The sequence below is a fragment of the Solibacillus silvestris genome, from assembly GCF_051967575.1.
In the GTDB taxonomy this organism is placed as follows: Bacteria; Bacillota; Bacilli; order Bacillales_A; family Planococcaceae; genus Solibacillus; species Solibacillus silvestris_B.
In genome coordinates, this window is record NZ_JBQCJW010000009.1 from 1 (window position 1) to 57,671 (window position 57,671).

The 57,671-nt window shown below is 39.8% G+C and carries 60 protein-coding genes; 39 read left to right on the plus strand and 21 right to left on the minus strand.

Annotated features, from left to right (window positions below; genetic code table 11):
* The first annotated feature begins 510 nt into the window (after window positions 1-510).
* Entirely contained in the window at window positions 511-822 is a 312-nt protein-coding gene (locus ACTHOQ_RS07860; RefSeq protein WP_440495291.1) for a CvpA family protein, read from the plus strand.
* A gap of 154 nt (window positions 823-976) precedes the next feature.
* On the opposite strand, the gene ACTHOQ_RS07865 is transcribed toward ACTHOQ_RS07860, so the two are convergent.
* From ACTHOQ_RS07865 to ACTHOQ_RS07885, 5 genes are read right to left on the minus strand one after another with little or no spacing between them, the layout of a single operon-like run.
* The gene (locus ACTHOQ_RS07865; protein ID WP_440495293.1) at window positions 977-2,332 is read right to left on the minus strand and encodes a sensor histidine kinase; all 1,356 of its coding nucleotides are present in this window, start codon (window positions 2,330-2,332) and stop codon (window positions 977-979) included.
* A complete protein-coding gene (locus ACTHOQ_RS07870) occupies window positions 2,323-2,991 on the minus strand; it encodes a response regulator transcription factor (protein ID WP_440495294.1) in 669 nt (222 codons plus the stop codon). Before ACTHOQ_RS07870 ends, ACTHOQ_RS07865 begins: the two co-directional genes overlap by 10 nt.
* Window positions 2,992-3,015: 24 nt before the next feature.
* Window positions 3,016-3,783: a lantibiotic immunity ABC transporter MutG family permease subunit gene (locus ACTHOQ_RS07875; RefSeq protein ID WP_440495296.1), complete on the minus strand. Its 768-nt coding sequence runs from the start codon at window positions 3,781-3,783 to the stop codon at window positions 3,016-3,018.
* Window positions 3,783-4,544 carry a lantibiotic immunity ABC transporter MutE/EpiE family permease subunit gene (locus tag ACTHOQ_RS07880; protein WP_440495298.1) on the minus strand — a complete coding sequence of 254 codons (762 nt, stop codon included), beginning with the start codon at window positions 4,542-4,544 and terminating at the stop codon, window positions 3,783-3,785. Before ACTHOQ_RS07880 ends, ACTHOQ_RS07875 begins: the two co-directional genes overlap by 1 nt.
* Before the next feature lie 11 nt (window positions 4,545-4,555).
* On the minus strand, window positions 4,556-5,260 hold the full coding sequence (locus tag ACTHOQ_RS07885; protein ID WP_440495299.1) for a lantibiotic protection ABC transporter ATP-binding protein: 705 nt from the start codon (window positions 5,258-5,260) through the stop codon (window positions 4,556-4,558).
* A gap of 221 nt (window positions 5,261-5,481) precedes the next feature.
* On the opposite strand from ACTHOQ_RS07885, the gene ACTHOQ_RS07890 reads away from it, so the two are divergent.
* The 3 genes from ACTHOQ_RS07890 to ACTHOQ_RS07900 all read left to right on the plus strand — a co-directional run bounded on the left by ACTHOQ_RS07890 (window position 5,482) and on the right by ACTHOQ_RS07900 (window position 7,388).
* Entirely contained in the window at window positions 5,482-5,949 is a 468-nt protein-coding gene (locus tag ACTHOQ_RS07890) for a DUF2691 family protein (protein WP_440495300.1), read from the plus strand.
* A gap of 232 nt (window positions 5,950-6,181) precedes the next feature.
* On the plus strand, window positions 6,182-6,658 hold the full coding sequence (locus ACTHOQ_RS07895) for a GyrI-like domain-containing protein (RefSeq protein ID WP_440495301.1): 477 nt from the start codon (window positions 6,182-6,184) through the stop codon (window positions 6,656-6,658).
* A 184-nt stretch (window positions 6,659-6,842) separates the two neighbouring features.
* Window positions 6,843-7,388: a cysteine hydrolase family protein gene (locus ACTHOQ_RS07900; protein ID WP_440495303.1), complete on the plus strand. Its 546-nt coding sequence runs from the start codon at window positions 6,843-6,845 to the stop codon at window positions 7,386-7,388.
* A 903-nt stretch (window positions 7,389-8,291) separates the two neighbouring features.
* On the opposite strand, the gene ACTHOQ_RS07905 is transcribed toward ACTHOQ_RS07900, so the two are convergent.
* Window positions 8,292-9,401 (minus strand): NAD(P)-dependent alcohol dehydrogenase, encoded by a 1,110-nt coding sequence (locus tag ACTHOQ_RS07905; protein WP_440495305.1) that lies wholly within the window; start codon window positions 9,399-9,401, stop codon window positions 8,292-8,294.
* Window positions 9,402-9,658: 257 nt separating this feature from the next.
* Between ACTHOQ_RS07905 and ACTHOQ_RS07910 the strand changes: the two genes are divergently transcribed.
* The 5 genes from ACTHOQ_RS07910 (at window position 9,659) to ACTHOQ_RS07930 (ending at window position 14,102) form a co-directional block, all read left to right on the plus strand.
* A complete protein-coding gene (locus ACTHOQ_RS07910; RefSeq protein ID WP_440495306.1) occupies window positions 9,659-11,146 on the plus strand; it encodes an aldehyde dehydrogenase family protein in 1,488 nt (495 codons plus the stop codon).
* A gap of 153 nt (window positions 11,147-11,299) precedes the next feature.
* Window positions 11,300-11,959 carry a hypothetical protein gene (locus ACTHOQ_RS07915; RefSeq protein ID WP_440495308.1) on the plus strand — a complete coding sequence of 220 codons (660 nt, stop codon included), beginning with the start codon at window positions 11,300-11,302 and terminating at the stop codon, window positions 11,957-11,959.
* Window positions 11,960-12,125: 166 nt separating this feature from the next.
* Window positions 12,126-12,461 carry an ArsR/SmtB family transcription factor gene (locus tag ACTHOQ_RS07920; RefSeq protein ID WP_440495309.1) on the plus strand — a complete coding sequence of 112 codons (336 nt, stop codon included), beginning with the start codon at window positions 12,126-12,128 and terminating at the stop codon, window positions 12,459-12,461.
* 33 nt (window positions 12,462-12,494) lie between these two features.
* A complete protein-coding gene (locus ACTHOQ_RS07925) occupies window positions 12,495-13,493 on the plus strand; it encodes an NADP-dependent oxidoreductase (protein ID WP_440495310.1) in 999 nt (332 codons plus the stop codon).
* A 171-nt stretch (window positions 13,494-13,664) separates the two neighbouring features.
* Complete coding sequence (locus tag ACTHOQ_RS07930; RefSeq protein ID WP_440495311.1) at window positions 13,665-14,102, plus strand: DUF4279 domain-containing protein; 438 nt, start codon at window positions 13,665-13,667, stop codon at window positions 14,100-14,102.
* Window positions 14,103-14,257: 155 nt separating this feature from the next.
* Here ACTHOQ_RS07930 and ACTHOQ_RS07935 read toward each other — a convergent pair whose 3' ends face one another.
* Window positions 14,258-15,037 (minus strand): helix-turn-helix domain-containing protein, encoded by a 780-nt coding sequence (locus ACTHOQ_RS07935; protein ID WP_440495312.1) that lies wholly within the window; start codon window positions 15,035-15,037, stop codon window positions 14,258-14,260.
* A gap of 409 nt (window positions 15,038-15,446) precedes the next feature.
* Between ACTHOQ_RS07935 and ACTHOQ_RS07940 the strand changes: the two genes are divergently transcribed.
* The 6 genes from ACTHOQ_RS07940 to ACTHOQ_RS07965 all read left to right on the plus strand — a co-directional run bounded on the left by ACTHOQ_RS07940 (window position 15,447) and on the right by ACTHOQ_RS07965 (window position 19,923).
* Window positions 15,447-15,830: a VOC family protein gene (locus tag ACTHOQ_RS07940; protein WP_440495313.1), complete on the plus strand. Its 384-nt coding sequence runs from the start codon at window positions 15,447-15,449 to the stop codon at window positions 15,828-15,830.
* Window positions 15,831-16,106: 276 nt separating this feature from the next.
* Entirely contained in the window at window positions 16,107-16,877 is a 771-nt protein-coding gene (locus ACTHOQ_RS07945) for an SDR family oxidoreductase (protein WP_440495314.1), read from the plus strand.
* 208 nt (window positions 16,878-17,085) lie between these two features.
* On the plus strand, window positions 17,086-17,541 hold the full coding sequence (locus ACTHOQ_RS07950) for an NUDIX hydrolase (protein ID WP_440495316.1): 456 nt from the start codon (window positions 17,086-17,088) through the stop codon (window positions 17,539-17,541).
* 127 nt (window positions 17,542-17,668) lie between these two features.
* Window positions 17,669-18,181: an RNA polymerase sigma factor gene (locus tag ACTHOQ_RS07955; RefSeq protein ID WP_440495317.1), complete on the plus strand. Its 513-nt coding sequence runs from the start codon at window positions 17,669-17,671 to the stop codon at window positions 18,179-18,181.
* Window positions 18,174-19,301: a hypothetical protein gene (locus ACTHOQ_RS07960; RefSeq protein ID WP_440495318.1), complete on the plus strand. Its 1,128-nt coding sequence runs from the start codon at window positions 18,174-18,176 to the stop codon at window positions 19,299-19,301. The genes ACTHOQ_RS07955 and ACTHOQ_RS07960 overlap by 8 nt, the downstream gene beginning before the upstream one ends.
* A 112-nt stretch (window positions 19,302-19,413) precedes the next feature.
* The gene (locus tag ACTHOQ_RS07965) at window positions 19,414-19,923 is read left to right on the plus strand and encodes a YfiT family bacillithiol transferase (protein WP_440495319.1); all 510 of its coding nucleotides are present in this window, start codon (window positions 19,414-19,416) and stop codon (window positions 19,921-19,923) included.
* Between the two features lie 174 nt (window positions 19,924-20,097).
* Here ACTHOQ_RS07965 and ACTHOQ_RS07970 read toward each other — a convergent pair whose 3' ends face one another.
* The gene (locus ACTHOQ_RS07970) at window positions 20,098-21,066 is read right to left on the minus strand and encodes a DMT family transporter (RefSeq protein WP_440495321.1); all 969 of its coding nucleotides are present in this window, start codon (window positions 21,064-21,066) and stop codon (window positions 20,098-20,100) included.
* Window positions 21,067-21,213: 147 nt separating this feature from the next.
* Here ACTHOQ_RS07970 and ACTHOQ_RS07975 point away from each other — a divergent pair, with 147 nt between their 5' ends.
* A complete protein-coding gene (locus ACTHOQ_RS07975; RefSeq protein WP_440495322.1) occupies window positions 21,214-22,065 on the plus strand; it encodes a LysR family transcriptional regulator in 852 nt (283 codons plus the stop codon).
* Window positions 22,066-22,199: 134 nt separating this feature from the next.
* On the opposite strand, the gene ACTHOQ_RS07980 is transcribed toward ACTHOQ_RS07975, so the two are convergent.
* A complete protein-coding gene (locus ACTHOQ_RS07980) occupies window positions 22,200-24,188 on the minus strand; it encodes a methyl-accepting chemotaxis protein (RefSeq protein ID WP_440495323.1) in 1,989 nt (662 codons plus the stop codon).
* Window positions 24,189-24,520: 332 nt separating this feature from the next.
* Between ACTHOQ_RS07980 and ACTHOQ_RS07985 the strand changes: the two genes are divergently transcribed.
* Together ACTHOQ_RS07985 and ACTHOQ_RS07990 are read left to right on the plus strand one after the other, a co-directional pair.
* Window positions 24,521-25,063 (plus strand): GrpB family protein, encoded by a 543-nt coding sequence (locus ACTHOQ_RS07985; protein WP_440495324.1) that lies wholly within the window; start codon window positions 24,521-24,523, stop codon window positions 25,061-25,063.
* Window positions 25,064-25,125: 62 nt separating this feature from the next.
* Window positions 25,126-26,136 (plus strand): MazG nucleotide pyrophosphohydrolase domain-containing protein, encoded by a 1,011-nt coding sequence (locus ACTHOQ_RS07990; RefSeq protein ID WP_440495325.1) that lies wholly within the window; start codon window positions 25,126-25,128, stop codon window positions 26,134-26,136.
* Window positions 26,137-26,708: 572 nt separating this feature from the next.
* Here the strand turns inward: ACTHOQ_RS07990 and ACTHOQ_RS07995 are convergent.
* Window positions 26,709-27,326: a Type 1 glutamine amidotransferase-like domain-containing protein gene (locus ACTHOQ_RS07995; protein ID WP_440495327.1), complete on the minus strand. Its 618-nt coding sequence runs from the start codon at window positions 27,324-27,326 to the stop codon at window positions 26,709-26,711.
* Between the two features lie 99 nt (window positions 27,327-27,425).
* Here ACTHOQ_RS07995 and ACTHOQ_RS08000 point away from each other — a divergent pair, with 99 nt between their 5' ends.
* From ACTHOQ_RS08000 to ACTHOQ_RS08010, 3 genes are all read left to right on the plus strand, one after another.
* Window positions 27,426-27,998 carry a histidine phosphatase family protein gene (locus ACTHOQ_RS08000; RefSeq protein WP_440495328.1) on the plus strand — a complete coding sequence of 191 codons (573 nt, stop codon included), beginning with the start codon at window positions 27,426-27,428 and terminating at the stop codon, window positions 27,996-27,998.
* Window positions 27,999-28,073: 75 nt separating this feature from the next.
* Window positions 28,074-28,367, plus strand: coding sequence for a DUF5316 domain-containing protein (locus tag ACTHOQ_RS08005; protein ID WP_440495329.1), 294 nt, complete (start codon window positions 28,074-28,076; stop codon window positions 28,365-28,367).
* Window positions 28,368-28,832: 465 nt separating this feature from the next.
* Window positions 28,833-29,660: a methyl-accepting chemotaxis protein gene (locus ACTHOQ_RS08010; protein ID WP_440495331.1), complete on the plus strand. Its 828-nt coding sequence runs from the start codon at window positions 28,833-28,835 to the stop codon at window positions 29,658-29,660.
* A 118-nt stretch (window positions 29,661-29,778) separates the two neighbouring features.
* Here the strand turns inward: ACTHOQ_RS08010 and ACTHOQ_RS08015 are convergent, their stop codons facing one another.
* Window positions 29,779-30,252 carry a hypothetical protein gene (locus ACTHOQ_RS08015; RefSeq protein ID WP_440495332.1) on the minus strand — a complete coding sequence of 158 codons (474 nt, stop codon included), beginning with the start codon at window positions 30,250-30,252 and terminating at the stop codon, window positions 29,779-29,781.
* 242 nt (window positions 30,253-30,494) lie between these two features.
* Complete coding sequence (locus ACTHOQ_RS08020) at window positions 30,495-30,827, minus strand: four-helix bundle copper-binding protein (RefSeq protein ID WP_440495333.1); 333 nt, start codon at window positions 30,825-30,827, stop codon at window positions 30,495-30,497.
* Between the two features lie 256 nt (window positions 30,828-31,083).
* On the opposite strand from ACTHOQ_RS08020, the gene ACTHOQ_RS08025 reads away from it, so the two are divergent.
* The 3 genes from ACTHOQ_RS08025 to ACTHOQ_RS08035 all read left to right on the plus strand — a co-directional run bounded on the left by ACTHOQ_RS08025 (window position 31,084) and on the right by ACTHOQ_RS08035 (window position 32,737).
* Complete coding sequence (locus tag ACTHOQ_RS08025) at window positions 31,084-31,434, plus strand: GNAT family N-acetyltransferase (protein ID WP_440495334.1); 351 nt, start codon at window positions 31,084-31,086, stop codon at window positions 31,432-31,434.
* Window positions 31,353-31,592, plus strand: coding sequence for a GNAT family N-acetyltransferase (locus ACTHOQ_RS08030; RefSeq protein WP_440495469.1), 240 nt, complete (start codon window positions 31,353-31,355; stop codon window positions 31,590-31,592). Before ACTHOQ_RS08025 ends, ACTHOQ_RS08030 begins: the two co-directional genes overlap by 82 nt.
* A gap of 74 nt (window positions 31,593-31,666) precedes the next feature.
* Window positions 31,667-32,737 (plus strand): PQQ-dependent sugar dehydrogenase, encoded by a 1,071-nt coding sequence (locus ACTHOQ_RS08035; protein WP_440495335.1) that lies wholly within the window; start codon window positions 31,667-31,669, stop codon window positions 32,735-32,737.
* A 92-nt stretch (window positions 32,738-32,829) separates the two neighbouring features.
* Here the strand turns inward: ACTHOQ_RS08035 and lepB are convergent, their stop codons facing one another.
* The 4 genes from lepB to ACTHOQ_RS08055 all read right to left on the minus strand — a co-directional run bounded on the left by lepB (window position 32,830) and on the right by ACTHOQ_RS08055 (window position 36,178).
* A complete protein-coding gene (gene lepB, locus ACTHOQ_RS08040) occupies window positions 32,830-33,390 on the minus strand; it encodes a signal peptidase I (protein ID WP_440495337.1) in 561 nt (186 codons plus the stop codon).
* A gap of 201 nt (window positions 33,391-33,591) precedes the next feature.
* Window positions 33,592-34,029 (minus strand): hypothetical protein, encoded by a 438-nt coding sequence (locus ACTHOQ_RS08045; protein ID WP_440495339.1) that lies wholly within the window; start codon window positions 34,027-34,029, stop codon window positions 33,592-33,594.
* A gap of 418 nt (window positions 34,030-34,447) precedes the next feature.
* Window positions 34,448-35,620: a M20 metallopeptidase family protein gene (locus ACTHOQ_RS08050; RefSeq protein ID WP_440495340.1), complete on the minus strand. Its 1,173-nt coding sequence runs from the start codon at window positions 35,618-35,620 to the stop codon at window positions 34,448-34,450.
* Between the two features lie 21 nt (window positions 35,621-35,641).
* Window positions 35,642-36,178 (minus strand): GNAT family N-acetyltransferase, encoded by a 537-nt coding sequence (locus tag ACTHOQ_RS08055; protein ID WP_440495341.1) that lies wholly within the window; start codon window positions 36,176-36,178, stop codon window positions 35,642-35,644.
* 202 nt (window positions 36,179-36,380) lie between these two features.
* Here ACTHOQ_RS08055 and ACTHOQ_RS08060 point away from each other — a divergent pair, with 202 nt between their 5' ends.
* Window positions 36,381-36,911: a GNAT family N-acetyltransferase gene (locus ACTHOQ_RS08060; RefSeq protein WP_440495470.1), complete on the plus strand. Its 531-nt coding sequence runs from the start codon at window positions 36,381-36,383 to the stop codon at window positions 36,909-36,911.
* Window positions 36,912-37,274: 363 nt separating this feature from the next.
* Window positions 37,275-38,981 (plus strand): putative bifunctional diguanylate cyclase/phosphodiesterase, encoded by a 1,707-nt coding sequence (locus tag ACTHOQ_RS08065; protein WP_440495342.1) that lies wholly within the window; start codon window positions 37,275-37,277, stop codon window positions 38,979-38,981.
* A 44-nt stretch (window positions 38,982-39,025) separates the two neighbouring features.
* On the opposite strand, the gene ACTHOQ_RS08070 is transcribed toward ACTHOQ_RS08065, so the two are convergent.
* Window positions 39,026-39,430 carry a PH domain-containing protein gene (locus ACTHOQ_RS08070; protein ID WP_440495343.1) on the minus strand — a complete coding sequence of 135 codons (405 nt, stop codon included), beginning with the start codon at window positions 39,428-39,430 and terminating at the stop codon, window positions 39,026-39,028.
* 120 nt (window positions 39,431-39,550) lie between these two features.
* Window positions 39,551-40,762: an NAD(P)/FAD-dependent oxidoreductase gene (locus ACTHOQ_RS08075; RefSeq protein WP_440495344.1), complete on the minus strand. Its 1,212-nt coding sequence runs from the start codon at window positions 40,760-40,762 to the stop codon at window positions 39,551-39,553.
* A 120-nt stretch (window positions 40,763-40,882) separates the two neighbouring features.
* Here ACTHOQ_RS08075 and ACTHOQ_RS08080 point away from each other — a divergent pair, with 120 nt between their 5' ends.
* The 4 genes from ACTHOQ_RS08080 (at window position 40,883) to ACTHOQ_RS08095 (ending at window position 43,451) form a co-directional block, all read left to right on the plus strand.
* On the plus strand, window positions 40,883-41,542 hold the full coding sequence (locus ACTHOQ_RS08080) for a phospholipid phosphatase (RefSeq protein ID WP_440495345.1): 660 nt from the start codon (window positions 40,883-40,885) through the stop codon (window positions 41,540-41,542).
* 112 nt (window positions 41,543-41,654) lie between these two features.
* Window positions 41,655-41,969, plus strand: a complete 315-nt coding sequence (locus ACTHOQ_RS08085) for a PadR family transcriptional regulator (protein ID WP_440495346.1) — start codon at window positions 41,655-41,657, stop codon at window positions 41,967-41,969.
* Between the two features lie 2 nt (window positions 41,970-41,971).
* A complete protein-coding gene (locus ACTHOQ_RS08090) occupies window positions 41,972-43,018 on the plus strand; it encodes a DUF4097 family beta strand repeat-containing protein (protein ID WP_440495347.1) in 1,047 nt (348 codons plus the stop codon).
* Between the two features lie 76 nt (window positions 43,019-43,094).
* The gene (locus ACTHOQ_RS08095) at window positions 43,095-43,451 is read left to right on the plus strand and encodes a DUF4429 domain-containing protein (RefSeq protein WP_440495349.1); all 357 of its coding nucleotides are present in this window, start codon (window positions 43,095-43,097) and stop codon (window positions 43,449-43,451) included.
* 828 nt (window positions 43,452-44,279) lie between these two features.
* Here the strand turns inward: ACTHOQ_RS08095 and ACTHOQ_RS08100 are convergent.
* Window positions 44,280-45,992 (minus strand): ABC transporter ATP-binding protein, encoded by a 1,713-nt coding sequence (locus tag ACTHOQ_RS08100; protein ID WP_440495350.1) that lies wholly within the window; start codon window positions 45,990-45,992, stop codon window positions 44,280-44,282.
* Window positions 45,989-46,723: a MerR family transcriptional regulator gene (locus ACTHOQ_RS08105; RefSeq protein WP_440495351.1), complete on the minus strand. Its 735-nt coding sequence runs from the start codon at window positions 46,721-46,723 to the stop codon at window positions 45,989-45,991. The genes ACTHOQ_RS08100 and ACTHOQ_RS08105 overlap by 4 nt, the downstream gene beginning before the upstream one ends.
* Before the next feature lie 373 nt (window positions 46,724-47,096).
* On the opposite strand from ACTHOQ_RS08105, the gene ACTHOQ_RS08110 reads away from it, so the two are divergent.
* From ACTHOQ_RS08110 to ACTHOQ_RS08145, 8 genes are all read left to right on the plus strand, one after another.
* Window positions 47,097-48,653: an NlpC/P60 family protein gene (locus ACTHOQ_RS08110; RefSeq protein ID WP_440495352.1), complete on the plus strand. Its 1,557-nt coding sequence runs from the start codon at window positions 47,097-47,099 to the stop codon at window positions 48,651-48,653.
* Window positions 48,654-48,783: 130 nt separating this feature from the next.
* Entirely contained in the window at window positions 48,784-49,188 is a 405-nt protein-coding gene (locus tag ACTHOQ_RS08115; protein WP_440495354.1) for a DUF948 domain-containing protein, read from the plus strand.
* Between the two features lie 1,011 nt (window positions 49,189-50,199).
* Entirely contained in the window at window positions 50,200-50,322 is a 123-nt protein-coding gene (locus tag ACTHOQ_RS08120; protein WP_440495356.1) for a hypothetical protein, read from the plus strand.
* Window positions 50,323-50,345: 23 nt separating this feature from the next.
* Entirely contained in the window at window positions 50,346-50,468 is a 123-nt protein-coding gene (locus tag ACTHOQ_RS08125) for a hypothetical protein (protein WP_440495358.1), read from the plus strand.
* Between the two features lie 461 nt (window positions 50,469-50,929).
* A complete protein-coding gene (gene ahpC, locus ACTHOQ_RS08130; RefSeq protein ID WP_087618112.1) occupies window positions 50,930-51,493 on the plus strand; it encodes an alkyl hydroperoxide reductase subunit C in 564 nt (187 codons plus the stop codon).
* 216 nt (window positions 51,494-51,709) lie between these two features.
* Window positions 51,710-53,263 (plus strand): alkyl hydroperoxide reductase subunit F, encoded by a 1,554-nt coding sequence (gene ahpF, locus ACTHOQ_RS08135; protein ID WP_440495360.1) that lies wholly within the window; start codon window positions 51,710-51,712, stop codon window positions 53,261-53,263.
* A gap of 170 nt (window positions 53,264-53,433) precedes the next feature.
* A complete protein-coding gene (locus tag ACTHOQ_RS08140; RefSeq protein WP_440495362.1) occupies window positions 53,434-53,640 on the plus strand; it encodes a YczO family protein in 207 nt (68 codons plus the stop codon).
* 127 nt (window positions 53,641-53,767) lie between these two features.
* Window positions 53,768-54,340: a CueP family metal-binding protein gene (locus ACTHOQ_RS08145; protein WP_440495364.1), complete on the plus strand. Its 573-nt coding sequence runs from the start codon at window positions 53,768-53,770 to the stop codon at window positions 54,338-54,340.
* 79 nt (window positions 54,341-54,419) lie between these two features.
* Here ACTHOQ_RS08145 and ACTHOQ_RS08150 read toward each other — a convergent pair whose 3' ends face one another.
* On the minus strand, window positions 54,420-55,286 hold the full coding sequence (locus tag ACTHOQ_RS08150) for a MerR family transcriptional regulator (protein ID WP_440495366.1): 867 nt from the start codon (window positions 55,284-55,286) through the stop codon (window positions 54,420-54,422).
* A gap of 174 nt (window positions 55,287-55,460) precedes the next feature.
* On the opposite strand from ACTHOQ_RS08150, the gene ACTHOQ_RS08155 reads away from it, so the two are divergent.
* Window positions 55,461-57,662, plus strand: a complete 2,202-nt coding sequence (locus tag ACTHOQ_RS08155) for an MMPL family transporter (RefSeq protein ID WP_440495368.1) — start codon at window positions 55,461-55,463, stop codon at window positions 57,660-57,662.
* Window positions 57,663-57,671 lie beyond the last annotated feature (9 nt).

Sequence of the window (57,671 nt, forward strand, 5' to 3'; positions counted from 1 at the left end):
CGTCTCGACCTCCGTGTATTTTACTTAATCATATCACGTTAGCTCGGTACGACATCTATCCTAACAGAGGGGGTTACTCAGATTTGGTACTGCTTCATTTTGCGGCGGCATCATGCGCTCCACAACCGCTTGTTTCTGCGCAGCTGTGTAGCGTACGCGATTTCTTTTTCGTTCCATTCGTCTCGACCTCCGTGTATTTTACTTAATCATATCACGTTAGCTCGGTACGACATCTATCCTAACAGAGGGGGCAGTCCAATCAGTATCATTGATTGATGGAATAATGAATACGAGAATAGATGATGCCTACTATATTAAATTTGAAAAGGAATTTTTAAGTTCAGCAACAGAAGAGCTAACGGCATTTAATTAATGCAAATCGTCTGTATTCATTAAGACAGGGCAGTGCGGTGTATAAAACAATTCCGCCGTACTGCTTGATTCCCCCTTTGGCTTATATAAATCCGGAGGGGGAATTTATGTTATAGTAAAGTTGCTGGGAGGGTTTATATGAAAGACATTTTAATGATAGCTTTATCCTTTTTGTTGATCGCTAATAATATTTTCAGAAACAGGGGAACCTTGAAAAAACTAACGAAGATTCAAGTTTTAGGCGTTGGGATCTCCTATCTTATTGCAATTATTGCGGCCTTTATTTTTGTATACTATGGTGGGAATTGGATTGCAGGGCAATTTTCAAATTCAGTCCTTAAGTACATAATTTCTTTTGCAGTCGTCTGTTTTGTTCTATATTTTTGCGTAAGCATATTGAACAAAATGCTACAAAAGGTTACGAATGGGATTCTTCCGAAAGATAAATGAAAAGAGATGTATTCAACAATCTGGTGCAATTCTTGAAAAGTAAATATACCTTTTCAGCAGCCGGACCAGATTGTCGAGTATCGTATTGTACAAGCTCAGGAAAATTAATCATGTGTGCTGTCTTCGTATTTATACAAGTGATTTAGCAGCCTTTTTATGAATACCGTCCCAGTCTCGGCAATTCCACTAGCACTTCCCCGGAGTGACCCGCATTATTGCTAAGTTTCATCTTTCCATTATGCTGCTGGATTACTTTTTCAGTGAACGTTAACCCCAATCCATAATGGCTGTTGTTCGTCCGTCCATAGTTTTCGGTATAGAAAAGTTCAGTTCCCTTTTTTAGGGCTTCCTCTGAAAAACCGGGTCCCTGATCAATGACAATGAATTGAATAAAATCTTTATCTTCCTTAACAAGCAATTGTACTTTTTCATCCTTTGGTGTTCTTTCAATTCCGTTCAGTATGATATTGTTGATCGCACGAGTGAGCAGAATTGTATCTATAAATAAGGTAGTTCCGTTGTCTGTGAAGTTCCCGACGATTATATTATTGCTAAGACTGCTTATTTCGGCTTCCAGCTGCTGCAAAAAATCATTGACAGCCACTTCTTCCTTTTTCGTGTTCATTCGCTTGTTGTTTAAATTGATATCGATAACTTCCTGAATATATCGTTCCACCTGATATATGGAATTCATAATGTCACTGAAGTTTTCCTTCATGTCATCGGCTGCCATTACTTCCAGCAGTTCTATATTCCCTTTTATCACGGTAAGTGGAATCTTTATATCATGTATTAAATAACTGATTTGTTCGGTCTTTGAGTTATTAACCTCAATTTCCTTCTGAATGGATTTAGCCAGTGCTTCCGATAAACTTTCCATCGCGCCCATTGCATCTTTATACTCATTGAACCGGATTTGCGGAAACTCGATAGTTAAATCTTTTTCTTCTATTTTTCGAGCCACTTTAATGAGCTTTTCGTTTTCTTCAATAATGGTTTTCGAGAAGCCCCTAATACTCCATACTAAATAAATGCTGTAAATTAGAATGGAAAGGATCGTTAGCCATACACCGGGGTTAGGAAAGGCCTTTCTTAATTCCCCGTTCGCGAACTGGATTTTCAAGTTATAATAGATCAAAATCGTTTCATTTTCACTGTCATACTTTATAAATGAATCCATTTTGCCCTTGCCAGGTTTCTGAAAGGCTTCTTTTGCTTTTTCTTTGTTCCTTTCGCTCAAATTACTCTTTATCATTTCACTTGTTTTTTTATTGAAAATGGCGTAATCCAGTTCAGGAGGGATGATGCTGGAATCGATATACTCCGCATTTACAACTTCACTTTGGATTTTTTCAGCCTTTTTTATCGGCTCGTTTGCCGGAAGCAAAAGGTTGTGATTAATCCCCCATACTGCAAACCCGATGTTGACCATAATTGCAAGCAAACCTGCAAAGCCTAATTTTACAATCGATTTAACAAAATAAGCCGAAAATGTATTGTTTATTCCCATATATATCCTACACCCCAAACTGTATTGATGGGGGCCAAGTTAAATTGGGCATACTTTTTCCTTATGACACTAATATGTTCAACGATAGTCGAAATTTGGGAATCACTTTCTATCGGGTAGACGGATTCATAAATATCTTCTTTAGAGAAAATCTTCCCTTTATGTAAAGCAAGCAGTTCACATATCCTGTATTGGGTCTTAGTGAAGCTTACTTCCTTCCCTTGGATAATCACTTTTTTCGCATTCAAGTCAATAAGGATATCACCATCGATGAACACACTTTTGGTTCCTCTTTTTGGCCGTGATTCCCGTCTTAAATGGGCCTCGATTCGCGCATTCGCCTCATGTATACTAAACGGCTTTACGATATAATCATCGCCGCCAGCAGATAAGCCTTTAATAATGGAAATTTCATCGCTTTTGGCCGTCATGAAGATGATCGGTACATCGATTGAAGGTCTGATTTTCTCACAAATTTTAAAGCCATCCTCTTCAGGCATCATGACATCGAGTAAAATCAGATTATACTTGTTAATTTCCTCTATTGTAATATCCTTTATACTTGAAAGAGTGGTAACATCGTGATTATTCATCTGCAGCATTTTCCTGATAAGTCTTAAGATCGCCTCATCGTCATCAATCGCCAATATATTTGCCATGTTTCGATCATCCTTTAATTATATTTAATCGGTTGTTTTCCTTCCGCTCCAATTGTTGATCCAAATGCTACTTAATACTATCATACCTGTTGTAGAAATTAAGAAGAAGCGGAATCCAGTTGCCAGCATGGGGTTGTTGAATAACATTATATCAGGCATTTTCCAGTAATGAGCCAAATGTTCGCTGAATCGATTTGCCCATGCCCAGGGCAGGAACCCCCATATTTTATCTCCAATTGAAGTCAAGGAAAGTGCAGCGATGACCAATCCTCCGAATCCGAATATGCTGCAAACACCAATTCCATATTTATAACCAATAACTTGATAGAAGAAATATTGAAATATCGAAGCCACTATGAAAATTATACCTGTTAAAAAATAGAGGGTAAAATGAACTTCATTCTCGCCAATTAAAAACTTCAGTGCCAAGGAATAGATTAATATCATTGAAAATAATGCAGCACTATAAGAAAAAATCATCATTGTTGTTTGGCTTATGAATGGCATAGTTTTGCTTTGAATTATCCCGATCATATTTTGAAAATGGCCTGCCTCATTTTCAGAATCGGCCACAATTCCACAAATAATGGAAGTAATGACCGGTGTACCGACTCCAATTAATTCAAAGAAAATGATGTAGCTTGCTTCTGAACTGATCGAATTATTTCTGGACAGCAAGTACATCACGAAAGTACAAGGTAAAATTAAGGGGATGCTTAAGTGCAATAACAGGAATAAACTTCGCTTTCTCTTTTTAAACTCGCTAAGCAAACACCGATAAAACTGCAGCATTATTTCACCTCTATTTTATTAAACGACCTAACCACCATTATAGTAAGCACACTGAAAAACAGAACGCTTAATATAAAGGCAATCGGAATGACCGAGTAACTAAGAAGTTCATCGTCTTGTGGCAAAGGTATTCCATTGGAGTGCAGTTTGGTTAAAGGCATTTGCACTCTTAAATGCCAGCTATAAGGAATGAGCCACCAATCTTCCGTAGGAGCAAAAAGTGTACCTAAATTCAGGTTAAGCATGCTGTTTAATAATAAAGTGATGAAGAAATTCGTTTTTCTTGAAAGCCATAAACAAAATGGGACTTGCCAAAGCGAAACAACAAACATTAAGACAACTGTCAAAATACAAAAGGAGACGGAAGCCAAATATGGATTTGTGCCGATCAGCAAACTAGCCACACTTATAGCAACAATTAATAAAAGAGAACCTAGCGCAACAAAGCCGATTACTAATAAAACTCTGCTCAATTCCTTTTTTTGAAGGTTGATCGGTAAGCCGATGATCGTTTTGAAATTGGTTGATTTTTTTTCCAGATTATTCAGGAGCCCTGCCATAAGAGCAATCAATACAGAAAGCCACAATATCCCCCAATGGTTGATGATAGTTTCTGGACTGAGACTTATAACCTGTGGATCACCGCTCAGAAAGTTAAAGCCAAGTGCAAGAAAGGCGCATATGAATGGAATGATCAATAGCATCTTTCCTATTTTTGTTCTTCTTATTTTGATGATTTCTGATTTCAAGTATAAATACATGCGGTCACCTCCTATTGGGCTCTATTCTTTCGGACAACATCGGTGAAAAGCGTCTCCAAATTTTCGTTAGAGTGATATTTCCCTTCATAACCAAGTATCCCGTCACTTATAATCCCGATATCGTCAGCTATATGTTCAACTTCCGATAACAAGTGGCTCGATAAAAGGACTGTCATGCCCTGCTGCGGAAAAGAAGCAATCAATTCCCTTAATTCTTGTATTCCAATAGGATCCAACCCATTAGTGGGCTCATCTAGAATTAATAGCTTTGGGCGGTTCAGGATAGCAAGGGCAATGCCAAGACGCTGTTTCATCCCCATTGAAAAGTTCATTACCCTTTTACTTCCCGTATTTGTCAAGCCGACAATTTGAAGGACCTCCTGGATGCGCTCTTTTGGCAACCCGAGAATTGTATTGATGACTTCTAGATTTTCCTTTGCTGTTAAATTACCATATAGTGGAGCGTTCTCGATTAAAGAACCAATATGTGCTAAATCCTTTCGAGCCCACTGATTTCCGTTGAAAATTACTTCTCCGGATGTTGACTTCAGCAGACCGGATATAATTTTAAGCATAGTGGATTTTCCAGCCCCATTTGGCCCTAAAAGACCATAAACGGTGTTCTTCCTTACATTGATTGAGGCAGCATTTATAATAGTGGATCTTCTGTATTTCTTTGTTAACTGTTTCGTTTGCAAAATATATTCATCATTCATATTTGATGACTCCTTTTCATCTTAATAAATGGAGTTTAGCAACAAAAAATCAAGATTCTCTCAAAATTATTGAAAATACGCAAAAATAAAAAGATGAGTGATCAATTAAAACCTGCTCTATTATTTGTCCAAAGACGGGCAAAATTGCGCTTTTTTTAAAAAGAAATAAAAACAAGGCACTGAAATAGGATATATCCATTCATCTTAAGGAGGTGAAATTGATGAAGAGAGGTTTGACCTTCGAAATGCCAAATAAATATGGGAAGTTGCTTGGAAAATTGCTAAAGCCAATAGACATTTCTGCTTTTAACTGGTGTATTGGTGGCGGCGAGTCGTATAAAGTAGTAAATAATCAATTAGCTGAAGACCTTTTCACGTTTGATAAGGAAGTCATTGAGGGAGCAGCACTAAAAAATCTATTAGAAAACAATGAGTATTACATTATATTCGCCGATTTAAAAGCATACCCAAAAGGTAAAGAATTCTCGCATATTGAGACATATGAGGATTTCCTGATAAGTAATTGTGAATTGGTTTTTTTGGTTGTAGATAGCAGTTACACAACAATTTATTGCAAGGATCAAAGTGCAATCGAGTATTTATATAAAAATGCGTTAAAATGCGGATTCGAAAATATAGATTACTTAACAGATGAAAATGATGCACGTACAAGTTTAACAGCGTTTTAATTCTATTTCACGGTAAAGCGTGATTGCAGAGCGACATAAATAGAAAATACTTAAAGAGTTTTTATGAAGGCAAAAATAAAATGCAAAATAGGAATCCATGTTGACCGATCTTTTTCGAAATGGATTCCTTTTATTTTGTGCGAAATGCCGACTGGCGGGGATGCTTTATTTAAATGAAAGGTATTTGACTTCGCTATATAGAAATTGTAACTATTCGAAAGGGGGAAGGAAAATGGCGGATATAATAATCCGGAATAAGACGATTAAAGAGCTTGGTGAATTGAAACTGGTTGGTTTTCGTGTTCTGTGCCCGGGCAATCAATATTTAGTTGAAATACCTAAAGCATCGCTAATGCTAACCGAGCGCATAAGTGAAATTAAACAGGCAGTTAATCCGAATATACAAATTGGCGCATTTGTTGTAGAAAATCAAACGCCTGACGAGGATGGCTACTGGATCGGTGTTGAAGTAAAAGAATATGAGAATATTCCGAACGATATGGTGATCTTGACTATACCGCCACAAAGATATGCTGTTCTGAAACATACAGGTCCAAACAGCAAAATAGTGGATGCGTATAATGACTTGCATAATTGGATTGAAGACAACGATTATGTCAGGCTGAAAAATAAATGGCATTTAGAAAGATTTTACGAGTGGAAGGATACTGAAAAAGTGGAAGTCGATTTATTGGATACGATTGAATAGAGAAGCATTCTTTGGTTGGTAATATTATGGTAAATTTGGAGATGGCATAAGGAGTAATTTAGTAATATCCAATGCCGGTTTGAATTTGTGTTTAAATTGATAGCTGGAGGCGAGTTCCGATGGTAATTTCGGCTTAATAACCTGGTAGACAATGAAAGTGATTATATGTTGATGGGGTGGTAGTGTGAAAGCTTTATTAGTTATTGATTTCCAAAATGGATTTCTTCAAATGGGGGATTTCAGTCAAGAAAAAGAAAATGTCCAAAATCTTATCAAGGATTTTAAGCGCAATGAACAGCCAGTCATTTTTATGCGTCATATGGAAGAGAATGAGGAAAGCGCTATAGCTATTGGAACTGAGGGGAGCAAGCTTGATTCAGATTTGAAAGGTTATGCTGATCATGTTATCGAGAAAAGTACCCCGAGTGCATTTTTCAAGACAAATTTGGACGAACTATTACAATCTATTGGTGTTACTCATATTTTTATAACTGGCTTCAATACAGAATACTGTCCTCAATTTACGGCTATTGCTGCATACGACAGAGGATATGAAGTTACGTTTATTGAAGATGCTACAGCAACGGTTAACGATGATAGTGTGTATGAATTTCCGGGGTTGGATATTCGTGATTTTGTGGGTACAGTGCTTAACTGGTCGAATGTCATCGAGGTGCTGGATTACGAGGAATATATTGAGGAATATGCTGGAGATGGAATGAAAAAATAGAAGCGATTAGCGAGATAAACCGGTTTGATTTGGCCATTTTGTAACAATGCGGATTTTTAGCTTCATTATTTTTCTCGGGAATTTTGAAGTCATCGGTCTTTTGAAAGTGGGGGCGGACCATATGTATTGAGGATTTATTAGTGATGGAAAAGGTTTTGCTTTTTGCTGTCTTTTTATAATAGTACTCTAGCATCGGCTAAACTTTACATTTTTTTTAACGGGAATTCCGGCCCTTAAATAAACAATGAGAGAAAGTAATAAGCGGAGATTTTCCGGTTATTTACGGAGCGGGGTCTTTTTTGGGGGAAATAAGGGGAATTTTTCCGGTTATGTGAAGGAAAATTCTCCATTTTTGCGTTTTTCGGATCAATAAGCGGAATTTTTCCGTCTAATTAGGCTGATTTATATGTAATTTTCTCATTAGGCGGAATTTCTCCGTCTATTCATCGGTCGAGTGCAAACTTTTATGCGAAATTCCTTTAAATCCTATTTAGGCTGGGGTCAATTTTTGTAGTGGGCATAGGCATGGAAGAAAGGGGGATATCTTCATTCATATTATGCTCACTTTCATGTATAAAGCGTTCCGTCGGCTGGCTTGAAAAAATACAATCCTCGCTCTTCGCAGGATAATCGTCAATCGCTTTTTCTTAATCCTCTTTCGTATCATATCATCCTCAATTGAAACCAAATAATCCTCACTTTCACTTCTAATCCTCAAATCCAGCATTATCTCCCGCCTCAAATTCAGCAGCACAATCAATCATTTAGGATTGGATATAACTTTTCATTTTCACCCAATTATATATACATAACTATTTATCGTAACTAAACTAGGCCTTAATAAAATTCAGCTGAGGAAGTTGCTTACTTTAAATGGGGAGAAGGTTATCTCCCCCGTCTTTTCTATGCCTTGTACTCTTTGTCGATGATTAAAATAGGCTTGATTGCAGATCCGTTTGCTGAATCGGTAAACGCCTGTGCTACATCTTCGAGCTCGTAAAACTTCACTAATTTCTCGATCGGGAATTGACCGTTTTTATAGAATGTCACAAGTTTAGGGATGATTAATTGCGGTACTGCATCGCCTTCGATAACACCTTGCAATGTTAATGCATTCGCCACAATGTCATTGAATACGTTGAACGTTAAGTCACGTTTGCCGACTGCCACTGTTGCACATGTGCCTTTGACGCGTAAACAGCGCAGTGCAGCCAATGTAACTTCCGGAACACCTGTCGTTTCGAACGAGTAGTGGGCGCCTTTTCCTGTGATTTCCTTGATTCTTTCGACTGGATTTTCATTTTTGGAGTTGATCGTATGTGTTGCGCCAAGCTCTTTTGCAAGCTCCAGACGGCTGTCGTGAATATCCACTGCGATAATTGGATAACAGCCGGCGATTTTTGCGGCCAGCATACCGCTTAACCCTACAGCGCCTGTACCGAAAACAACAAGACCATTCCCTGGTTCAGGTTTGATGGAATTCAATACTGTACCGCTGCCGGTCATAATACCACAGCCGAATGGTCCTAAATAGCGCAAATCAACATCTTTGTCTACTTTCACGACATTATTTTCAGCTACTGTAGTGTATGTGGCGAAGGAAGATTGACCAAAGAAGAGCGATACATCTTGATTATCCTCAGTAGTGAGTGGTGTGACACCGGATTGGTTTTTGCCGCCGAAGTTAAGCGGGATCATGTTTTCGCATCCGCCCGCATTGCCTTCCAAACAGTTGTCGCAAGTATTGCAGTAAGCAAAGCCTAATACTACGTGATCGCCTTGTTTAACCGTTGAGACATTTTCCCCGACTTTTTCAACAATTCCGGAGCCTTCATGACCGAGCACGACCGGATATGGCACCGGAATGGTTTTATCAAGAACGGTTGCGTCTGTATGGCATACACCGGTAGCAACAAGACGGACCAATACTTCGCCAGCTTTTGGTTCGGCTAAATTCAAAGTCTGCTTTTGAAAATCCTTTTCGGGAGTTGTTACCATCGCATTAATCTTCATTTAAATACCCCATTTTTGTTTATTTGTACTACGTATTAAATAATCGCCATACACATGTATTTTTAAACTTTTAGCGAGTAAATATTCCTCTATTTGATATTCCGCTGAATTAATTAATTTTCCTTCAATTCTTTATCGAATAGGTTTTCCAATAAGGGAAATGCTAAAAAGTATGGGCAAGCATGACGTCAAAATTAAAACATGCGACTGCTTTTCCAGGAACTTAAAAACCTAAAGTGAAGTGAGGGAAAAATTCAATGACCGCAAACAACAATTCGCCCATTACGGTAAATGCTTATATTAATGGTCAAAATATCGAGTCAAAGAGCCATACCCCGCGCGAAAATCCAGCAAATCCAGATGAGATTGTAGGATATTTCCCGGACAATACACTCGATGAAACAAAAAAGGCAATTGATGCTGCTTCGGAGGCATTCAAAACTTGGTCCAAAACCCCTGTTGATGAAAGAATCAGCAAGATGAATTCAGCTTCCGAAAAAATCAAGGCTAAAATCGATGAACTCAGTATTCTTTTAGCCCGTGAGCATGGAAAGCCTTTGTATGATGCAAAAGGCGAAATTACCATTTCAACGATTTGGATGGATTACCAGAGCGGCATCGTCAAAGAAAAAATAAAGGATGAGGTTTTCGAGGATGAAAACGGAAGGGTGATTGTCGCCCATGACCCGATTGGTGTTGTCGGTGCAATCACCCCATGGAACTACCCCATTATATTGTCGTTAGTAAAAGTCGTCCCGGCATTGCTTTGCGGGAACACGATGGTAGTCAAACCTTCTCCTTTTGCGCCATTTGCCATTCATAAAATCATCGAAATCATAGCTGCTGAATTCCCTAAAGGGGTACTTAACATTGTACATGGGGGCTCTGAAGTGGGCAGCGAACTGACTTCCAACCCAAAAATATTAAAGGTCGCATTCACTGGAGGAACTAAAACAGGCGCAGCCATTATGAAAGCCGCGGCAGATACTATTAAAAATATTACCCTTGAATTAGGCGGCAATGATCCAGGAATTGTTCTGGAAGACTTTGACCTCAATGATGAAAAAGCGATGCGTCGTATGGTGATTGCGAATTTCCTTACTGGCGGTCAAATTTGCATGATTGCGAAACGTGTCTATGTACACCATTCCATTTATGATGAATTTGTAAAAAAATACATTGAATCAGCTAATAAATGGATTCGTGTGGGCGATCCGTTCAACCCTAAAGTCACTGTTGGGCCGGCAAATAATTCAAAACAAGTTCAATTTGTACAAAGTCTTGTCGATGATGCGAAAAGTCATGGCTGCGAAATCATTAAACTTGGAACAATTCTTGACGAGGAAATTTTCAGCAAGGGCTACTTTTTACAGCCGATGCTTGTCTTAGGAGCCGATTACGACAGCCGAATCGTAGTTGAAGAACAATTTGGCTCAGCGGTTCCTATTTTGCCTTATGATTCTGAAGAACAAGTGATTGAAGAGGCGAATAAAAGCGAATATGGTCTTACTTCCTCTGTCTGGGGCGAGGAGGAACATGCCATCCGGGTTGCCCGCCAAATTCAGGCAGGCGTCACGATGATCAACACCGCTGCCCTTCAAGGATTTGATATCCGTTTTCCATTTGGCGGTGTGAAGCAATCGGGAATCGGCCGGGAATTTGGACCGGACTCATTCGCTGCTTATACAGAACAACATGTGCTGACTGTTCCTAAGAGCGGCGAATTGCCATATATTCCCGAATAATGAATTAATATATTAAATAAAGAGGAAGTCATAGATTGAGCATATGGCTTCCTTTTTCAATTTGCGATTATAGGGAATAGTAGTTGTATTAGGATATTGTTTTACGAGGTTTTTGGAACCCGACAACGATATCCTTGATAAGGAGAGGATTTTATGAACATGAAGAAATTTTACTTTGCTGCATTAATTCCTTTGATGTTGATTTTATCTGCTTGTCAAGAAAGCGATCGGGCGCAATCGGAAAACCTTGCACAGCCTGAACACTCTAACTCGGAACCAATAAATTCACATGTTCAAAACAATGAATCAAGCGGTGATTCCCCAAAAGATAAGCCATCCAGTAGCAATGACAGCAACTTTTTCAGTCAAGACATAGACATAGTGAAGGAAAAGCGGTATTCAAATGAAAAGGAAGCCGTAAATGCAATTGAAAATTATTATGAAATCGGCCAGACGAATTTGGATTTGGGACATGGAATCAAAGGGTTTGCAGAAGGTGCGGCAGGGCATCAATATATTTCCTGGAAAGAAGGAAACTGGTTGATTGAAATCAATTTTCCGACAGATCCCGTATATGCTATAGACAATTATGAAAATGCCGAATCGATGGCGAAATCAATTGTAAACTATTTGGAGGAGCATTTTCTCCCGCCGCCGGATCAGCGCGGGAAAATACAAATAAATGGATTCCGTGAACATCCTGAAACGATCGTCCAATGGCAGAAAGGAAATAAAGTATATACAATTGATCAAAAAACAGCCGATCCTTTTGAAACATTGCAATTGACAGTCGAACAGTCGAATAAGCAATAGATTTTCTGTGACGGATCATGTTTTAATCAACGTGCTATAAAAATTTGATCCGTCTCGATTTGCTTTCTCAATATTGCACCGAACATAACAATATTATATCGTTGTGTTCAGTAATATGGTTCATATACTTAAACAAGTCGACCGATTATTGGAGGTATTTCATTTAATGAATAAAGAGGAACAACTCAATAATATTAAAGAAGATTTTATAAATTCTCAAAAAATATTGCAGGCGATTGGTGATGAAACCCGTCAGTCTATCTTATTGGTTTTAATGCGAACAGATTGTCAAACAGGGCTGCGTGTAGGCGAAATCACTGAACAAACGCATCTTTCGAGACCGGCTGTTTCCCATCATCTTAAGATTCTCAGGGATGCTGGTGTAATTTTAATGCGCAAGGAAGGGACAATGAATTTTTATTTTATTAATATCCATTCAAAAATAGGTTTACTAAAAAATCTTGTCACAGATATTGACAAATTTATGGGGGATTTTTATTAAATTAAAAAAATCTACCATTTAGAGGAACAGACTTTGAAAGCGATGGTTATAGATAAATATGGGAAGGTTCCAATGCGTTTGGAAAACATGCCTACAGCTAAAATAGATGAATATGAAGTACTCGCGGAAATTCATGCGGCCAGTATTAATCCTATTGATTTTAAAATACGTGATGGAAAAGTGAAATTGTTGCTTAATTATAAAATGCCTCTTATTCTTGGAAATGACTTTTCGGGTGTAGTGATAAAAGTCGGTGCAAAAGTGACTCGTTTTAAAGTGGGCGACGAAATATATGCACGCCCGCGCAAAAATAAAATTGGCACTTTTGCTGAATATATCTCTGTTCATGAAGATGATATCGCTTTAAAACCTAAAAATTTAACCTTTGAAGAAGCAGCATCAATCCCGTTGGTTGGGTTGACTGCGTATCAAGCATTTGCAGACATTTTACAATTACAAAAAGGACAAAAGATTTTGATCCAAGCAGGGGCTGGCGGTGTCGGCACTTTTGCAATTCAACTTGCAAAAGTGATGGGGGAAACTGTTGCAACAACTGCCAGTGATGCTGGGACAGATTTAGTAAGATCCCTTGATGCGGATGAAATTATAAATTACAAAACAGAAAATTTTGAAGAAATATTAAAGAATTATGATGCAGTATTTGATACACTCGGGGGCGACATACTGGAAAAATCATTTAATATTGTTAAAGAAGGAGGGAAAATTGTTTCCGTTTCGGGATTGCCGAATGCTCGTTTTGCCAAGGAAAATGGTTCAGGATTTTTTAAAACATTGTTGTTTTCTATAGCAAGCAATAAACTTACTGCTCTCGAAAAAAAGCATAATGTTCAATATACATTTTTGTTTATGAAGCCAAGCGGAGATCAGTTGCGTATTATTGCCGATCATATTGAATCAGGTAAAATCAAACCTGTAATTGATAAAGTGTTTCCTTTTGAAGATGCTCAAGAGGCTATGGAATATGCGGAATCTGGCAGGGCTAAAGGGAAAATAATATTGAAAATCAAATAGTTATGATTTATGAAAAAGGCTTGTTTCGGCGTCGGATATTGAAAAAAGAGGCAGGAAAGTGTATCTCCCAACGCGAATTAAACAAATAATATTTCCCCTTCATTGAAGAGTTGAGGAAATTTGAGCGTTTTTCAGGTGGTCGATTATTTAAATCAATGGCAGGAGGCATCTATGGAAAAAACATACTTGTATGCATATATTGAATTCGACGGAAATGATGATTTTCCGTTAAATATTTTCACACAAGAAATAGGCGTCCAGCCTACGAAAACCTGGAAAATAGGCGAACGGGTAAAACCTGGCCATCCAACAAATAAGAGAATACAGGTAAATACTTGTTGGCGCTTCGAAATAGAAACGATAGAATCACTCGATACAGAAGATGTATTGCGTCCGCTTTTAGAAGTATTCCAATCAAAGACGGATACAATCAATCAATTGAAAGAACAATTCAGTTTAGATGTCCGGCTTGAATTAGTAATGCACATTTACGATGGCCACACTCCTGGATTGGTGATTTATCCTCCATTCAGCAAGTTTGCAGCAGAAATAAATGCTTTTTTGGATGTGGACATGTATGTTTTTCCTTTTACTGAACCCAAAGAATAATTGGCTTATGATAAGCATTGGCAATGTACGCTAAACTTCATAATAAAATGAATCTCTATTAGATTTAATTCCATTATTTTTAAATGCATGCCGGGTAAACAGTTTGGACAGCTTTATCTGAAAATGCGGTACCGCTTTTCAATGCCCTCTCATCCTCATCGAACTGTCAGCCAATCATAAAACGGGACTGGACGCGAGCTTTGGACAGGCTTCTTTTTGGCTGCTTGCAATACTGGGCGTGCAACAGCCTTTTCATAAGCCCCTTTATAAACAGCCCGTAATGTCGTTTGGATCGTCAACTTCCCATCATGAATATCATGGATAATTTTCCATATCGCATCTTTTGCGACTGTAAACTCCCGCATGTTTTGCATCGGTGTCGCTAAGATGGCTGCTCGCAACCCATCTTTCAACTCGTCTTTTAGCGGCAGGCTCATTAAAAATTCATACAATATTTTTTGCCACTCATTCATTTGGGCAATTGTATTATTATATATTTCTGTTAAAGAGCTTGTTTGAAAAAGATTAAAAGAAACAGTTTGTTTTTCCGGAAAGTCGCCGCTATCCGCTAAATCATGCGCTTCCTCCGTTTGGACCCGCTCGGACATTTCCGATGGGACATGTAATATTTGATAGATGTTCGCCCCTTTAATGCCGTTTAGTTTCGTGCTGGCAACAGCGCATAAAATCCCGAGCTGTGCCGCTTTTTTCACTGCGCGATACACCGTTTTCGTGCTGATTCCTAAGCTGTCGGCAATCGTTTTTGCCTTTAAGTGCGCCGCTCCCGGATAGGCAAGCGCTGATTGGGCAATGCGCAAAATAACATTGCGCTCACTTTCCGTCAGGTTATTTTCGGCAAGATGGTGTGCGACTGCTTCGTCCATTTCAGCCACTGTGGTAAATGTCTGATACGTTTTTAAATATTCGAATACCATAATGTGCATCTCCCTTCACATTACATATGTCAAAAATAAATGTAAAAGGGGACATCTTTTTTTAATTATTTAAAATTTATTTTCGGGAGGCGAAAATTGTTATTTCACGCACGCAGCCTTTCTTTAGGAAATAAAGGGATTTGGATTCTTACATTGTTGAGACCTACCATCCAATGGAAAATGATAAGGAGGATGTGGAGATATATTTACGAATCCAGCTGTTTTATGGATTGGTAAAATATCAATAAATAGTATGGCGATTCAATATAAGTGCCGTAAAAATGTATCTTTTAGCGATGCAATAGAAGTTGGCAGGATTAAATTTCAATGCAACGGATTAATGAAGAAGGAGTATTCGGGGACAGTATAGAAATGAAAGTCGAACGAATATTTAAGAGGAGAAAGCAAAATGAAGAACCTTCTATTAGAATCACATTGTATATTTCCGACATCAGACATAGTAAAGACTGCCAATTTTTATGAACAGAAGATGGGGTTTAATGCTGTATCGTATTTGGATGCAAAAGAACCACATATTTGCTTATATCGTGATACGACAGAAATTATCTTAACTAAAACAAATGGACAAAATGTAATCCCGAATAGAGTATTGTATGGCTACGGGTATGATGCCTATTTTATAACAAAAAACCAAGAGGAGCTTTATGAAGAGCTGAGCAACTCCAATGTGAAAATCGTTCGCAAATTAGGCGATACGGATTACAATAATAAAGAATTTGTAATCGAGGATATAGATGGAAGATGGATAGCTTTTGGAATTAAAATAAAGTAATGAAAACAAAGAAAGAGCGTCTCTATATAAATAGAAACGCTTCTGCCATATATCATTCGTTTTTAAGGACTCTAAAAAACACCGCTGAAAATCAAAACTGCGGCTATCGAAAACATGATTCCAATCGTTTCGCCTAACAATAGCCAGCCTAATTTATTTCCAAGGCGAGAGAAGTTAAAAATTACCTATGCTTTGCCGCTTCACTCAAGGGGTAGTTTAATGTATAAAGACCTTCGTCTCTGAATAATGCAATAAAAAAATTTTGCTGGAACGGGAGTGTTGTACTTGAAGGTATTGGTGACTGGCGCGACAGGAAAGCTAGGTTCGGCTTTGCTGACTCAATTAAAAGCATCTGATTATACTGTTAGAACAACTTCAAGAAAAAAAACCGAAGAAATTGGAGAATTTGAATGGGTTTACAGCGATTTACTGTCTGGTGAAGGTTTGGAAGCTGCGGTAAAGGATGTAGATGTCATTATCCACGCAGCAACAAGCCCGATGAAAGATTCCAAAAATATTGAGGTTACAGGGTTTGAAAATTTGTTGAGTAAAGCATGGCATATTAAGCATTTTATTTATCCGTCAATTGTAGGGATAGAGGATATTCCATTCAAATATTATAAACTGAAATATGAAGCGGAAGAATTGTTGAGAAATGGCTCTGTTCCTTATACAATCGCTCGCGCAACTCAATTTCATAGCTTTATTGAAAATCTGTTTTTATCAAAACCTCTCTTAAAAAAATATGTGATCCCGGGACACATTAAATTTCAAAGTGTAGATGTTGAAGACTTTGCCAAATATTTGATTGAACAAATTAAAGCAGGTCCTCAAGGAAGAGCGAATGATTTTGGCGGTCCGGATATAATGACGCTAAAGGAAATGGCGGAACTGAAGATAAAAGTAAATAATGAGGCAAGAAAAGTTGTAAGCATTTCTTTACCTGGAAAGCTGTACAAATCTTTGCTGGAAGGAAAAAATACAAGTCCAGCCCAAAAAACAGGGGAAATTACGTTTGAGGAATATTTAATCGGTAAAATGAATTGAAAATAAGGAAGTTATACCCTCTCCCTTATTTCAAATCTGTTTCCAAATAAGAATACTCTTTCAATGGTGATAAGCTATTAAGCCAAGCGGATGAATGCTTTACAGCTATACTAAAGCAAAAGGAAGATGAAAATACCCGATTAATATAAAATTTCCATTAGCCGTTTATTAGTGTAATGGGCATGGGAAATACAATCAGGAGGTAACTATGGGATATATTGAGGATTTGCGCAAAGTTGTGGGAAATCAGCCTTTAATACTTGTTGGCGCTGGGGTGGCTGTCTTTAACGAAAAAGGGGAAATATTGTTGCAAAAAGGGAGTGACGGCGTTTGGGGTGTCCCGGGCGGATTTGTTGAATTAGGGGAGTCTACTGAAGAAGCAGGGAGAAGAGAAGTTTTAGAGGAAACAGGAATTGAAGTAGGAAAGCTGGAATTGGCCGGGGTATTTTCAGGAAAGCAGCACTTTGTAAAGCTGCCGAACGGAGATCAATACTACCCTGTTACAATCGCCTATGTTTCAAAGGATATTAAAGGTGGGGAACTTAAAGTGGATGGGCAGGAAACAATTGAAGCGAAGTTCTTTAATTTATCCGAGTTGCCGGAGGGGCTTAACCCGATGATAAAAAATCTTATTCAACAATATGCTCTGTCTATACCGCAATAAAAAGCGGGTATCGCTATTAATTTTTAATGCATGTTGGAAGTCATTCGAAAGCTTAGCAAAAAATGCTAGGCTTTTTCGTCTTTTTAATGGTTGGTTTCGTTTATATAGTAAGAGGAGGGGGACACACTTGAAATCTTCCGGGTTTATTGAAGAAGCGATGCACGAGCACACAGAATTACTGTTCCGCATCGCTTATTATTATGTGAAAGATTCCTATGCGGCAGAAGATATTGTGCAGGATGTATTTATGAAATTATATTGTTCGCATTATGAAGAGAAGGGTGAGCTAAGGGCATATTTATCACGTATAACGGCGAATGCGTCAAAAGATTACTTGAAGAGTTGGGCATACCGCAAAATAAAGTTAAGCGAAAAGTTATTCCCGCAAGGAAAAATTATACATAGAGATTTTTTAGTGCAACAGGAGGAATGGAACATAATTGACCAAGTCATTTTGGCATTGCCGATCAAGCAACGGGAAGCAATTGTTTACTATTATTTGGAAAATTTATCGATAAAAGAAATATCGGAGCTTATCGGACGGCCTGAAAGTACAGTGAAGTCAAGGTTAAAGAGCGGAAGGGATTTGCTGAAACAAAATCTTGCAAAAGAAGAATGGGAGGTGCTTTTACATGACTAATTATCGGTTAACACCGCTCCGGGATACATCGGCAAATAAAGAGCGGATTATGGAGCATACGCGTAGCAATATACGAAAATCTCCGGCAAAATCCCAACGCAATTGGAGACACGCGCTTATTGCCGCTTGTACGGTAATCGTCGCTCTATTGTTAGCAGGACCCTCTATATATCAAGCGTTATTCAATAAGCAAAACTTTACGGTTGAGAAAGTTGTTTTTCCTGAAACGGCTTATGATGCATTAATCAATTCGATTTATCTTGATGAGACGAATGAGTTTGTTTATAGAACAGAAAACGGATTTTACTCATTTGATGTCGCAAATAAGCAGCAATCACTATTAATGGAAACAAGTGACTGGGCTTATGACTATGGGGTATCAGAAAACTGGCTTTTTTGGGTACAACCTGTTGAAAATGAACAAAAGTTCCATATATTGAACCGAAAAACGAACGAAGTCAAAGTGTACGAAAATGATTTCTTATATGGAATTGGAGTGAAGGGGAATACGCTGATTTTTATGGGGCAAACGAGGGGAGATAACTTTTTAGGAACTGCTTATAAAGTGATGGACTTGGAAACAGGGAAAGTGGAAGTGCTGCGGGAATTTGAAGGGGGAAGCCACAGTCGCCCAGCAATTGACGGCAGCCGCATTGCCATTTCCGAAACTGTGCGATTGGAGAATGGGGTTAACACGCTCATTACGGTGCATGATTTCGAGGAAATAAACGATATCGCAAATTATGTTTTGCCTTATCCAATTGTACAGAATGTATTATTAAAGGGCAGCAAAGTTTATGGCTATATGTGGAATGAAAGAGAGGGTGAGCCGGCAAGTATCGGGACGATTAATATGGAAAATGGACAGTTCGAGGCAATCGAGGCGTCTGTCATAATGGATGGTTATGCAACAGATGGCGAGCATTTTGCAATTGAGGTGAAAAAAGGGGATACCAATACCGTGCAGCTATTCGAAAATATTGATGGCACGCTAAAACGGATTTCCTCACTACCAGCTATTAAGGAACGTCTCGTAAAACCTCGCTTTACAGAAGGAGGCACACTCATAGTGAATGGTGAAGGACCAGACCATGCAATGTATTTGATCCGATTTGAATAAAGGTAAAAGCTGTAACTTTGGCTGTGCGGAGTAATTCATACTCGTACACAGCCATATATGTAATAATAAATAAGGAAAGAAACAAACAATACGAGGGAAGAGGGGTTTGAAAATGGATGTAAAATACCCAATTGGAGAATTGCAAGTTCCTGAAAATGCAACGCTTGAAAATGTGCAGCAATGGCTGAAGCAAATTGAAACGTATGCAAATCGATTAAGAGAAACTGTTGGCGCATTAAGTGAAGAAGAATTAAGTAAGACGTATCGTGAAGGCGCGTGGACAGTCCGCCAGCTTGTACATCATATTGCGGATTCACAGCTGAATATGTATCAACGTTTGAAGCTCGCTTTAACCGATGACAACCCAACAGTACCAGCCTTTGATGAAGAAAAATGGGCGATTCAGCCAGATACAGAGCTGCCGGTGGAAAGCTCGATTAAAATGCTGGAAGGCATCAATGAGCGCATCGTTGCTTTAGGGCACCGTTTAACGGAAGGGCAATTAGAGCGCGTATTTACACATCAAACAAACGGCAAAATTAAAGTGGCCACAAAAGTTGCGAAGCTGGCCTGGCATGAAGAGCATCACCTGGCCCATATAAAAAACGCATTATCAAAATGAGACGGATATTCTCCGAAGTGTGACGAATCACTTTTGTGAACAGGAATAGCAATTGAAAAAATTTAAGCGTACCTATGATTCGATAGATACGCTTATTTTGATTTTCATTCAGCAAATGTATTTTGAACTGCAAGCAAAGCGGCAGTTACAGAAAATAATCCGCCTCTTCAGAATTCAGGAAATTCCTTCGCGCAAAGCAGATTGCGTCGAATGATCCGCCTTTTTCTTCTCCAGCATCCTCACATATATATTGTTCGATAAAAGAGAAATGACGATTAGCACTGTTCCTGCTAAGTCGAACACCGTAACAGCATTCCCTTGGACAATCGAAATGAATAATGTCGTAACAGGAACGAAATTAATGAATAGCAGTGCATTCAGCGGTGATAGCATACTGACGCCAATATTCCAGCCAAGCAAAGCGATGACACCAGGGAAAATAATCATAAATAATAGATGCGGACCTGCTGCTGCGACATCATTTGCTGCCGGAACAGATACATATCCGAACATTGTCGCGCCTAAAGTGACGAACAATGCCGTAATTGTTCCGAGCAAACAGCTTAATGTGGAATATCGTAAAGCCGACCAATGGCTGAATTCATTGGCGCCCATTGTATAAATGACCCATCCGATCACAGCGACAAAGATCAGCAGGGAAGGAATAAAATGCTCTGTCGTTCCGAGAAAAGCCTGAATATCCCCTTTAGTAATAACGAGCACCGCACCGATAAACGCTATGAATACACATAGTAATGTGAACGGAAACGGACGGTGCTTAAAAATCATCCACGAAATCACAACTGAAATCATCGGCATGAGCGATTCCATAATGGAAGCGGTCATGACACCCGATTGACCGAGCAGATCCTCTCCCCAGAAGATGAATAAATTATAAATGGTAAAGGCCATTGTTCCGAAAAACCAAAGATGAAGTCCCTTCCCTTCAAAACGGAATGCACGCTTGCCTTCCTTCCATAAAAGAAGAGCCGCTAAAATAATCGTCACTGCTCCATATCTGAAAATAGTAAAGTAGAAAGGATCTATATGTATAAAAGCGGCATGCGCCACAGGAAACATCGCCCCCCAAGATACTGCCGCGATAAAACATAGAATAGAGCCTAATAATACAGGGTTTTTCAATCTTCTAACCTCTTTCGCTAAATTGATATCTACATCATCTTACAGCCCTATTGATATCTCGTAAAATGAATAAAAGTAATAATTGATATCATTATTTTTGATACCATGCTACAGTAAAGGAATGGGTAAAAGGACGGTGGATATATAGTGGAATTTAAGGACTTGGAAATCTTTCAGCTTGTAGCGGAGAAGGGTACTGTTACAGAGGCAGCGAAAGAGCTGAATTATGTGCAATCAAATATTACATCGAGAATTCAGAAGCTTGAAGCAGAATTGAATACCCCGTTATTTAACAGGCACCGGCGCGGTATGACATTGACGCCTGAAGGAAAAAAGTTGTTGGCCTACAGCAAAAAGGTGTTATTGCTGACAGACGAAATGAAAAGGTCCGTTTTAAATAAAAATGAACCAAGCGGGAAATTGGAAATTGGGACAGTCGAAACGGTCTATCATTTGCCTGACATTTTATCTTCTTATATAAAAAGTTATAAAAATGTGGATTTGTCTTTAATAACGGGTGTGACCGAAAACCTGGAGGAAGAGGTACTGAATCATAAATTGGACGGGGCATTTATTACAGCATCAAATGTGCATCCAGACCTTGAATGTTATGAGGTGTTTGATGAGGAGCTCGTATTAATTTCGGGTACGCAAAACCCGACGCTTGAACAACTGAAAAACGAACCATTTTTATGTTTTAGAAAAGGTTGTGGTTACAGGGCCCGCTTGGAAATATGGTATCAGGATCAGAACATCACACCGCAAAAAGTGCTGGAATTTGGGACATTGGAAACGATTTTGCGCAGTGTCGCGATGGGGCTCGGAGTTTCGTTTGTTCCTAAGTCGGCAGTGGCGCATTTAGAGAGGAATGGAGAAATCCTATGTCATCCGCTTCCGAGTGAATATAGCAAAGTAAAGACGGTTTTCGTACGAAGAGCGGATGCTTATTTAACATCAACGATCGAAAAATTCATAGAAACAATCGAGCAAAACAGATAAATCATTTATTGCTGGCAAACAACTTTCATTGATTGGTATGCCGTAGTTTAATGAAGGAGCACGAAAAAAAGTGCGGACACTGTACAATTTGTACTCGTCCGCACTTTTAATTTTAAACAATTGTCCGATTATATTTAAACTTTAAAACGACTAACGGCTTTTGCAAGGTCTGTACTTAATTGGTTTAATTCCTCTGAAGCCTGCGCAACAGATTGAATGGCATGTAATTGCTCGTCTGTCGATGCGCTTACTTCCTCGCAAGCCGCTGCCGCTGTCTGTGAATTCATAGACATTTCCTCGATCGTATCAAGCACACGATCCTTATATTTATTCACATTGTCGATTTCCGAATGGACAGCGATGAAAGATTGGTTCACCCGATCAATTAAATCAGACAGATGTGCGAACATTTCGCTCGTCGTATTGACGACATCGTTTGACTCATTAAAGGACTGCTTCATCTCATTCATGCGGCTCGTTACATCATGGGACTGGCTTTGAAGCTCCGTAATCGTCTTTTTAACGACTTCTGTTGCATCGGCCGATTGTTCGGCAAGTTTTCTCACTTCCTCAGCGACAACAGCGAATCCTTTGCCATGCTCCCCGGCGCGTGCTGCCTCTATTGAAGCATTTAAAGCAAGTAAGTTTGTTTGGGCTGAAATGGACGAAATGGTATTCATAATCGAATCAATCGAGCCGATTTGGGACTCCAGCGTACTGATGACCTTTGTCAGCTCCTCCAGTTCCTGATCATTATCCGTAAAGCTCTCTAATAGGTCATCCATTTTTTGGCGACCTTCAAGATTCAATGCTGCCGCTTCTTTCGTTGTTATTTCCACTTGGTCCGACAGCTCATTCATATTGTTGATTTTTTCGCTTAAGCTTGTTGATTGCTCTGTTACGACATCTGCCTGCTCTGACGTACTCGCCGCACTAATCGCAATTTCATTTACAGCATGTGCCACTTGTACAGAAGAGGCGCTTGTTTGCTCTGCCATCGCACTTAAATGCTGTGAGCGATCATTCACTTGTTCAGAAGAGTTTTTGACGATACTGATAATATTTTTCATTTCAAGAATCATCGAGTTGAAGTGATGTGCCAAACGGCCGATTTCATCTTTCGCTTTTACATCAATCTGAACGGTCAAATCACCTTGGGAAACTTGCCCCATCAACGTACCGAGTGTATAAAGCGGTCTAATAATTTTGGAAATGAAGAAATACAGCACGATAAACGTAATAGCCAATATCGCAATCGTAATCAAGAAGATGATTTTTTGAATATCTGTCGCTGTACTATTTAAGCTGGATTTATCATAAATCGTCGCTACTGTCCAATCTACATTGTCTATTCGTTCTGAAATAATGATGCTATCCACATTATTTATGGAATCCTTGATTGTTGCTGATTCGGTCGTTTCCAACAGCTGCCGGGCGTAGGATTCACCGGACAAGTCTTCACCCGCCGATTCGGGATGGACAATGGCTAAGCCTGTACGATCGAAAATGACCGCATATCCGTTATAGCCCAATTCCATCGAAGAAACCATTTCTGTTAAGTTTGTTAATAAAATATCCGCAGCGAGAACACCGATTATCCGGTCGTTCACTTTGATTCCTGTAACCCCTGTAATAGTAAAAGTTCCAGTCGCCGCATCCAAATAAGGTTCTGTCCAGCTGACTGCATCCGGATTTTCGATGCCCAGCTGATACCAAGGGCGTGTTGTCGCATCGACATCCTCAAGACCTTCAAAGTGAGGCTCGTACATTAACCCTTCCACATCAGCTGTATAAATTCCGGACGCATTTGAATATGTAGCCAAAAATGTTTGAAAATCTTCACGCAATGTTTCATCTGCTTCATCGAAAAGCGTTGCGTTATTTAAATAATAATTTTCGATTTCATCGGACTGGGCAATCATTTGCAGTGATTGTCCATAAGTGCCAAGGATTGTTTGAACATTCGTCGATAGCTGTTCAACAATCGTCTTGCTTTGGTCGATAACATCTTCTTCTGTTTTATTTGAAATGATAAGGGAACTAACGGTTGCCAAAGAGCTCAAACCAATAATAACAATCGTAATGACGATTCCAATAATCTTCCATTTTACAGACATTTTCATACTTTCCCTCCTCAAAAATAGTAATAATATAATACTTTCAATATAATGATAAATAAGGAATATTGCAAAAAAATTTAATTTTCCATTAAAAGGATTGATAATTGTCATAAAATTAAAATTCCTGACATGGACTTGAAACATAAAAAAACTTCTTTATGATATTTAGGCGGCAGTGAACCTTTCTAATACATAAAAAAGGAATATAAGCATGGCTATGTCGTCTATGATGGAAGTTTTCTGATATATTATTTAAGTGTAATTACCTAAATAGTGATAGACTTGTTGAAATATGGCATATCGCTTACTGTATATATACAGGGGAGGAGATTTCTTTGAAGCTTGGTCTAAAAAATAATGAAGTAGTTATCGTTCCTTATGACAAGCGATGGAAGGATGAATTTATACGAATAAGGGCAGAGATTATGGCTTGTGCAAATTTGGATGCTTCGCAAATCGAGCATATAGGCAGTACAGCGATTGAAGGTATATATGCAAAACCGGTTATCGATATTTTAATTGGAGTGGCGGATGTGAGATCGCTTGAAAAGCCCTTTTTCAAAGAGCTTCAAAATGCAGGATTTTATAGATTAAAAGTGGAGAGACCAAATGAAATTGTTTGTGCAAAGTTTGTGGATGAAACGTTTGAAACGAAAACACATTTTATTCATATTGTTGATCTGCATAAGGAAAAGTGGAGGGAAATGCTGTTTTTCAGAGATTATTTGAATGCCTACCCAGCTATAAAACAACAATATGAAAATATGAAGAAGTCATTTTTAAAAACGGGGCTGGAAGGAATTCTTAGTTATACAAATTATAAAGAAGCATTTGTCCAGACGATTTTCTCAAAGATGATGGAGGAAAAGCGGGATTAGCTAAATAAATGAAGTGGATAGTAATAAAATGATGAGAGAATAATATATGTGAGGGTTTAATTATGGGGCAATTAACATTTCAGGAATTACAGCAGTATTTGTCGCTAAAATACAAAGAGGGCCGAAATTCATCTGGGCTGTTTATGAAATTGGTCGAAGAAGTTGGCGAGGTCGCTGAAGTGCTAAATCAAATGGAAGGTCGAAAATCGGCTAATGTAAATGCTTCTTTGGAAAAAGAACTGGTGGACGTCATCCATTATGCTGTGGCGATTGCCAGTATAAATAATATTGACTTAGCAAATGCCAAAAAGCCCCCTGTAAAACAGCGCTCATATATACCGATTATTTTACCGGCATTTATTATGCTTACTGCCTTTTTCGTCATGATCAATATTTCGCCGAATGGCTGGTCATTCTTAAATAGCACGATCGCGTCCACAAATAGTGAATCTATATTTGAAGGCTTAACATTGGCTGAAATGGGGTGGTCGGTTGTTAGTTCGATTGAGCTTATTTTCATATATATACTGGCGAAAAAAGTTATTAGGCATACGGACCATTGGAAAGCAAATGGAAGGGTTCAGGAGCTGTATGCATTTTTGGAAAAGCCGATTTTGCCAAAAGCAGCGGTGTTTTTAGGGCTTATTTTTATATGGGCCGGCACTGTGTACTTTTCGAGTTTTTGGTACAGCCAACTTATTTTTGTGTTGCTGTCCGTGTTGTTCATTACATTAATCGTATTAAAGGATATATGTAATCATGAGCAATCGTGCTGTCCGCATTGTCAAACGCTATTTACGAGAAAGCAAATCTTCAGTAAGACATATATGGCATACCGCGAAAAATGCGATAGCTGTCAAAAGCCTATTTATTTGGAAAGAAGGTCTTCCCTGAATAAGATTCCTTATTTTGTGTTGCCGTTAATTCCAATTTGGCTGAATAGTTTGCATTTTGCTTATGTCCTGTTATTCTCCGCATTAATGGTCATTTCCTTGACGTATTTTTATGTCCCATTTATGGTCCTGTTCACTGATAAGGATACACCGATGGAGGATATGAAGAAAGGGCAGTGAGTTTAAGGCCGCTGCCTGTTTGAAATTGGTTTGTTTCATTTTCTACGGTATGTATTCTAGTTCTCAATGAAGTGACGAGCGGAAATAAGCGGAGATTTTCCACTTATATAAAAAATGAACTCATTTTAAAGGTAAATAAGGGGAGTTTTTCCGGTTATTCAGAGTAAAACCCCCTATTTTCCTGCTTTTCGGTTGAATAGGCGGAATCTCTCCGTCTATTTGGGTGATTTTTTTGTTAATTTTGCAATTAGGCGGAATTCGTCCGTCTATATAGGGGGCACCCGGCTCGACTTCCCAGCTCCATGCAGAGGTCGGTATCCTTGCCACTTAGCCTCAATTAATCTTCAGCTTTTCAGGAATATGCCTACTCCTTTTCGGCGAGGCAATAAAAGCCCATAAAATGAATACAGATGTACTTCCTGAAAGTAATTGAAATCAACCCCAGTATGAAAAAACAGATTTTCAGCGCCCACACGAATTTTCGGTATTTTTGCTTCTATAAGCTGAAGCATATAAATGAAAAAACTCCACCTATTCCGAAAATCGCGTTAGCTGGATCTAGCCATGCAAAATTAATAACTCGTTAATTTCATAACATATTGTTCATTTTTGAAATGGATATTTTCGTTGTCTGTTAATGGATAGGCCGGAGTAATTCCATTTGTGCTTGCCCATGCATTAAATAATTGCTTGCGTTCGGGCTCCTCATAATGCGGACAAAAAGCGCCCTTTAATAAACCCAAACCTTCAAATTGTGTATAATGCCCATTCACTTCGCTGTAGCAATGCTCAAACCAACACATCGCCCCAGCGCTGACACCCGCTAAAATAACACCTTGCCTATAAGCATTTTTCAGCAATTTATCAAAACCTGCTGCTTTCCAAGTATCCAGCATATACTTAGTATTGCCGCCACCCACATAAATGATTGTTTGTGCATTGACCAACTCCTGAATATCAGGCTCAGCAAAATCCTGTTTAGTAATATGAGTTGTTTCAAAATCTTGAAATGCATTATGAAATTTTTCAATATAATCTTTGCTATCATTGCTGGCAGTTGAGACAAAGGCAATGCGGATAGATGAAGATTTTTGGGCGAGACCAAGTATGTATTGATCGATCAATGCGTCTCGTTCTTCAGAAAACCCGCCCCCTGAAATGGCGATAATATGTCGGTCCATTATTGTCATCCTTTCCTCCACAATTGGATTGTTATTTGCTTAATATGTATTGTACAATAATTTCCAATTTTAAAAATAGACTTTAAATAATGCAAGGGGGAATATGTGATGGAAATATGTTTAGTAAGGCATGGGGAAACAGATTGGAATAAAGTCGGAAAGCTACAGGGACATACTGATATCGAGTTGAATGAAAATGGAGTTGCTCAAGCTGAAATTTGTGCCAATTTTTTAAAGGATAAATCGTATGTACTCGTGATGACAAGTCCATTAAAACGCGCTAAACAAACAGCTCAAATTATTGCGCATAAAAGTATGCTGCCAATAGTAGAGGCGCCATTATTTATAGAGCGCAACTATGGGGATGCAGAAGGAATGAACTATGAGGAACGCTTGGCAAAATTTCCGGATTTAGTTTATCCAAACGAAGAATCAAGAGATGCTTTAATAGCTCGTGTAATGGAAGGGTTAAATCAAATAATACAGTATCAAAACGCAAAGAAAGTCATTTTAGTAGCACATGGAGCGGTCATTAATTGTATTCTGGCAGTACTTTCAAACAGTGAAATTGGCTCAGGAAAAACAAAATTAGCAAATGCTTGTTTATCGGAAATCATCCGGAATAATGGTGGATGGTATATTAAGAGCTTCAATGAAATAGGGCATTTGGGCGGAAAATAAAAAGAGAGATCCCTCCCCGCAAAACGTGAAAACTTTCCAATATCCAGCCATATGAGACATAAAGGAGGAATGGATTTGAAATATTTGTTAGTCGGTGCGGTAGTGGCATTAATTGGCGTCGTCATCTCGATCATTGGCTGGGGTGTTCATATGATTCCTGTAATTACTAGCGGAACGGGTTTAGTTTTGCTTGTAGCAGCATGCATCTTTTCAGGGGTGTTTATTAGCGGGGATCGCATGCGGCTTAATTCAGCAACGGAGACATATGAAAATCGGCTTCAAAGAAATAAGATTGCGTTTAATGCTGTTTTAATAGCTATTCCCAATATGGTAGTGGCATTAGCCTTCTATTTTTTGGCGGGGAGCTAAGAAGAGCTTTCCAATAAAATCCGCAAAGAGGCAAAAACAGTTCATGCTTTAGTGGCACGAATGTATTTTAGGGAAATGTTGGAGGATGGGGGAAAATACTAATAATAGGACGCGTTTTATTAACGATTTTAGTAGTTTTGACAAGTATACATGTAATATTCCTGCCATTTTTATTTGTAATAGCTATGTCTTTAATTCCTGCTATTATTTGATCTGTCACAGCTGGCGCTTTTATCCATGAAATATTCTTATTGAAAGAGCGTACCATTAAATAAACTGTTTAAGCATCGGCGGCATAATATATAAGCTTTTTAACATTTTGTTATCCCCAACGTAAAGCTTCCCCCCTTTTTTTAATATAAGAAGGGGATTTTTTTGTTGATTTTCTTAAGTTTACATTATTTAATTGATTATTCTAAAAACAAAATACTATTTGTAGTATAATATTTTTGAAGGGGGAGATGTATGATGCATTCAAAATTACAAGCGCTAGTGGACACTATGGATTTATATCAGGCAACTTTTCCGGAAGATGCTTGTATCGTTGTTGCTGACAAGGAAGAAGTTGTTGGATATCAGCGAGGAAAGTTAATTGACTTAAAAATGACAATAGGCATGAAAATATCGGATTTCCAAGGTACGGTCACAGAGCGGGCGTTGACGACGAAAAGCTTTCTAAGGGAAGAGAAAGGTCCTGAACATTTTGGGTTTGCCTATATTGCAACTGCCCAGCCAATTTTTGATGGCGCTGAGATGATCGGTGTTGTGAGCGCTGTCATTTCAAACGAAAAGATGGATTCGATGCGTCATTTAGCGACGGAACTATCGAGTGCGGTAGAGGAAATGACCGCAACGAACGAAGAATTGACGTCCGCAAGCATAGATGTATCAAATCGCTTGGATGGACTTGTTGCATCAACTGAAACGATGACATCCGATATTCATCAAATCAATCAAATGGTGGAGCTTGTAAAAGGAATTGCTTCAAAATCCCAAATTTTAGGCCTGAATGCGTCCATCGAAGCGGCACGTTCCGGCGAGCATGGAAAAGGCTTTGCGGTAGTAGCGAAGGAAATCCAAAAAATGGCGCAAAACAGTAAGGAAAGTGCCGAAAAAATTGCCGCACAGCTCGATAAAATTCGGGTATCGATTGAAGACGTGAATGGGACGACCGGTCAAATTGCCGCATTTACGGAGCAGTTTTCAGCAAGTATGAATGAGCTTAACCATGCCTATGGAAGTGTGAATGGCACAGCGGAAAAATTAATGGAAATTAGTGATGTAAACAGCTAATTTGATATATACCATTCCAGAACAAAGACTGATGCTGTTTTGGAATGGTTTTTATAAAGAAACTTTCGTGTATCTAATCTACAAAAAATCGCCAAGCTTTTATCATCGTTTAGTTAGTTTATTCATACCCGTTTTCATATTTATGGTAATGGTTCCCTCCAAGAAGAAGGTTTTTAGTTTCAGCATCGATTACCGCGTATTTATGCCATTCTTCTTTTTCATTTTGATGAAAGGACCCGAAAAAATAGACTTGCCGATTCGGGTGGATATGGGGAGTGCTTGGATTTTCAGTTTTTTCATTGCCCAGTTTTGTTTTCACATTAAATATATATTTTGTATCCTCGGCCTCTTTAAAGGAGATTTTTTCCCTCATGCTGAATGCAGCATTTTCATATTCCTCATAGATGGCTTTGTCTAATTGATTATAAAATTCATCTACCTCGCTAAAGGCTTTGCTTTGATTATCCGGATATTCCAATTTGGGCGAAGAAATTTCTACAGCTGATGTCCTTTTATTTGAAGCTTCAGCAGGAGAAAAAGATATGAGAAAGAAACTTGATAAAATAACTAATGTTAATGCTCTTGATTTCATTATTCCACCTCCATTTTTTTGAGATACACATATTTTTGCCTGATTTTATTTTATTATGTTCGCGGGGATTGAAAAATATGATGGGCAAAATGTTTATAAAAAATGAAGTGATTTAATGAATAGCATTATGAAAAGAGGTGGGTTTCTTAATAGGAAAGAAAACCACCAATTCGTTGAACCATATCGTAATATTTTTGGGGATCGCGGCTTAAGTATTTTCAAAAAAGAAATACGATTTTGGATTAGCTCGCCATTGTTCTGCACGCCTCGGAGCATTTTCTGCAAACTTCTGCACATTTCTTGCAATGCTCATGGTGGCTACTATGCTTTTCGCACTCATTTGCACATGCTTCACAAATATCGGCGCATAATTTGCAGATTTCAGTGGCGAACGTACTTGCACGGGACATAGCAGATGCTGCATAGGCACAAATATCTGCACACTCCCGGGTAAGTCGGATGCATTCCTGCAACATTTTCACATTTTCCTCCTGTAGACATGCATCATAACAATGGTTGCATTCTATTACACAAGCAAGGCATTCATCGATGCACTCTTTAAATTGTTCATGCATTTTTCCTTCCTCCTCCATGTTTAGTATAATTATAGGATACCCCGATAGCGTATAGATAAACTTTTTGAAATGGAGGGGTCAAGAAACTTTGAGATTGCTAATTTGATGAAAAGCCAAGGACGGAAGAGCAATATAAAGTTATTATTACTTTAGTCTATAATATTTCTTAAACTCATCATCGTGAGAAGCGATTATCATAAACTTATTTATCCGACAGCTGTATCGAGCATATGTACAATGAAAGAAGGGAAGAAGGATGGAGAATAATTCAGAAAACCTTTCTTTACGTAAATTGAGGATAGAGGATTTTCCAATCATAATGAAATGGAATGAAGATGCCCGCTTTTGTGAAGCAAATGGCTGGGACTTAAGTCGTAATCAGGAAGAACTTTATAAATGGTGGCAACGTTGCGTGGCACTAAACAGCGAAAATTTCATACGTTTGGGTATCGAATATCATGATGTCCTTATTGGCTATGCAGATTTAGCGGACATCAAAATGGTCATGCGGAAATCGGAATTGCCATTGGCGAACGAGCGCTTTGGGGTGAGGGAATTGGCGGCAAGACCGTGCAAAAGCTGCTTGATTACGCCCGTGAACGATTAGGGATTACAACTTTTTTGGCTGAAACGCATGAAACAAATATTCGTTCCCGAAGAATGCTGGAAAAGGTTGGTTTTAAGGAAGTAGGCACAAATGGCAGCGAATTTTATTTAGGCGAAGAAGCAAAACTTGTTCAATATAAATATTGTTTAGATGAATGAAGATAAGTCTCTGACGGAAGTGCCATTGGGGAGCAGTTATTAAAGGCTAAGTGTATAGGTGAGAGGGGGAGCACATGAAAAAGCAAATTGTTTATGCAGGAATGGCCATGCTGCTTTTGTCTGGGTGTAATACAAACGAGAAGCAAGCCGAGCCAGTCTTAAATGCCGAAAAACAAATTGGGGCTGTTGAAGGTCAATGGGAAGTCATCGCAAGTAAACTTGACGCACCATGGGCAATCAATAAACTTGGCAACATTTTTTATATGACGGAGCGTACTGGGCATATTGCAAAAGTTGTGCAGAATGAAGTGATGCGTCAGGAAGTAAAGCTGGAACAAGCACTTTCGACTGCTTCAGAAACGGGTTTGCTTGGGTTTGTGCTGGCGCCTGATTTTGACCAGTCCAATGAGGCATATGCGTATTACACGTATGAAAAAGGAAGTGAACAGTTTAACCGGATTGTGTTGCTTCGGCTAGAAGACAATAGTTGGCACGAGAGGAAAGTGCTCATTGATGAAATCCCTAGTGGCACATATCATCACGGGGGGCGCTTGAAACTGGGACCGGACGGCAAACTGTATGCGACTGCGGGCGATGCATCAAGCCCTGAAATTGCGCAGGATACAAAAATATTAGGCGGTAAAATACTGCGCCTGAATTTGGATGGAAGCGTCCCGGAAGACAATCCATTCCCTCATTCCTATGTATACAGCTATGGCCATCGCAATCCGCAAGGGATCACTTGGACACAAGATGGAACAATGTATGCAAGTGAGCACGGGCAGAGCGCAAATGATGAAATTAATGAAATTAAAGCAGGGCAAAACTATGGTTGGCCGATAATTGAGGGTCCAGAAAAGCAAAGCGGACTCGTTTCACCGCTTTTTACATCGGGTGATGGAAACACATGGGCTCCATCAGGTGTGGCATTTTACAATGGGAAGCTCTATGTTGCTGCACTGCGGGGGACTGCGATACTTGAATTTGATCTAGAAACGAAGGAAGTAAAAGAAATTGTCAATAATGTAGGGCGTATCCGCGATGTATGGATTGAAGAAGAGCGCTTGTACTTTGTGACAAACAATACAGATGGGCGAGGAAAGCCTAACGACAACGACGATCAGCTATACGAGCTCGGCCTATAGAAAGAATAACAGGGGACAATAAAAGCATTTTTAGCTTTTACTGTCCTTTTTGCTACTGTTTCGGGTGTTCATCCGATAACAGTTTGTCCTGTTTATTTTACTAAGCCAATATTATCGAGCGGATAAAAACGGATTTTTGCCGTCCCAAGGATTTGCTCTTTTGAGACGAGACCGACGCGCGGGTCACGGCTATCAGTGCTTTTATGACGGTTATCTCCCATTACGAAATAATAGTCTTCAGGAATTTCTGAGACGCCTGCCAGTTCATCCAGCGTGAAATCATATGTTAAATCCCCTGTCCCTAATAATTCCGCTTTGTATTCGTCCAAATAGGGCTCCTCAAACTTTTCACCATTTATAAAAAGCACATCGTCTTTATATTCGATGTGATCTCCCGGCAGGCCAATAATGCGTTTAATGAAATATTCATCGTCTACAGCATCGAATACAACGACGTCAAACCGCTCAATATCATGGATCGTTTTTCCGATTTTATTGACAATAATCTTGTCCCCATCCTCATACGTCGGCATCATGGAAGCCCCTTCAACATCAATCGGCGTGAAAATAAAGGTGCGGACCGCCACGACAAACAGTGCGGTAATTGCAATAATTTTCAGCCATTCCAATAGTTCATTTTTTTCCTTTTTCAATTTGATGACCTCCTTTTCCTGATCGCTCTTTTCTTATAAGACAATAAAAACAGTGAAAAGTTTCCTCTTCTCATAACATTTAAGGATGTAAAAATAATTTCTGAAAAATTTTGATTTACGATGTGCATATATAAATTCTCGTCCAAGCAGACAAGAGAGGGAAGGAGGATTGACGAGCTTTCATGATCTGCTTCAAAAAACTTATTCCGTCTCTACCTCTACACTAAACACATAAGAAGCGCTTCCTTTGCTCCATCGGCCGGATACAGCGTAAATATAAATGCCGCTTTCTTCTGGTGCGGTAATTGTATTGTCGGTAATTTCAATTTCACCTAGCTGCTCATTATTCCATACCGATACATAAATCTCTTCAATAGGTTCTTTATTGAATTTGATTTCAATATTGCTTTGGGGAGCGACAACAGTAGGGATTACTTCTTTTTCCTTTATCTGTTCAGGGGGCAGGATGTAGTCGACACATTGCTGGCGCCAAATTTCATTCCAGCAGTAGGAACTTTCCAGCACTGTCACCCTTTTGTCGTCCGCTTTAACCGAAACATTGGGGCGACCACTATTCGCAAAAAGGAAAATGGCAATAACAGTAATGAAAAGTATTGCGATTATTTTTAGATGCTTCATAAGTTACAATCTCCTTTATGCAAAATCAGCGAGTATCGATTAAAAAATGCTGTACATAGATTGAAAGCACCGAAAATCTGTAATTTATATTCAGAACTTCCATTTCAATTAACAGGTTTTTACTAGCACAACAATCGGGCTCGTTTCTTCAAGAAATGTGTTTTTATATTTTATACGCCAGCCATTATCGGTGGCAGATCAATTTAATTGCCAACGCGAATAAATAGACGGAAAAATTCCCCTTATTTCCTCCGAAACGAGCTCTCTTGCATAAATAAGCGGAAAACCTCCGCTTATTTCCCTCATCACTTAATTGAGAGCCAGAATCTTTATCAGTAAAACATGAATTTAATCTAGTTCGAGAAAGGGCCTTAGTTTCATCTTTTCAGCGCCATCAGCTAAGTCCCTGCACAAATATTTACTTTACTACCCCATGCAATTTAAGTGCTTCTAAAAATACATCGCCAATATGCAGCATTGATTGTTCATCAACATTAAACTTTGGATGGTGATGGGGGTATGTTGCATCGATTTCAGGATTACCGCCGCCAACGAAGAAGAAAGTGCCCGGCTTTTCCTGCAAATAGTACGTGAAATCTTCAGCGCCCATACGAGGCGGCACATTCGCTACTTGAAGCTCCGGCAAATTAATCGAAACGGCTTCACGGAGGGCGGCTGTTTCAGTTGGATGATTGTAAACGGCATCATAGCCGCGTGTATAGCGGAAATCGAGTTTTGCATCGTATTGAATTTCGATTGCTCTGCATAAATTCTCCAATTTTTGTTCTACCATATCACGTACATCCGGATTGAATGTACGAACGGTACCTGTCAAATATGCTTTATCAGGAATAACATTGCCGACCGTGCCGCTTTCGATTTTGCCGATTGTAATAACGGCTGATTCAATCGGGTCGGTATTGCGGCTTACAATCGGCTGCACACCAAATACGAATTGGGCTGCTGCGACAATCGGGTCAACCGTTTGATGCGGAGATGCGCCATGACCGCCTTTTCCTTGAATCGTCAGCTCGAAGAAGTCCGCGGCTGCCATTGAATAGCCTTCGCAAAACAGCACAGTGCCAAGCTCGCTCCATGAAGAAACATGTGAACCATACACATAATCGACACCATCTAAACAACCTGCTTCCACCATCGCTTTTGCCCCGCCAGGAACGACTTCCTCTGCAAACTGATGAATGAATACAATATTCCCGTGCAGCATTTCGCGCACATCGGCAAGTGCTTTCGCTAAACCAAGCAATGCAGCAGTATGAATGTCATGCCCGCAAGCATGGCTTACTCCATCAATTTTCGATTTGTAGGGCACATCTTTTTCGTCTTGAATCGGCAATGCATCGAAGTCTGCGCGAAATGCAATTGTCGGCCCGTCAAAGGCGCCGTTCAAATAACCGACAACACCATTACCGGCGACATTTTCTTTAACGTCAATACCGTAAGAGACAAGTTTTTCGGCAATGAGCTTCGGTGTGTTCACTTCTTTGAAAGAAAGCTCGGGATACATATGCAAATGTCTTCTCACATCGACCATTTCATTAAAATTTGCCTGCAGTTTTTCTGTAATAACCATTTCATCCACCCCTAAAATCAATTATTGTAATGCGTCCCACTCTTCCCGTAAAATGCCCATGCGGATCGAATCATAATAATGCCCGTCATAGTAGCGCACTTTGCGGATTCTTGCTTCCATTTGCATGCCGAGCTTTTCACCGACACGGATCATGCGTTCATTGCCTGACCATGTAGTAAAACCGACACGTACGAGCGGCATTGTCCGGAATAGATGAGCAATCCATAATTTCAATGCGCGTGTGCCGATGCCTCTGCCCCAAGAGCCGGCTTCATGAAGGACAATGCCGATTTCAAGCCATTTTGACGGCTCGTGCTCCCAATAGTAGGAAATGATGCCGCGGACAACCCCAGCCACTTCAATGACCCAATAGCTTTCATCGCCAATCCAGTCCTGTTCGGCTTGAATGAAGCTCTCGTACGGCATTGCTTTGTGCGGATAATACGGGGCATCCCATTTTTTCCATTCAGGCTGTTCATCTTTATAAATAAGCTCCCATAAGCGCTCCATATCATTTTCTGTAATGGGGCGGATTGTTAATTCTTGATCTGTATACATCTTGTTCCTCTTTTCAATTGTAATTTATGAACGGCTGTGACTGAAAAGAGTCATAAACTTTTACTTTCCAATCACCTTTAATTTATTTTTCATTCGAATCATTCCTTTCTATATGAAGTTAATATCATTTTATCAGAAAATTGAGTAAAATATTAGTGAAGTTCCAATAAATTGAATCGTCTATAAAATAGGGGGGATTGTCATTTTTCCAGCACTTGAAACGGAAAGATTAATATTAAGAGAAATTACGGATAAAGATGTGCATCAAATCTATAGCATATTTTCCAATGATGATGTAACAGAACATTATGGACTGGCTTCGTTCAATCAATTACAGCAGGCGGAAAATTTAGTTGAAAATTTTTCCGCAAACTTTCAAAATCAGCGAGGGGTGCGCTGGGGAATTGAGCGCAAAGATGAAAAGGGCTTAATTGGGACGATTGGCTTTAACTCGTGGTCCCCGATGCATAAACGCGCAGAAATTGGCTACGATCTTCATCCGGATAGTTGGGGAGCTGGCTATGCGTCGGAAGCGGTTGCCGAAATCGTAAACTATGGCTTTCAACAAATGCTGCTAAACCGGATTGGAGCGATTGTTTTTATTGAAAATAACGCTTCAATTCAATTGCTGCTGAGACAAGGGTTTGAAAAAGAAGGCGTGTTGAAAAAATATATGCATCAAAATGGAAAGGCGTATGATGTGACCGTTTTTGCGAAATTTCAATCAGATTAAAAGGGCAAATATGGTTGAATGCTACTTTTAACTTTTTCAGCAAAAGCCCCCACCTGTATACCTGACACAATTAAGTGGCTGAATATCAGCTATCCCGAAGAGAGTCATCCTAATTGTGATGGTTCTCTTTTTAATTCGCGCTCAAATCTTCATCCCTTTAAGTGGATAGAGAATGAGTGGAAAACATATTTATAACAATTTGCGAAAATATTTGTAAAAGGTAAAAAATTATGGGATTATGCCGATTCTATCCAAAGGGAGCTATTAAAATTATTTATTTAGAACTATAATAATGGATTAAAGAGATGCTAAAAGTATGGATATGTTAGAAAAGAATCATAAGACTAAAAGTGGGGTGGAGAGATGTTCAAAGCAGAAGATACAAATGTACTAGGTTCAATGCAACTTACTGTAGAAGAACTGCAAAATATAAAAGTTGCATTAGACGAATCCTCCATTTTGGCCGTTACAGATCAGCGAGGCGTAATTACGATGGTAAATGACCGCTTTTGTGAAATTTCTAAATATGAGCGCGATGAACTAATCGGCCAAGATCACCGACTTTTAAACTCCGGCTATCATCCGAAAACATTCTTCAAGGAAATGTGGCGAATGATTGGCTCGGGGAAAACATGGCAGGGTGAAATTTGCAACTGTGCGAAGGATGGCTCGTCCTATTGGGTTCAAACGACGATTGTCCCATTTCTGAATAGCAGGGGGAAACCTTACCAATACATTTCAATCCGGACAGATATTACTGCCCAAAAAAATATTGGGGAAATGATTCATATCGCCCACCATGATGATTTGACAGGGCTGCCTAATCGGCGACAGTTGATGAAAGATTTAAAAACGTTAATCGAGATCGAGCAGCATCCATTTGCACTAATGCTATTTGATGTGAATCGCTTTAAAAATATAAATGATGGTTTAGGACATCATGTAGGTGATATGTTTTTAGTTGAAATTGCAGAGCGGATGAAAACTTTAAACAATCCTTTTATGACTTTTTACCGCTTGAGCGGCGATGAATTTATTTGCATTTTAAAAAAACCGGCATTGCTGGAAAAGGCTGCACTTGATTTGCAGGCCCAGTTCAAACGCCAATTTCATTTAAATGACCACACATTTTATGCATCCATCAGTGTTGGGGCGGTGAATTATCCGGAACATGGCCAATCAGCGCAAGATGTTTTGAAATATGCGGATATTGCTATGTATGAAGCAAAAAAGAGCAATCATAAAGGTTTTGTGATTTACAGAAAGCAACAACGATTTTCGCATAACCAAATGCTTACATTGGAGACAAGATTGCATCATGCGATAAAAAATCAGGCATTTGAGCTGTATTATCAACCGAAAGTGAATTTGCGCACGAACGAAATCGATGGTATGGAAGCGCTAATTCGGTGGTTTGATGACGAACTCGGTTTTGTTCCGCCAGATCAATTCATTCCGTTTGCTGAGGAATTCGGCCTGTTAAGTGATATCAGCGAATGGGTGATCGCACAGGCTGGACTCCAAGTGATGGAATGGAATGAACAATTCAATCTGAATTTGCGTGTGGCGGTTAATATTTCGCCGAGTCATTTAAAAGCGGATAATTTCATTGAGCGATTGAATATGATTTTGCAGCTTCATGATATTTCGCCATGCGCCCTGGAAATTGAAATTACCGAAATGAGTTTTTTGGATCAAAACTCGGATTTGCTAAGCACGATCAAGCAGCTGAAAGAAATGAATATTACATTGGCTATTGACGATTTCGGTACAGGCTATTCATCGCTTAGCTATTTGAAGAAATTCCCGATAGATGCATTGAAAATCGACCGTTCCTTCATTCATGAAATGTATAAAAACAGCGCAGATGTAGCAATGGTTTCAGCCATTATTACACTGGCCCGCGCGCTTAGCTTAAAGATAGTAGCAGAAGGCGTCGAGGAGTACGAGGACATACAATTGCTGCGCGGATTTAACTGTGATTTTGTTCAAGGCTATTATTACAGCCGCCCATTGAATGTTGAGGATTTTACGAAACGTTTAGTAGAAAAGGGAATATATGTAGAATAGATTAACCGCGCATATTGATTTTTTTAATATGCGCGGCTTTTGTTTTAAGAAACGAGCTTAATATTCGGATTTACTTCGAGCAATTTCTTTACGAAGGCTTCTTTATCTTTAGGAGAAACAAGAGTAATTCCTGAATATGGATCATCAAAAGTGATTTCGATGCGGTCCAATGAAAGGGCAGGCGCAGAAAACGGATTTTTCGATGGACGCAAGCTTCGAATTTGCTCAATAGGAATGCGCTTTTTGAAAATTCCTCCATAAATAATTAAAACCTTGTCTTCAATGATATATTTGGTGCCGAAAAACAACGTGGCAAATAGTACAATAATAAGTGCCGTTATAAGCATCAAAATAGCATCCGGCTCGGTAATGACGCCATAAATCATCGCAAGCGGTACGGCAATGAAAATGGCCCCCATCCAAATATCCACTTTTGACTTAAAAATCATTGCAATGCTCCTTTCCATCACCTTCTCTTTCTATTTTATATGGGGACAGTTGGAATACCAAATGGAAATTTTTCTGTACTATATTCATAGATAGCCAATGCTTGAATATTCGCCTTTGATTTATTTAAGTCCGTATTTTCGGTTCAATGAAACGATACGGGCATCGTCATTAGGGCGATCCATGATTAAATCGGCAATAATTTGTGAGCCGAGCATACTGTAAACAGTGCCATTGCCCCCAAAGCCGAGTAAATAGAAGTGATTTGGCTGTTTTGGATGCTGCCCGATAAATGGAAGCTGGTCCAATGACTCTCCAAAAGATGCGCAATATTTATACGGGGCATGGAATGTTTCCCCGGGCAATAATTTATGAAGCCTGTCGAGCAGCATATCGGCCATTATATTGATTTTCGGTCCATTTTCAGCAGGCTTTGCTTTCTTTTCATCCAGCCCGCCAATAATGATCCGCTGATCGACCGTTTTTCGCATATATAAATAAGGCCGGGCGGTTTCCCAAATAAGCGCATTTTCATACCAGCCATCATAGCCCGGCTTTTGCTCAGTCACGATTGCATAGGAACGTTTAATATCGGCGCCTTTCATCTTTCCGTAAGGCAGGCGTTCATAGCCGGTCGTATACACAATCCGAGATGCTTTAAAATCACCGTTCATTGTACGCAATATAATATGTGTACCTTCGTCTTCAATAATGTTCGCATACGTATTTTCGAATAAATCAAGCCCCCTCGATATGAGCTGCTCCGCCAATGCTACGACAAATTTATAAGGGTTGATTTCCGCATCGCTACTCGTGTACAGCGCCCCCGGAGCTTCGAATGGCAGACGTTTTTCTACAATGAGCTCATTCCAAAACTCAGCAGGGAAACCGTGCTTTACTAATATTTCACATTCCTTTTCCAGCTTTTTCACATCGCTTTTCTCGCTTGCATAGCAAATGCTTGGACGTCGAATAAAATGCGCCTGATCTTGCAGAGAAAGCGCAATTTCCTCTAACTGATCGACTGCTTTATAGCAAAGTTTGTAAAAACGGACTGCATCGTCTTCACCGATCAAGTCGCATAACTCATGCAATTGGATGTCATTTGAATATTGAAGCAGTCCCGTGTTGGCAGAAGTGCTGCCGGAGCCAAGTTCATTCCGCTCTAAAATAGCCACTGTTAAACCTTCATCCATCAATGCTTTCGCTGTCAATATGCCGCTTATGCCGGCCCCAATAATAATTGTATCGTAATATGGTTTAATTTCAGGATTTGTATGTTGTTTTTTTACAAGTGTAGTGGGCCAAAATAATAAGCCGTTGTGCAATTCCATGTAAAAATCCTCCTTGCTTGATTTAGAAAACGTTTCCCGCTTTTTGCCATTTTTAATCGGGAAATATTTTGAAAGACAACAATTGGGTAAAGAATAAAAAGAAAGAAGGAAGGGAATTGGATGGATTCGTATATTTTTGGATTTTTCGCTCTCGCTTATATTGCAATTTTAATATGGGGAATCGCAAAACACGGGAAAACGGCATCAGCCATTTTATTTTTAGTAGTCATTGCGCTTATATATGATAATGCGATTTTAGCTTTAGGACATGTCATCGGTGAAGGGGATTTATTGGAAAGTTTCAGCTATGGGCGTTTCTGGTTACACGCTTTGTTTACCCCACTCTTGGTCATCTTCTCGTTATTCATTATGCGGGAAGCGAATATCCGGTTCGCGTATAAAAAATGGATAGGGTTTTTATTCGGCGCTTTATGGATTGCCGCAATGATTGTGGAATATTTCATAGAGCTAAGTGGTTTAGAGTTGGTACCACAGCAAGCATATGGAGTGCTTAGCTACAGTGCAACCGATGCTGCATCTGGACCGCCGCCAATGATCTTGCTCGTTCTTGCCGCATTATTAATTGCTGGAATTATGCTCATTTGGAAAAGAAAGTGGTGGTGGATGCTTGCCGGTACATTTATCATGACGTTCGGCAGTGCAGTGCCAATCGATATAGGCAGCGACGCCATTACAAATAGCTTTGAATTGTTGTTGATTGCGACGCTTATGTGGACAGCAATCCAGTTCTCTAACGAAAAGGTGCGCAGAAGGCATTGACGAATATTGTGCTAAGTTGGCCGCTTAGCACAATTACTTTTAGAATACTACCTTGCAATGGACAATAGTGTTTGATACACTATTGTATATAAAATAGTAGTGGGGTGAAATAATGAATCCTCAATTTAAAAAAGGTGTGCTGAACTTATGTGTGCTTGCGCTATTGGAAAAGAAGGATATGTATGGTTATGAGCTCGTGCAGGCGATTTCCACACAAATCGAGATATCGGAAGGCGCGGTATATCCGTTATTGCGCAGGCTGACGAAAGATGGCCTCTTTACAACATATTTAATGGAATCGACAGAAGGACCGCCGCGCAAGTATTATCAGATTACCGAGCAAGGCATCGAACAGCTCAACAGCTTACGTGATGAATGGGAAAGTTTTATTTCAGGTGTAAATACTTTAATTCAAGGGAGCGAATAAAAATGAACGAACAACAATTTTTGGATTTACTTGATCACCATTTAGAGAGATTGCAGCTGCAGGAGCGTGAAGACATTCGCCGAGACTTTGAAGAGTACTTTGAAAATGGCCGCGCAGAAGGGAAAACAACGGAAGAAATCGTACATTCTTTCGGAGACATCAAGGAACTGGCCGCAGAATTGCTTGCATCGTATGACGAAGAAGATTTTGCGGAGAAGGTCGCTATTATGAAAAATGATGAAGCCATTCCGTATCGCAATGTAAAAGTCGAGGCAGACGGTGTGAATGTATTAATTGTTCCGACAGATGCGAATGAGGCAATGATCGAAGCAAAAGACAAAGACGACTTAACGGAAGTGTCCATGCATATTAAAAATGATACGCTTTTCATTGATATAAAGCGCCAAGAGCAAATTCGCCGTTTTTGGTTCATTACGATTATCGGCTCAATCAATACGATCGATGCCGTCGTTTACCTGCCAAAGAAACAATATGAAAAGATTACGATCAGCAATGATAATGGACGTATTAAAGTATCGGAAACATTTGCACAGCAGTTTTACTTGAAATCTGATAATGGCCGCATTTTAACAGACCATATTGAAGGGCAATTGCTCGATGCCCATTCAGATAACGGACGTGTTGTTCTTGCGGAAACAAAGATCGAAAATGTGAAGGCAAGCTCGAGCAACGGCCGAATTATTGTGGAAAATGTCATTGGCCGCGAGCTTCAACTGGATTCGGATAACGGCCGTATAGAACTGAAGGATGCTGAAGGGGAAATCAATGCCAAATCGCGGAATGGCCGCATCATTGCACAGTTGAAAACCGTTCAATATCCATTGAATTTTGCATCGGATAATGGCCAAATTTTATTGAGCACAGAAGGAAAGCTGCAAAACGTCGAGATTGAAACTTGGACGGCATGGGGGTCTGTATCCATATACAATGAAAAGGCCGCGCGTTATGCACATGGCACAAAGGAGCATATGATTCAATTGAAGACAAGCAACGGGAAAATAACGGTGGAGGACAGTTTAGCCCAGTAGTCATTGCGGAAATTAGAATTTCATCGTGAAAATCCGTATAATAAAGGCAATGAAAGTTGAAATGGAGTAGTTAACGATGAAAACGTATAGCTTTAAACTATTTGGCGGCTATAAAGTAACACTTGACCAAACAGAAATAACGATTGACTATGCAGGCGAGAAATTTTGGTTTATAAAAAAAGCAAAGCCCCGTATGAAGAAAATTCCCTATAAAGAGGTTTTGCGGGTGGAATATAAGGAAGCGGGCATGACATTCGGATATATCCGCATTATTACGCAGGAAAATGCCCCGTATCCAAGCAGCACATATGTAGCCCAGCACGATGAAAATGCCTTTATGGTGGAAAAAGATGAAGTCGGTAAATTGAACGAAGTGCTGGATTTACTGAAAAAGCTATGTAAAAATATAGAGTTCGTCCAGATGAAAGCCTAGCGATTTTGCAAGGCTTTTTTCGTTGTTAAGGAAACGATAGATTTTGGCGTTGCAGATAACTTTACAAAAAGGTGTTGTCCCCGTCCAGGCAAACCGCGTGCGCCAATTCCTCGCAACATTAGCCTCTTCCGTGCAAAAGAAGGGCACTGAAAAACTACGGCTATTTCAATTTTAATAAAAGCCTGTCTCCTATGGAACAAAATTCATGTTTCGCTGAGAGAGATTCAGGCTCTTAATTAAGTGGTGAGGGAAAAAAATAAACGGAGATTTTCCGCTTATTTGTGCAATGGAGCTCGTTTCGGGTGGAATAAGCGGAGTTTTTCCGGCTAAGCCAAGAAAAATACTCACTTTTCATGTTTTTCGGATCAATAGGCGGAATTTCTCCGTCTATATAGGCGTTTTTTTATTCCATTTTCTAAATAAGGGGAATTTTTCCGGCTATTTATGAGTGCGGGTACTTCAACTGATCTCCCAATAGCTATTAGCGTACCTCCTTCATCCCAGTTGCGTAAGCCAGCCTCTTTTACCGTTTTGGCGCTTTGCTTAAACTGTGTCAAGATTTCACCGGCTATTTTCATCTGCCGAATAAAAAATATAGATACATTTCCTGAAGAAACGGAATCGATTTTTGCGCCAGTAAACACTGTTAATGGAAGTGGAAGCCCTTAATAAAGAAAACAGATTTTCAGTGCTTTCTGCAAAAGTGGCGGAACGTTTACTTTTGCGTCGGGTCCTCCTATGCCCCTCGGAGTTGAACGGGCACTTTAGCGTTTTTGTTCTAAAAAAAGAGGGATGTAAATTCAAGCGGGTCATCCCTCAATCTAAAAACTACAGCATTTGCATTTTTGACCATAGCTGCTTGTAATAAGAATGTCCGGTGATAAGTTCTTCATGTGTGCCTGCGCCTGAAAGCTGGCCGTTTTCGAAGAGCAGAATCTGGTCCGCATTTGTAATCGTTGAAAGGCGGTGTGCGATAATGACAGTCGTTCGGTTTTGCATGAGAGCTTGCAAGGCGAGCTGTACTTCACGCTCCGATTCATTGTCTAAATTGGATGTCGCCTCATCGAGCAACAATATTTGGGGGTCGCGTAAAATCGCCCGCGCTATGGCAATGCGCTGTTTTTGGCCGCCCGATAATTTAATGCCGCCTTCCCCGACTTCCGTATCGAGCCCTTGTTCAAGTGCCATCACAAAATCGTATGCATAAGCTGCACGCAATGCTTCCAATACTTGTTTTTCCGTAGCTTCGTTTTGCCCATACAGCACATTTTCGCGAATCGTACCGTTCATGAGCGGAGCATCCTGTGTCACATAGCCGAACAGCTTCCGCCATTCATATAGATTGTATTGCTCAATATTCGTCTCTCCATATAAAATGTCGCCTTCCGTCACATCGTAAAAACGCTCGATTAAAGAAAACATCGTCGTTTTTCCCCCGCCGCTGCTGCTTACAAATGCGGTCGTCTTACCCGCGGGGATTAGAAAGTTCATTCCTTTTAAAATTGGCTGCTCCGCATATCGGAACTTCACATTATGAAATGAAATGGCTTTTGCGGTCGCTGGAATAGCAGAGCCCGCTATCTTTTCGGCAGACTGTGAAATAATCGCCTGTATCCGTTCCGTTGCTCCAAGCGCTTTTTGCAGTGCTGTAAAAAACGTCGCCATTTGAGTGAATGGAATAATAATTTGCACTAAATAAATCATGATCGCGACAAGCTCTCCTGAAGAAATGGCGCCAGAGGAAACTTGGGTACCGCCATAGCCAAACAACAGAATAAGGACGATCATCATAATGAGCGTCATAATCGGGGATAAAATAGCGAGAATTTTAGCCTCCTTCAAACCAAATCGATAAAGCTGTTCAATGCGATTTTCCCCGCGTTCCTTTTCCAGATGCTCGGTTTGCGACGATTTTACGAGCCGGATATTTGATAATACCCTGCCGAGATGCCCGCTAAAGGAAGCAAGTTCATCCTGGTTGGCTTTTGCGATTTTATGCATTCTTTGCCCAAGCGGCAATGTGACAGCAATCGCAAGAGGCACAGCGACCAGCATCAGCAATGTCATTTTCCAATCAATCCATAGTAAAATCGCAATTGCCCCGATAATCGAAAAAATACCGGACACAAAGCTCACGAGATGATCGGTCACCAATTCTTTTACGACACTCGTATCCTGTGTGATGCGACTCATCGTTTCGCCAGATTCATGTGCATCAAAATACGGTGTTTTCAGATGCAGAATATGCTGCCAAAGCGTATTGCGCAAATTCGCGACAATACGTTCCCCGAGCATGCGCATTAAAAAATATGTGAGTCCGCTCAAAATGGCTTGAATGACCAGAATGACGGCAACAGCGGTCACAGCTGTCCATGCAAAACCCGAACTCGAAAAATCATTGATCATATTCATCGTAAATAACGGCACTGCCAGTGAAGCGAGTGTTTCAACGATACTTAATGCAAAAACTATAATGACAAGCTTTTTAGGGAATTCACTTTTTTTTACGAGTGACCATAATTGTCTCAGCTGCCCGTTCATGTAATTATCTCCTCCAATATTTTTAAACGTTCTACTTGCTCGATTAGCCAATTTTCTTCGTCTGCGGTAAGAGGTATGGAAAATAGCCAGTTATCAAGTTCAATATTTGCATGCTTTCCAAACTCCTGTGCTAAACTTTGCGCCAAATCCAGCGGAATAATATTGAATAGCCGCTTGAATATTTCTGCTAGTGCAGTGTCGCTGGGAGGGTTGATGAATGCTTGTTTTATTTCATGCAGGCTCTCGATATAGCGACGGTTGATTTCGATAAAATTCATATCTAAATAGCTGTACATACAGTCAATCAGCTGTTCGGGAACATATTGCTTTAAATAGTCTTTTTGGGCATCCTCTGTCAGTAAACTATGGATTACGAGCAATAATGTTGTAGGGTCGACAGTCGCGCTTTGCTGGTGAATATGTATCGCTGTGTCGATTGTTGAAATCATTTGGTCCAGCTGTTTTTTCTTTTTTTGCAATTGGAGCTTTTGATGTTCAAGGGACTGCAGCAAAGAATCGTCTTTTTTCAGCAGCTCGCCAATATGCTCCAAAGAATAATCGAGATATTTGAAAGTCACGATTTTTTGGACGGTAATAATATTATCATCATTGTAATAACGCTGGCCCCCATCAGAAATATATGCAGGCATTAGCAGGCCCTTCTCCCCGTAATAACGCAATGTCCGAATCGTAATTCCTGTCTTTTTGGAAAACTCTCCGATTGAATACATTTTTTTCACTCCTTTTATGTAGTATAAAAGCTGACGTAACGTTACATACAATAAAAACTTTCGGAAAATGTAAATATATTTAAATAACGCTGTAGCATTTACGAGAAAAATTAACGGGTAAGAGAAAAATATCGTATATTTGTATAAAACAATTATTATATGTTCCACGTGAAAACTTTAGACCTAAATTTCATGTGATTTATCAATACGAAATGATAAAAATTTATATAAATTGAAAATATTCCGAAATTGCATAGAAAAAACTTACAAGAAATACTATTATATTTAAAAAGAGAGGGTATGGACAAAAGCAGGTTTTTCGAAATCTATATTCAAAAGCTTTATGACAAAAATGATGACTGGGAGTGAGTGTATGATCCGAAAAATTCTATTTCAAATCGGCATAATTGGTTTCATGCTTATCGCGGCTGCAAATGCCGGCTATGCCCAAACATTTCCGGATGTGGAAAACGGCTCGAAATTAAATGAAGAGCTTACAGTATTAAGCGATTTTGGCGGAATTACAATAACACCGGGCGAGCCGTTTCGCGTGGATGATGCGATAACAAGGTATGAAGCGGCGGAGTTGATCGTTCGCGTATTGCAAATTGATCCAGAAGTAAGTGCAATTCCTACATATGAAGATATCGCGGGAGATGACCCTCGTATGCCTATCGTTGCAGCGATTACAGAGCTGGGAATTATGACTGGATATGAAGGCAAGTTTAATCCGGATGCAAAGCTGACACGCGCACAGGCGGTGAAAATTGTTGTGCATGCTTACGAGCTGACAGGGCAATCGGCGACATCATACGCGGATATTTCAAAAAATCATAGTGCATATAGTGCGATTCAAGCGCTTGTAGCAAATCAAATTATCATACCGGCGAAAAATGAAAAGTTTAATCCGAATGAAATGATGAAACGCGGCAATTTCGCATCGTATGTTGCAAGGATTATCGAGCCTTCATTACGCCCTACAGAGCCGGAGCAGCAAGTTTTTGCAAGCTGTGCCAAAGAGACGGGCAAAAAACGGTATGTCGTGGATGTGGCTGTAACAAACTTATGGAATAAATCAAATCAGGCGCGTGCTGTCGATCATCTTTCCACAACAAACCCGGTGGAGCTGCAAAAGTGGATTTCATCATTAAGCTTGTCTCAGAAGAAATGGCTAGTTGGCCGTACAGATACACAGGCATTGTACGGTGATGAAGTATCTTTGCTTGAAACGAAAGGCAAATGGCAGCGTGTTGCAGCAAAGGACCAGTATGTGCCGTATTTAAAGGCAGGCTATCCTGGCTGGGTACCACAATCCCATATTGCCGCAACGAATAAAAATTATGATGACTGTGCAATCGCCATCATTACTTCACAGAAAGCTCATCTTCTTGAAGAAGACGCAAAAACGAAATTCCTGCAAATTAGCTATGCAACGATTTTGCCTGTCATCGATGAGGATGCGAAATATTATTACGTAGATACACCGAGCGACGGTATGAAACTATTAAAGAAAAGCGATGCAAAATCGTATAGTACATACAGCAAAATTCCGAAACCAAGCGCTTCAACGATTGTTAAAGAAGCAAAACGCTATTTGGATTTACCGTATTTATGGGCAGGGACTTCTTCATGGGGGTATGATTGCTCGGGGATTTTATATGCAGTGTTCAGAACACACGGCATTATGATTCCGCGTGATTCTTTTTATCAGGCGACAGGCGGAAAAGCGGTCGCAAAGAAGGATTTAAAGCCGGGGGATCTTGTTTTCTTCGCTTATAATGGCGGCAAAGGGAAAGTGTATCATGTCGGGCTTTATGTGGGCGACGGCAAAATGCTGCATGCCCCGCACTACGCATCCAAAGTAAAAATCGAATCGATGAATAATGGTGTGTACAAAAAGAACTATTCCGGCGCTCGACGCTATTTATAAAAATCAAGTGTGTTAAAAGGGGAACGACTTTTAACGCACTTTTCCTTTTTTAAGGGAAATTCCCGTGTATAGTTAGCCTCGAGTTGGGTATATGTATTAAAATAAAGGTAAATGAGAAGGAGGCATGTTTGTGAATATATGGCTTTTAGCTTCTGTTGTTATATTAGTGATGGCCGTTGTTGTGCTAATAGGCTGTATAGCGGCTGTTATCGGACCCATTAAAAAAATCGTCACACTGCTGATGGCGCATGCTGAAAGAATACAAAAACAACTGAGCCAAATTCAAACTGAAACAACACATTTGGCGGCTACGGTAGATCAAATGAAAGCGGACATTGAATTTAAAAAGCAGTCGGTCCAAACCGTTATTCAATCAGTGAAAAATACGGGCGCCGCATTAAATCAAGTAAGCGATGTTTCGCATGCTGCGGCTTTAACAGTGATGAAGAAAGCAACAGACGATCCGCAGCGACAAGCGGAAGTGGAGCGTTGGACAAATACAGCGATGGGCTTTATCAACCGAAGGGCGCAATGAAAAAGGGGTTGTATGGAATCATTTCATACAATCTTTTTTGTTGTGTAGGAAATTATAGATTTTGGCATTGTGGCCAGCTTTGCGAGAAAGTATTATCCTCGTCCAGCCAAACCGCGCCAACTCCTCGCACCATTAGATTCCTCCGTGCAAAACCGGTGAAATGTTTATTTATTCAATAAGATCCCCCGTCTCGTTTGAGCAAAATTTATTTTTTTCCGCTAAAGTTTTTGGCTCTTAATTAAGTGATGAGGAAAGTAAAATAAACGGAGATTTTCCGCATATTTGCGCAATGGGGCTCGTTTTGGGGGAAATAAGGGGAGTTTTTCCGGTTATCCAAATAAAAATCCTTCATTTTCATGTTTTTCGGATCAATAGACGGAATTTATCCGTCTATTTAGGCTACTTTTTGTTTCGGTTCCCAAATAAGGGGAATTTATCCGCCTATTATTAAAAGTGCATTTAAGCCGATCTTCCAACCGGCAATAGCACTCCCCCTTCACCCCGTTTGCGGAAGTCAGCGTCTTATTCCCGTCTTGCCGCATCGCTTAAAATACGCCTAGACTTCTTCGGGAATTCCATTTACTTCGTCTGTCGAAGTTGAATGGACGTATTAGCGTGTTTGTTCATGCGAAGGAGCTGAATCTGCAGTAGCATGCGGTTATTTTTGCTCCAACTTAACAGCCGCTTAATTTCCTGTAATACGCTAATCATAGAGAAATAATTAAAGTAAATTCTCATAAAAGTAATATTTACCTGTAATATAACAGGGCTAGCTGGCTTAATGTATATTCTGCTAATTCGCATTTTAAACATGAAAAAACGCTATGTCACAAAGTATTCAAAGAAAGCGCTTCAATTATGAATACATTGTGAAAAGCTGTGTGCTGCACTTCCTTTTTAAAAAAATCGGAGTACAATAAGGATTAAGCAAAGTGTTATATAACAATTTGCGGAGGTCATTGGGTTTCAGGCTATTGATTATACAGCTTTATAAAAAAGGAGAAATGAAACATGTGGGTAGTGACGGTATTTAACAATGCAAATGATATTCGTATGTTCGAATATGCGACGAAAAATGAAGCAACAACACAATTGAAAAAATATACAAATGCAGTATTATCATACACAAACTAAATTTAGTAAAGGGGAGAAATACAATGTGGGTAGTGACAGTATTTAACAATCCAAACGATATTCGTATGTTTGAATATACGACGAAAAACGAAGCAGCGGCAATTTTGGCGCAATACAAAAACGCAGTATTATCATTTACAAATTAATATGGATAAAAGGTCTATGCGAAAAGTGAAAGCTTGCCGCATAGACCTTTTTTGTAAAAAACGGATAAATTGCCGCCGTCGGAAGCGATTGACCAATTTTTCTCATTTATAAGGAAGAAACGATATGTTAAACGAGAATAACTAAAATAATATCGAAAAAATCACAATGATGGGGAATTGATTCTTTTCTATCGGGATATCATTTTCTGTGCCCTTTTTTAAGTGACGATAATTATGGTTAAAGAACGATATATCGATATTGAAATACGATTTATGTGGGCTTCTGCGTTTTCGGTGGGTGTGTTATATGCCACCAATCCGCCTTTTTTGAAAGAAAACCTCGTAATATTTATGGAAGATGGTTGACGAAATATAGTGGATGTAAGATAATTTTAGATGGTAATAATAATTATTTTATAATAATTATTTAATAATGTACATATAGTAGGAGGAAATTTAAAATGGCATTAATCGGTAAAGAAATTGCACCATTCGCTGCAAAAGCGTTTCAAAAAGGTGAATTCATCGACGTAACTTCAGAAAACTTCAAAGGACAATGGTCAGTAGTATGCTTCTACCCAGCAGACTTCACATTCGTTTGCCCGACTGAGCTGGAAGATTTGCAAAACGAATATGCTACATTAAAATCTTTAGGAGTGGAAGTTTACTCTGTATCAACTGATACACACTTCACTCACAAAGCATGGCACGATACTTCTGAAGCAATCGGTAAAATCGAGTACATCATGATTGGTGACCCATCTCATACAATTTCTAAGGCGTTTGACGTATTAAACGAAGAAGATGGTTTAGCAGAGCGCGGTACATTCATCATCGATCCGGATGGTGTTGTACAAGCACTTGAAATCAACGCTGGCGGTATCGGCCGTGACGCTTCAATTTTAGTGAACAAAATTAAAGCAGCTCAATACGTACGCAACAATCCAGGTGAAGTTTGTCCAGCTAAATGGGAAGAAGGCGGCGAAACGTTAACACCAAGCTTAGATTTAGTAGGTAAAATCTAAGCTATAAATAAAACTGACAGGCGGCAAAAACCAACTTTTAAGGCTGGATTTTGTCGCTCTGTTTTTAATTGGAGAACATAATAAGATAAGCTCCCTATCTTCCATTTCGATATGAAAAGAGGTGAAAAGCTTGCTGCAGTGCGGAGAGAATGATCCATTATTTATTTATTCATTCATGTAAAGAATAATGATTGGCATTCCTGCAGCGGCTATGCAATGTTAGATAATCAAATCAAAGCGCAATTGCAGCAATATTTAACGATGCTTGAAGGTGACTTAGTCATTAAAGTGAGTGTTGCAGATGATAAAACATCACAAGATATGCTCAATTTAGTAGAAGAACTGGAAAAAATGTCCCCGCGCATTACTGTACAGCATGCATTATTGGAACGTACACCAAGTTTCAGCATTAATAAAGCAGGGGAAGATTCCGGCATTGTTTTTGCGGGCTTGCCGCTTGGACATGAATTTACGTCATTAGTGTTGGCTCTTTTACAAGTGTCAGGGCGTGCACCGAAAGTGGATGCCGCGGTTGTCAAGCGTATTCAAGCGATTAAACAGCCGATGAAATTTGAAACATATGTTAGCTTAACATGTCATAACTGTCCGGATGTTGTCCAGGCATTGAACATTATGGCGGTGCTGAATCCGAATATTTCGAACACGATGATTGAGGGCGGCGCATTCCAGCATGAAGTTAAAGAACGCGATATTATGGCGGTGCCGACAGTTTTCCTGAACGGCGAAAATTTTGGCGGCGGTCGCATGGAGCTGGAAGATATTTTGACAAAGCTTGGAGAAGTATCGGACGGCTCGGAATTTGCTGATAAAGAACCTTTTGATGTGCTAGTAGTAGGCGGCGGTCCTGCTGGTTCGGCGGCAGCTATTTATTCGGCGCGTAAAGGAATTCGTACAGGTATTGTAGCTGAACGCTTCGGTGGTCAAGTGAATGATACATTATCGATCGAAAATATTATCGGTACAAAAGCAACGGAAGGTCCGGCGTTTGTATCAAGTTTAGAAGCGCATGTCTTGGATTATGATATTGATGTGATGAAGTCCCAGCGCGCAGCAAAAATAGAGAAAAAAGATTTTATTGAGGTTACATTGGAAAATGGCGCGGTATTAAAAGGCAAAACGGTCATCCTTTCTACAGGAGCCCGTTACCGTCAGCTAAATGTGCCAGGTGAGCAAGAATTCAAAAATAAAGGTGTCGCCTATTGCCCGCACTGTGACGGCCCGATTTTCAAAGGGAAAGATGTAGCGGTAATTGGCGGCGGCAACTCTGGTGTTGAAGCGGCAATCGACTTGGCGGGTATTGTGAATCATGTCACATTAATTCAGCGCAGCGAGCAGTTGAAAGCTGATAAAGTGCTGCAGGAACGCGTTCGTAGCTTAAATAACGTAACGGTAATTACAAATGCTTTGACGAAGGAAATTACAGGCAGTGATAAAGTGGATGGCTTAACATATGCTGATGCGGTGACAGGTGAAGAAAAGCATATCGCGCTGCATGGGGTATTCATTCAAATTGGCTTGTTGCCGAATACGGAATTCCTTCATGATGCGGTAGAAATGAATGCACATGGGGAAATCATCGTAGATAAGCATGGCGCAACAAACTTGCCTGGCGTATTTGCGGCAGGTGATTGCACAGATGCCGCTTATAAGCAAATCGTTATTTCGATGGGTTCCGGCGCAACGGCAGCTTTAGGCGCATTTGATTATATGATCCGCAATGTGGACGCGCGTGAATTAGTAAAAGCTTAAAAATAGATCCGTTGCACGAGAAAAACCGTGCAGCGGATTTTTTGCGGAAAAGGGGAAGGCCATTAAATAAAAGAAAATACCGCGCTACCAGTTGTTGCGAAGGTATAAGTGTATTCCTTCTAGTTTTCGGGTAATAAATACAGTGACTACTAGAAAGGGAGGCTTTTTAAATGAAGGATGAAAAGTTAAAGCATAAAAAGCTCGACAATCCGGATTTGCTGAATACCGAGAAGGAAAGCATTTTTGATAAAGACAAGGAAATGCAATTTGTCGACCCGGTACCGGTTGAAGAGCTGAATGATGAAGTGAAAGACGAAAAAAATAAGGCGAATACAAAATCCACTTCCGGCAGTGAACGAAAAAATCGACCAGATTAAAAGGGGGCTACACAGAATATTGAACTTTCTGTGTAGTTTTTATTTCTCAAAAAAGCCTCATTTCCTTCACAGCATTGCTTGGGCATTTGGATTACAATAAAGGGAAATAGTAAAGGGGCTGTATAAGATGAAATGGAAAATAGCTATAGCCAGTTTGTTTGCGGCGACGGTTTTAGCTGCTTGCGGAGAGGAAAAGGAAACCGTAAGTGAAGCAATCGAAAAAAATAATGTTGAAGAAACAGAAAAGAGCGCCACGCCACAGCAAGCAGATGATATTAAAAACCTAGTGGCTGAATATAGCGCAAACAAAACGACTGACGAAAAAGCTTCAATTACATCGACACAACTAATTGTAACCGATGCGAATGACAATGAAATTACATATGCATTGCCGGAGGACGAGTTTTTCGTGTCGATCGCACCATACATTCAGGGAACACACCCTTGCAAAGACCATAGCTTAACGGGTTGCCAAGGAGAGTTAGTGCAAAAAGAAATAAATGTGTTGATTGAAAATGAAAAAGGCGAAGTTGTAGTGGATGAGGCGATGACGACTTTGGAAAATGGCTTCATCGATTTATGGCTGCCGCGCAATGAAGCGTTCATTATTGAAATGTCCTATGATGGGAAAAGCGCAACAGGAGATTTGACGACGTTTGAAGAAGACGGCACTTGTGTGACAACAATGCAATTAACTTAAAATAAAATTATAAGCTCGCAGTAAAGGGGATGGTAACTTTACTGCGGGCTTTTTGTATAAAAACAGCAATGATCGCAAATTAATCAGCGTAGGGTATATCGTCAATGGAATGCGCCAATCTCATGGCATTCAATTGGAATTGACCATAATGGAGTTCTGTGCCTGTCCCGCCGATAAAAAAGGCAATATGCCGATGTGCCTGTGCGAATTTTTCAAGCGTATGAATAGATTGAGCAAATTCAGTAAAGGCGATGTTAGTAGAGCCTGTCAGCAGCACAATGGACGGTTTTTTCAAAATGATGGCGGATTGGATTGCTGCAGGTGCAGGCGAAGGGCCGAGCATCATTGTTCGGTAACCGCGCAGCATGCACTGGATGAGCAAAATCTGCATCGGAATTTCGTGTCTTTCCCCGGGCAGACAGCTTCCCAAAACAAGTGGTGCATCGTCCGGTACAAAAAAGCGGCGGCGAATATGGCTTAAAAAATCACGCACTGTTTGACTGCAAATAGCTTCCTGATATTCACCCCAGACATGATCGCACCAAAGCTTGCCGACTTCATGCAAAAATGGCACAATGATTTCGCTAATAAGTTTTTCGACACCGAATTTATGATGGGCCTTTTCAAGGAGATGCAAAATTTCATGTTCATTGCCTTCCGTACCAGCCTGGATAAGCGCTTTCTGAAAATTACGCGTCGGATTTGCTTCCGGCGAGTTTTTTTGCGCCGAATAATGTGCTATAGCTTGTTTAATAGTCATGCCATTATTTATATAGCTTTTCAGTTGCATTAAAATCTGCACTTCATATTCTGTATAAATCCGATAACCATTGTCCAATCTTTCGGGCTGAATAATTTGATAACGGTCTTCCCATTTTCGTATTTGTTGTTTAGAAAGGTTTGTAATTTCTGATACTTGTCGAATGGAATACATTTCTTTAGCCAAATTTTAGCACCTCCCAGCAAAATATATTATTAAATCCTATTCAATAGAAAATGAAATTGCTTGTCAAATGTTTTTCATTTTTTGTACAATGTTTGTATAATCTTTTGCGATAGATAATGTGTGAAGGGTATTTTCATTTAAAAAGAAAATAAATATTTAAAGGGAGGTTGTATTATGTCAAAACATCCATTGGAAAAATGGGGAAGTGTAATGGGCGGGAAAAAGACGCGCTGGGTTGTTGCAGCATTATGGATAGTATTTGCAGTCGTATTTGCGCTCATATTCCCGCAAATTAACAGTGTAGAAAATTTTGCGGGCGATGAAATCCCTGAAACATATACATCGATACAAGCGGGCGATATTATTGAAGAGGAATTTTCATCGGATAGCGGAATTCCGCTGCTGATTACTTGGTATAACGAATCCGGGCTTACAGAACAGGATTTGACGAATATTCAAGGGTTGTACAAAGAGCTTGAAGAAAATCCTTTAGATGGGCAAGAGACAATTCCGCCATTCCATGAAATGCCTGTCCAAGCATTGATGGGTGCTTTATCAGAAAATGGTGTGGCGCTTGTCACACCTGTCTTCTTCTCTACAGAGAAAACAACAGATGCATTAAAGGAAAATTTAACGGTAATCAAAGAACTTACAGAAGCGCAATTTGACGAAAATCCGTATGATACAAACTTGGAAGATGAGGGACTGCACGCTCGATTCTCAGGACCGGTCGGAATTTCCATTGATGCGACAAATCTTTTTAAATCAGCGGACGTTCAATTAATGATTGCTACTGTTATCATTATTTTAGTCATTTTACTAATTATTTACCGTTCCCCAATTTTGGCGATTATTCCTTTGATCGTTGTAGGGATAGCCTATTTAGTCGTGAGCCCATTACTAGGGGCTATAGCTGAAAATGGCTGGATTGATAAAGATGCGCAAGCCGTATCGATTATGATCGTTCTTTTATTTGGCGCGGGTACGGACTATTGTTTATTCATGATTACCCGTTACCGAGACACATTATTAATGGAAGAAAATAAATTTAAAGCGCTAGCTATTGCGGTTCGTGAATCGACAGGTGCGATCATCATGAGCAGCTTAACAGTGGTGATCGGTTTGGCGACATTAGCTTTAGCGGACTATGGCGCATTTCAGCGTTTCGCGGTCCCGTTTAGCTTTGGCGTGCTAATAACAGGCTTTGCGGTTGTCACATTACTGCCGGCTGTTCTCGGTATTTTGGGGCGTGCGGCATTTTGGCCTTTTGTTCCGCGTACAGTGGAAGCTGAAAAAGCGTATGCGGAAAAGAAAAACAAACCGTATAAGCAACGAAAACCAAATCACCGTTATATGCGTGTCATTGGTGAATTTGTCACATCAAAACCGTGGCTTGTCATTGTTGTTGCAGGAGCGTTTTTGATCGGTTTGGCATTCAATGCTACGACTATTAAATACAATTATGATTTAATTTCCTCATTCCCTGAAGATATGTCTTCGCGCGAAGGGTTTAAAATTATAGAAGAAAACTTTACACCAGGCGAATTGGCGCCAGTGCAGCTTTTAGTGGATAGTGAAGGCACAGAGCTGGATATTACGGAGCAACTCGCGGCACTGCCGTATGTCGGTATAGTAAAAGAAATGCGTACAGGTGAAAAAAACAGCAATATTCAGCTTTACGAAATTGACTTGGACAAAAATCCATATTCAAATGAAGCGATGGATGATGTCAAGCAAATGAAAGATGATATAAAGTCGATCTTGGCGGAAAATGGCCTGGAAGATGGTCAATTTTGGGTAGGTGGCGAGACGAGTGCACAATTGGATACGAAAGTCGTACAAACAGGCGATGAAAGCATTATTCAGCCTGTGATGATCATTATCATTTTCATCGTATTATTAGTGTACTTGCGTGCCATCATTACATCTATTCAAATTATGGCGACTGTTTTAGTTTCCTTCTTCTCCGCTTTAGGTGCCGGCTGGCTGATCATTCATTACGGCTTAGGGCATGAGGCGATGGCAAGTGCGATTCCGTTATACAGCTTCGTATTTATTATCGCGTTAGGGAATGACTATAATATCTTCATGATTTCGGATGTATGGAAAAACCGTAAGCGCGGACTATCGCATAAAGAGGCAATTTCAAACGGTATTGCTTCAACAGGTGCGGTCATTACATCTGCAGGTCTGATTTTGGCTGGCACGTTTTTAGTGCTGGCATCATTGCCGATTCAACTACTGGTGCAATTCGGTATCGTAACGGCTGTCGGGGTATTGCTTGATACGTTTGTCGTTCGCCCATTGCTCGTGCCGGCACTCATTACGGTATTTGGCAAATGGTCGTATTGGCCGAATAAAAAGCTGCAAAAATAATGAAAGCGT

Coding starts and splice junctions, on each gene's coding strand:
- ACTHOQ_RS07860 (WP_440495291.1), top strand. CDS start 511: ATGAAAGACATTTTAATGATAGCTTTATCCTTTTTGTTGATCGCTAAT.
- ACTHOQ_RS07865 (WP_440495293.1), bottom strand. CDS start 2,332: ATGGGAATAAACAATACATTTTCGGCTTATTTTGTTAAATCGATTGTA.
- ACTHOQ_RS07870 (WP_440495294.1), bottom strand. CDS start 2,991: ATGGCAAATATATTGGCGATTGATGACGATGAGGCGATCTTAAGACTT.
- ACTHOQ_RS07875 (WP_440495296.1), bottom strand. CDS start 3,783: ATGCTGCAGTTTTATCGGTGTTTGCTTAGCGAGTTTAAAAAGAGAAAG.
- ACTHOQ_RS07880 (WP_440495298.1), bottom strand. CDS start 4,544: ATGTATTTATACTTGAAATCAGAAATCATCAAAATAAGAAGAACAAAA.
- ACTHOQ_RS07885 (WP_440495299.1), bottom strand. CDS start 5,260: ATGAATGATGAATATATTTTGCAAACGAAACAGTTAACAAAGAAATAC.
- ACTHOQ_RS07890 (WP_440495300.1), top strand. CDS start 5,482: ATGAAGAGAGGTTTGACCTTCGAAATGCCAAATAAATATGGGAAGTTG.
- ACTHOQ_RS07895 (WP_440495301.1), top strand. CDS start 6,182: ATGGCGGATATAATAATCCGGAATAAGACGATTAAAGAGCTTGGTGAA.
- ACTHOQ_RS07905 (WP_440495305.1), bottom strand. CDS start 9,401: ATGAAGATTAATGCGATGGTAACAACTCCCGAAAAGGATTTTCAAAAG.
- ACTHOQ_RS07910 (WP_440495306.1), top strand. CDS start 9,659: ATGACCGCAAACAACAATTCGCCCATTACGGTAAATGCTTATATTAAT.
- ACTHOQ_RS07915 (WP_440495308.1), top strand. CDS start 11,300: ATGAACATGAAGAAATTTTACTTTGCTGCATTAATTCCTTTGATGTTG.
- ACTHOQ_RS07920 (WP_440495309.1), top strand. CDS start 12,126: ATGAATAAAGAGGAACAACTCAATAATATTAAAGAAGATTTTATAAAT.
- ACTHOQ_RS07930 (WP_440495311.1), top strand. CDS start 13,665: ATGGAAAAAACATACTTGTATGCATATATTGAATTCGACGGAAATGAT.
- ACTHOQ_RS07935 (WP_440495312.1), bottom strand. CDS start 15,037: ATGGTATTCGAATATTTAAAAACGTATCAGACATTTACCACAGTGGCT.
- ACTHOQ_RS07940 (WP_440495313.1), top strand. CDS start 15,447: ATGAAGAACCTTCTATTAGAATCACATTGTATATTTCCGACATCAGAC.
- ACTHOQ_RS07950 (WP_440495316.1), top strand. CDS start 17,086: ATGGGATATATTGAGGATTTGCGCAAAGTTGTGGGAAATCAGCCTTTA.
- ACTHOQ_RS07960 (WP_440495318.1), top strand. CDS start 18,174: ATGACTAATTATCGGTTAACACCGCTCCGGGATACATCGGCAAATAAA.
- ACTHOQ_RS07965 (WP_440495319.1), top strand. CDS start 19,414: ATGGATGTAAAATACCCAATTGGAGAATTGCAAGTTCCTGAAAATGCA.
- ACTHOQ_RS07980 (WP_440495323.1), bottom strand. CDS start 24,188: ATGAAAATGTCTGTAAAATGGAAGATTATTGGAATCGTCATTACGATT.
- ACTHOQ_RS07990 (WP_440495325.1), top strand. CDS start 25,126: ATGGGGCAATTAACATTTCAGGAATTACAGCAGTATTTGTCGCTAAAA.
- ACTHOQ_RS07995 (WP_440495327.1), bottom strand. CDS start 27,326: ATGACAATAATGGACCGACATATTATCGCCATTTCAGGGGGCGGGTTT.
- ACTHOQ_RS08000 (WP_440495328.1), top strand. CDS start 27,426: ATGGAAATATGTTTAGTAAGGCATGGGGAAACAGATTGGAATAAAGTC.
- ACTHOQ_RS08010 (WP_440495331.1), top strand. CDS start 28,833: ATGATGCATTCAAAATTACAAGCGCTAGTGGACACTATGGATTTATAT.
- ACTHOQ_RS08015 (WP_440495332.1), bottom strand. CDS start 30,252: ATGAAATCAAGAGCATTAACATTAGTTATTTTATCAAGTTTCTTTCTC.
- ACTHOQ_RS08020 (WP_440495333.1), bottom strand. CDS start 30,827: ATGCATGAACAATTTAAAGAGTGCATCGATGAATGCCTTGCTTGTGTA.
- ACTHOQ_RS08025 (WP_440495334.1), top strand. CDS start 31,084: ATGGAGAATAATTCAGAAAACCTTTCTTTACGTAAATTGAGGATAGAG.
- ACTHOQ_RS08035 (WP_440495335.1), top strand. CDS start 31,667: ATGAAAAAGCAAATTGTTTATGCAGGAATGGCCATGCTGCTTTTGTCT.
- ACTHOQ_RS08045 (WP_440495339.1), bottom strand. CDS start 34,029: ATGAAGCATCTAAAAATAATCGCAATACTTTTCATTACTGTTATTGCC.
- ACTHOQ_RS08050 (WP_440495340.1), bottom strand. CDS start 35,620: ATGGTTATTACAGAAAAACTGCAGGCAAATTTTAATGAAATGGTCGAT.
- ACTHOQ_RS08055 (WP_440495341.1), bottom strand. CDS start 36,178: ATGTATACAGATCAAGAATTAACAATCCGCCCCATTACAGAAAATGAT.
- ACTHOQ_RS08065 (WP_440495342.1), top strand. CDS start 37,275: ATGTTCAAAGCAGAAGATACAAATGTACTAGGTTCAATGCAACTTACT.
- ACTHOQ_RS08070 (WP_440495343.1), bottom strand. CDS start 39,430: ATGATTTTTAAGTCAAAAGTGGATATTTGGATGGGGGCCATTTTCATT.
- ACTHOQ_RS08075 (WP_440495344.1), bottom strand. CDS start 40,762: ATGGAATTGCACAACGGCTTATTATTTTGGCCCACTACACTTGTAAAA.
- ACTHOQ_RS08080 (WP_440495345.1), top strand. CDS start 40,883: ATGGATTCGTATATTTTTGGATTTTTCGCTCTCGCTTATATTGCAATT.
- ACTHOQ_RS08085 (WP_440495346.1), top strand. CDS start 41,655: ATGAATCCTCAATTTAAAAAAGGTGTGCTGAACTTATGTGTGCTTGCG.
- ACTHOQ_RS08090 (WP_440495347.1), top strand. CDS start 41,972: ATGAACGAACAACAATTTTTGGATTTACTTGATCACCATTTAGAGAGA.
- ACTHOQ_RS08095 (WP_440495349.1), top strand. CDS start 43,095: ATGAAAACGTATAGCTTTAAACTATTTGGCGGCTATAAAGTAACACTT.
- ACTHOQ_RS08100 (WP_440495350.1), bottom strand. CDS start 45,992: ATGAACGGGCAGCTGAGACAATTATGGTCACTCGTAAAAAAAAGTGAA.
- ACTHOQ_RS08105 (WP_440495351.1), bottom strand. CDS start 46,723: ATGTATTCAATCGGAGAGTTTTCCAAAAAGACAGGAATTACGATTCGG.
- ACTHOQ_RS08110 (WP_440495352.1), top strand. CDS start 47,097: ATGATCCGAAAAATTCTATTTCAAATCGGCATAATTGGTTTCATGCTT.
- ACTHOQ_RS08120 (WP_440495356.1), top strand. CDS start 50,200: ATGTGGGTAGTGACGGTATTTAACAATGCAAATGATATTCGTATGTTC.
- ACTHOQ_RS08125 (WP_440495358.1), top strand. CDS start 50,346: ATGTGGGTAGTGACAGTATTTAACAATCCAAACGATATTCGTATGTTT.
- ahpC (WP_087618112.1), top strand. CDS start 50,930: ATGGCATTAATCGGTAAAGAAATTGCACCATTCGCTGCAAAAGCGTTT.
- ahpF (WP_440495360.1), top strand. CDS start 51,710: ATGTTAGATAATCAAATCAAAGCGCAATTGCAGCAATATTTAACGATG.
- ACTHOQ_RS08140 (WP_440495362.1), top strand. CDS start 53,434: ATGAAGGATGAAAAGTTAAAGCATAAAAAGCTCGACAATCCGGATTTG.
- ACTHOQ_RS08145 (WP_440495364.1), top strand. CDS start 53,768: ATGAAATGGAAAATAGCTATAGCCAGTTTGTTTGCGGCGACGGTTTTA.
- ACTHOQ_RS08155 (WP_440495368.1), top strand. CDS start 55,461: ATGTCAAAACATCCATTGGAAAAATGGGGAAGTGTAATGGGCGGGAAA.